Raw genomic sequence first — 56,529 nt, forward strand, 5'->3', positions numbered from 1 at the left:
CGGCAGCTTCCCAGCTCGATCGCCAGATCAGACACTACCTCGTGGCTCTCGATCGCGAACTCGACACCGATCCGACCGACACCGATTCGCCGTTCTGACGAGAAACCAGCACTCGCGCGCGACCACGGCTAGATGATCAGACTTCTACGGTTTCTCGTGATCGCCAACACTGGACCAATCGACCTTGCTGTAATGGGCTTCTCCAGTCCGGGAATCGACGCGCCAACCGCCGGCGATCGAGCGATAGACGCTGGAAGCCTCGTCATCCCACAAGCTATGAGCCAAGCGCGGCGCGGCGAGAACGCCCACCGTGAACATCGCCGCCAAGACCAGAAGGACACCCAGGCGCTTGGCGGGGCGCCGTGCGAGCTCGGCCACCTCGGGTGCCTCTTTTGCTCCGATCCAATGCGGCACGAGGGCGATCAGTAGTGCCAGGACGGCCACATCCACCCAGGCGGAGCCCCAGCCGTAGCTGGCCCAGTAGTCCAGGGGCTTGGGGTTCTTGCCAAGCGATAGCGCCTGGGAGACGCCCGAAGTAGACGGCGACTCACCGGTAAGGAGGCCCCAGACCACGAGGCCCAGGATCAATCCAAGGGCGACTCGTACGTGGCCCTGACGGCCCTGCAACACCCCTGTTCCCCCCGGTTGGTACGGGCGCCGATCATACTCATCCGGGGTGAGGGCTCAAGCGTCCGCCCAGCTCCGCGCGGGATCAGTACTTTCCGATCAAGCTGAAATCCATGGCGAGCTGCCCCGTCAGCATGCCAGCGGCGCCGCCACCATTTCTGCCTCGGGTCAGGTTCAACCCGCGGGTTCGGATGAACCACCGAGATAACGCCAAACGCCCCGACCCATGGGTGGGGTGCCGCCGGGAAGCTCTCCCACCAACTCGAAACGCGTGGGGTCATCCAGCAAGGCGAAGACTTCCGGCCGATGCCTGCGGTTGTGGAAGAGACGGCCCGAATTGATGTACAACGCCTTCCCCGTCGAATCGGCCTCCCCCATCAGGGCCATCAACTCCGCGAGCGTGGCCACTTTGAGCATGCGCGGGTCGTAGAGGATCTTTCGATCCGAAAGCCTCGCCGTGAGGATGCGCTCGTTTTCCGGCGCGACCGGATCTTCCACCGGGCGTGTCAGTTCGACCGCCTCCCGAGAAGGCCGGAAGGATCGCTCCCGATGGGCCTCCCGCGCCGGCTCGGTCAGCCATCCGAAACAGACGAGGAAGCCAGCCAGGATGCCAGCCGCCGCCGCCCGGGGCGGAACGAGCTTTCCCAACTGCTGCGCGGTGCCCTCCAGACCGACGGCCAGGAACAGGGCGAGCCCCGGCAGCGCGTAGACCACATACCAGTGATACATGTTGGCTCCTTCCAGCCGCCCCGCGATCGGCGCGAGGAGCGGTGGAAGCAGGAAGACCACGGGAAGCAGCGGGCGTATTCCATTTCCCCGCAGGAGACGGACGATGCCGCCAACGACACCCAAGAGTGTCACGAGGGCTACGGCAACGACGAGAACCGGCGACGCCTGGAACAGGTCCGAGAGTTCGACATGAATCGGATCCAGGCCCTGGGTACTCGGATACCTCCACGGCATGCCAACGAACAGATGGGTCACCGCCTGCTGGACCCAACGCGCGCCGATCGCATGGGTGCCACGCGTGCGCTCCAGGTATTGCCCGAGCTGGGCCAGATTCGGACCCATGAGTTGGAGGAAGGCCATCGCCCCTAGTGCGTTCACGACGAACCAGCGCTTCAACTGCGGAACCAGGGCCGGCGTGCCCCGGTGGCTCCGCCAGATCAAGAGCGCCGCCACGACGTTCATCACCGCCACCTGGAACACCAGGCTCGGAAGTGTCCACAACAACCAGAGCTGCACCGCGCCGTAAGCCAACCAGCTTCGCCAGGCGCCCCGATGCAGCACCTGCAGCAGGAGCAGCAAGCTCCCCACGAGCAACAGCATCGCGATCGTGTAGCCCCTGGCCTCCGAGGCGTACTGAACCCACCACGGATGAATGGCCAGGATGAACGCGGCGAACACACCGGCTTCGAGGTGGCCCACACGCCACGCCAGGAGGGCGACCACCACGAGGGTGCCGAGCCCCGCCAGATAAGCCGGCATTCGCATCGCGGCTTCACTCGCGAAACGTTTCGGCTCACCGGTGAACAGCTGGGAGATGCGAATGCTCGCATGCGCCAGGAGCGAGTGCGCCACGTGATTGTTCGGGCCCGGGTAGAACCTCATGACCTCTCGCGGACCCACGCGCTTCTCTTCGTAGCCGCCCTTCCCGTCCGGCAGCCATTCGCCGTAGATCGACTGGCGAAGGTTCTGGTCCTCGTCTTCGCCGAGGCTCTGCCCGAGCCGCGGCCCGGCCAGGCCCGCGCCCAGAAGGACCGCCAACGTCACGAGGATGGCGAATGCCCGACCGGGCCTCCTGGGCGGCGCAAACGCTGCGACCGTCGATATCGCCACCCCACTTCCCAACCAGCGGCGGACCGTCGCCAACAACACGACCACGCCACCGAGGTTGATCAACGAGAAGACCCAGCCCCAGGTGCGCCAGTAGTCCTTGGGGCGCAGACGCTTGCCCTCGGCAAGGCGCTCGGCAACTCCTTCACGCGGATCGCCCGTCGCGACCAGCACCAGCAGGACGACGAGTGCCACACCCAGAATCACCCGGACCCAGAACAGCACCGGATCCTCCGAACGGGCCCGCGAAGCCGCCAGCTTCCAGCGCGCGAGCGTGCCCTGACGTTCGGTCATCGATTGGACCCAGGCCGATAGTGCAGAACGATGCGGACGCCCCGCGGTTCGAATCCGGGCAAGGTCGCCACCGGCTCGAACAACGCCCGTCGTCCAACCATCTTGACGAGTTGGCGGTGGCGCCGACGTGCCAATTTCGGGCGGCCGTAGTTCACGAACAGATCCTTTCCCTCGGCATCCGCGCGCCGCATGAGGGCCCGGAGCTCGCGGGGGCGGTCGACGGCCACGACACGAGGATCGTAGTAGTCCGGTAGCCGTTCGAAGGACGCCGTGAGCACCGCGTCATTCGCCGGATCGAAGGGGTCGAGCGTCGGACGGGTCAGCAGGACCGATTCCCGAACGGGCTCGAGCGACGTGGCGCGCAATGCCTGGCGAGCGGGTTGGCTGACGAAGGCCAGCAGCCCCAACCAGGCGAGCATCACCACGGCAGCACCCACCTGCCGAATCCGGCCTTCGGGAAGCAGCGTGGCCACTCGGTCCAGGCCCAGGGCGATCAGCCCGATCAGAAGCGGCAAGGCGAAGAGCAGGTACCACGGGTTCAGGAAGTCGCCTCCCCGCATCGCGAGCAGGATCATCAGCGGCCCGGGTAGAAGCAGCACCAGCGCCGTGGTTGCATTTCGCATCCCGCCCAACAGGAGATGCACGGCTCCGAGCAGCATCATGGCAGCAGAGGCGGCGACGAATGTCCAAAAGACGAGAGGCCACTGCAGGGCCACCTCGATCAGCTCATGGTATTCGGGACGCTCGGGCGCCCAGCTCACCCCCGCGACCAGATGCGCCCCGAGACTGACGAACCAGCGCCCACCCATCTCCATCATCTCGCGTTCCACGAAGTTGGAGAAGAGCACCATGTTGCCGAGCATGAGCTGAAGCCAGACGAGCGCACCGAACCCGCACACGACGAACCAACGCGTCCACTGGGTGGGGGCCTCGGCTCGGTCGGCGGTCGTGCGCCACAACAAAGCCATCGCAGCAACGTTCATCACCAGCACGGGCACGGCGGCCAGAGGCAAAGCCCAGAGCATCATGAATTGGGTGACGCCGTAGGCTGCCCAGCGCCCCCACGTGCCGCGCTCGACCGCCCGGAGGAGCAACCAGAGGCCGAGGGGAACGCCTAGCACCATCAGGGAGTAGCCACGCGCCTCGCTCGCATAACGTAGATGCCACGGATGGATCGCCAGGGCCCAGGCCGCCAGGGCACCCGCCCGGGGAGTGCCGATTTCGCGCACCAGCAGTGCGAGAGCGACAACGGCCGCGAGCCCCGCCAGAAACGCCGGAAGGCGTACCGCAGGTTCGCTCACCATGCGGGTGGAGGGACGGTCGATCAGGCGCCACGCACCGAGAGAGAGCCGAGACAACACACTGAATCCGACGTGGTTGCTGGGCTTGCGGTAGTCGAAGAACGTATCCCGCCACTTGACCCGCTCGAATTCGATCTCGCCCTCAGCCGATTTTACGTAGCGGCCATCGATGGCGCGATACACGGTCCACTCTTCGTCCCCCCACAAGCTGTCGTCGAGCCGCGGTGCCGCAAGAAAGGCCGTTGCAAGAACTGCCCCCGCTACCACGGGCGCAAACCAGCGAGGTGTCGTGCGTCCTCGGCGCGCAGGCGCCAGAGAGACAGTGGCCCCGAGCCAACGGCGGTGAGTCGCGAGTAGACAACCCAAGACCGCCGCGTTCACGGCGGCCATCCACCACCCGTAGGTGATGGAGTAGTCGATCGGACGGATTGGATCCCCGTTGCGCACCCGCTTGGCGATGCCATCGTTCCAGGGGTTGTCACCCGTCACCAGGTGGACGATCACCGCTACGAGCAACAGCAGGAGCACCGCTCGCACGCGGCGCTCCCTGGAATCGACGATGTGGTCGCCGCGAATCCAAGCCAGGGCACGGGTTGCCCGTCGTCCGCTCTCCCCCAAGACCCAGCTGCTCCTCACTGCAGCGGGCGCACCCCTCCACGAGCCGCCCCAGCCGCGGCACAGGGTAACGAAACGACATCCGAGAGAACCCCGGGGCCCCCTGGCACGGTTGAGGAGCCGCCCAGCCTCAGTATCCTGTGCCCGCTTCTGGGCCTTTCGTTGAAGGGGGTGGGCATGCTGCGAGCCCGTTGGAATCGGGTCGGGCGTGAGAATCGGGTCCGGATCGGGCTCGGCCTGGTCTTGGTACTCGTGCTGGCGGTCATCCTCGGCATGGAGAATCCGTTCGAGGCGGGGATCGGCATCCGAGAAGCCGAGGGACGAAAGCCCAAACCCCTGGACTGGTGGGCGAGCTACGGCTGGCCTTTCGCCGTCGCAAGTGCGGTCTTCCTGCTTGCGCTGCTGGCCAGCGTACCCCGCTGGCTGGGGCGAGCTGAAGCGGACGTACGAGAATCCTTCGTGCCGCCCGCATTCTCACGGGTTGGCGTCGCACTCGTATTGCTCGCCATGCTCGTCGCAGGAGGGCTCGCCATTCCGCGGCTCTCCATGAGCTTCTGGGATGACGAAGCCTACACGGTGGGCAACCACATCGTCGGACGCTGGAAGATCGATGAGCGCGACGGAAGCTACGAGTTCAAACGCCTCAAGTGGCCGGACGCGTTCTTCGCCTACTCCACCGCGAACAACCACGTGGGCTTCACCATCCTCTCGCGGCTCACCTCGCGAATCGCCTGGTCGGGGGGCAAGCCCGACGATCGAATGATCGCCGAAGGCGCCGTCCGGGCGCCGGCCTTCGCAGCCGGTGTCCTCTCGATCGGCGCCCTCGCCTGGCTGTTGTGGCGGGCGGGTTTCGGAACGGCCGGCGTACTGGCGGCCTGGCTACTGGCGTTGCATCCCTGGCTTCTCCGCTACCTGGCCGAGGCACGGGGTTATGCCATGGCCATGCTGCTCGGAAGCGTCGTCTTCGCCTGCGGCCTCGGCGTGCTCCGGCGGGGAACATGGCGGCGCTGGATCGCGCTCGGCGCAGCTCAGGCCGCGCTGATCTGGACCTACCCGATCTGCGTCTACCACGTCGCGGTGATGAACCTGGGGATCGGCGCGACCCTCATCGCCCTCCGGCGCGAGGACGGTGCAGCGGAACAGCTCGCCCGCTGGCTCCTCACGAACCTCGCCAGTGGCCTCTTCTGGCTCAGCGTGATGGGCCCGAACCTTCCGCAGCTGGCGAACTACATCGCGGGGTCGACCACCGCCAAGGTGTGGGTCACCCGGGCCTTCCTCGAGGACATCGCGGCACACCTCGCGGCGGGAAGCGACTGGAGACATGGCGGCTGGCCCGTCTACCCGGAGCTCGGCGCCGTGGCGGACCTCCACCCACTTCTCGTCTGGACAGCGGTCGCGGGATTGCTGGCGTTGTTGGCCGCCGGGGCCATCCGCCTGTTTCGCGCCGGAGGCAACGCCCGCTTGCTCGCCTTCGCGCTGCTCCTCCCGGGGCCGTTGGCTCTCCTGCAGCTCTGGGTGACGAACGCGCGGGCGTACACCTGGTACTTCGTGATCTTCCTCCCTGGCTTGATCGCGCTGGTGGCTCTGGGTGCCACATGGACAGCGGATCGACTGGGTCGCGGCCAGCGCGGCCTTGCGATCGGCGCCCTGCTGACGGCCTTCGCACTCGCATGCGTCGCATTGTTAGGCGAACCCGCCCGCGACACCCTTCGCGAGCGTTCCTGGTTCCCGATCCGCGAATCCGTCGAGGCAACCCGCTCCAACCTCGACCCCAATGCCGCGGAAAACCTCGAAATCCTGACCGTCTCCTGGAGCTCTCCGCCCTACCACTACGACCCGCTGCATCGCTGGGTCCGCAATCTCGACGAACTCCAGAAACTGATGGACGAGGCGGACACCACGGGCAAGGCGCTCTTCGTCAACCTCGGCCGCCTGAAACTCGCGGAACGCAAGCTGCCCGGCGGAATCGCATTTCTGCGAGACGAATTGCTCTTCGAACAGGTCGCCGAGTTTCCGGGTTTCACCCCGATTCGCAGCCGGTGGGTCTGGCGCTACCGTGGCGGGGCCGCACAGGAGCGACGGGGCGGCGCCAACGAGTAGCGGACTCGAGTGCAGCACCCAGGAGTCCAGAGCTCTGTCGGATCAGGCCTCGAGATTCGGCAGTTGATTCGATTCGTCGGCGTTCCCGAACTCCGCGACCTTGCGGTCGGTCCTCGCATCGAGGCGGCCCACGGCAGCAAGGATGGCGGTCGCGCCGATCCAGCGGAAAGGCTCGACCGGCCAACTCCATACCTTGCGTTCGAACGGCGCCGTCAGGTCGTCTCGCGCACCCCGTACGCGCGCGGCGAGCATCGCGCCGAGGAACGTCCCCTGTGCGATGCCGTGTCCCGAATAGCCGATGGCATGAAAGACGTTCCCGTGTGGGCCGCTCGTCCCGAGCAGGGGCAGCGTGTCCGTCGTGAAGGCGACCCAGCCGCCCCAGCGTGCGGCGATGCGAGTGGAGGCGAGCATCGGGAAACGTGCACGCAGTGCCCGCTCGAGCACAGCGAACTGCGCCGCGTCGTTGCTCGTAGAGAGCGTGCTGTTCCACGCGTAGCGGACCACCCGCGTTCCAACGGCAATCCCGCCCCGTGGCGTCCAGCGGTAGCTCTCGGGGATCATGTGCGTGGTCGAGATCCCCTCCTGCTCCTTCCAGCCGATGGCGCTTCGCTCGTCCGGAGAAAGGGGCTCCGTCTCCACACAGCAGACGCGCAGCGGAACGAGCTTACGGCCGAGGCGGCCGAGTGATGATGTGAACGCGTTGGTAGCGAGCACGAGCGCGTCAGCCGTGACGCTGCCTCTCTCGGTTTCGATGCGCACAGGTGCTCCATCTTCGATGCGACTCACGCAGGTTCGCTCGAAGACCCGCACCGAGGCCCCCAGGGCAGCATCGTAGAGTCCGCGCAGGTATTTGCCCGGATCGAGCACTCCCCCGGGTTCGTGGAGCAGACCGCAGCGAAAGGCAGCGGGAATCCCGCGCTCACGCAACTCAGCGCTGGAGAGAAATGCCACGCGGGCTCCAAGCGCATGCCGGGCGGCAGCCTCAGCCTCCAGATCCCGATCGTGGCCGGGATGCACGGAGGCCTTCATGTTCCCGTTGGCAACGTAGTCGGCATCGATACCGAGCGTCCGCATTTGCCGCTCCGTGTACGCCACCGCTTCGTCGGAGAAGCGGAAGAGACTGCGGGCGCCAGCCTCCCCAAGCGAGCGCACGAGCACCTTCGCCGGGTTCCCGACGGTCGTCGAAAGGTGGCCAGAGTTGCGTCCGCTTGCGCCCGCACCCGCGTAATCCTGCTCGAGGACCACCACGTCAACTCCGGCCTCGCGCAGGGCCAGTGCGGTCGAGAGCCCGGTATAACCGGCACCAATGATGGCGACGTCTGCATGAAGATCGCCTTCGAGCGAGGGCGCTGTCTCCGCGGGCTCCGAGAGCCAGGGATTGGACGCGAGGGAGTTGACCACGAACGGGAGTATCAGCCGCTTTGCAACCGGGTCAAGGAACTCGCGGTGACGTCTTGGCAAGCGCCGCCGGGAAGAAACCGAGTGGTAGGCCGCCTGGGACTCGAACCCAGAACCAAGGGGTTAAAAGCCCCCTGCTCTGCCAATTGAGCTAACGGCCCGGAATCCGGACAGGTCTGGAATTACCAACAGGCCACTGACCTGTCGATACTTTGGATTTTCGCCTCGGTCTTCATTTTCGTGTTGATTTTCGCTTTTTCTTCGACTAGAGTGTTTTGCATGCCACCCCCAACCCCGTCGCGGTCGAGTCTGACGCTGTGGAGAGTTGGACGAGACCGAGGCGGGGCCGACCGTTCGTTGGATGGTGAGCGTCGTTGCGATCCACCTCCCTTCCGGAAGCGAGATGCGCCGGAAGGATCGGGCAGAAGTCCTTGATCGGACCCTGCTCACACAGGATGGACCGACCCGGTCGTGCAACCGGGGCGCTCGAGCCTGTACCAGGTTTCGAGCCTTGGACGCTCACCACCCGCGTCGGCGGTGGCCGTCGAGCGGTGGCCACAGAAGTAAGGAATCCGCGTTCCGGCGCTCTACGCCGAGAACAGATCCTTGCGGTCGATCGTCTGGTCTCGACCCGGCCCGATCGAGACGACGTCCACCGGGACATCGACCCAGGCCTCGATCTGCTCGAGGTAGCGACGGGCGTTGTCCGGCAGTTCCTCGTACTCGCGCATGGCCGTTAGATCCTCGGTCCAGCCCGGCAGGATCTCGTACACCGGCTCGGCGCGCGCCAGCTCTTCGAGGGTCATCGGGAAGTCTTCCGTGAGCTTGCCGTCGATCTTCCAGGCTCGTGCGACCGGGATCTCATCCAGACCCGACAGGATGTCGAGCTTGTTCACGGCCAACGAGGTGAAGCCGTTGACGATCGCTGCCTCGCGGAGTGCGACCATGTCGAGCCAGCCACAACGCCGACGTCGGCCCGTCGTTGCGCCGAACTCGTGGCCCTTCTCGCCGAGCCATTGGCCTCCCGGCCCCTCGTCTTCCGTGGGGAACGGGCCGCCGCCTACGCGCGTGGTGTAGGCCTTGGTAATGCCGAGCACCCGGTCGATGTTGGTGGGGCCAACACCTGCACCGGCGCAGACCGCTCCCGCAACACAATTCGAGGAGGTGACGAACGGATACGTGCCGTGGTCGATATCGAGGAACGTCCCCTGGGCGCCCTCGAACAACACGTTCTTGCCGTCCCGAAGCGCGCGATCGAGGATCCGGCCCGTGTGGTCCACGTAGGGCTCGAGCTTCTTGCCGAGCGCGACGAGTTCCTCGAACACCGTATCGACATCGACCGGCGGCCAACCGTGCACCTGGGTCAGCTCGAAGTTCTTTTCCTTGGCCGAGCGCTCGAGTGCGGCCCGCAGGGCCTCGGGCATCAGCAGATCCGCCATGCGGATGCCGCGCCGGGCGACCTTGTCCTCGTAGCAAGGGCCGATCCCGCGGCCAGTCGTGCCGATCGCAGCTTCGGCACGCGCCTCGTCTCGCGCCTTGTCGAGAGAGACATGCCAATCGACGATCACGTGCGCACGCCCGGAAACCCGGACCCGCGAGGGATCCTTGAGCGCCCCGGAGGCGCGAACCTCCTCCAACTCGTGGACCAGCACGGCGGGATCAACCACGACGCCGGGGCCGATCAGGTTCCGCGTATTCGGCTGCAGGATTCCCGAAGGAACGAGATGGAGAACCGTCTTCACGCCATCCACGATCAGGGTGTGGCCCGCGTTGTTCCCGCCCTGGAAGCGCACGACGAGTTCGGCGGATAGCGCCAGGCTGTCGACCAGCTTGCCCTTCCCTTCATCGCCCCACTGGGCGCCCACGGCGACCAGCGCGGTCATGCTCCGAGCTCCACGAGTTGCGCGGTGATCATGTGGGGCAGGTTTCGCAGCTGCTCCATGACTTCGTCGCTGGGTGCGGGATCGACGTTCACGAGCATGGCGGCCTCCGCTCGCTCAGGAACCAGAGCAAGCTGCATACGCGAAATATTCAGGCCGGCATCCCCAAGACAGGCGCCGACCGCCCCGACCACACCGGGTTGGTCGTGATTCTGCAGAAGGATGGTCGAGCCCTCGGGGATCGCTTCGAGCATGAAATCATCGATGCGCACGATGCGAGGTTGGCCGCCATGGAAGAGCGCACCGGCGATCAGACGATCGGTGCAGCCCCGCACACGGGTGGTGATCGCGCTGGCGAAATCCATCGGCCGGCTGGACTTGGTTTCCACGACGCGAATGCCGCGCTCCTGGGCGACGACGGGCGCATTCACCATGTTCACCCTCTCGCTCACCGATTCGAGCAGGCCTTTCAGCACGGCAATCGTGATCGGTGCAACGCGCAGATCGGCCACCTCACCGGCAAACTCGATCTCGATTTCTTCGATCGCACCGGGGCAGAGCTGCCCCTGGAAGCGGCCGAGCTTCTCGCCCAGGACGAGGTAGGGCCGCACCTGCTCGAGCAGCTCCGGCGAAATCGACGGCACGTTGACCGCATTGCGCACGCTGCCGCCCTGCAGGATGTCACGCACCTGCTCGGCCACGGCCACCGAGACGTTCAGCTGGGCCTGATCGGTGGAGGCACCGAGGTGAGGCGTGCAGATCACGTTCGGGTGGGCGAGCAGCGGATGGTCGGCCGGCGGCGGCTCTTCCACGAAGACATCGAGGCCAGCGCCTCCGACCCGCCCGTCGTCGAGCGCCGCCAACAAGGCGTCCTCGTCCACGATGCCGCCCCGCGCCGCGTTGATCACCAGCAATCCCGGCTTCGCCTTGGAGAAGGCCCCATCGCCGAGCAGCCCGGTCGTCTCCTTGGTGCGCGGAACGTGGACCGACACGGCATCGGCACGCTCGAGCAGCTCGTCGACGGTGACGAGTTCCACATCCATCTTCGCGGCCACTTCGGCGCTGATGTGAGGGTCGGCCGCGATCACGCGCATGCCGAGCCCGCGGGCCCGATCGGCCACGATGTGTCCGATGTTGCCGAGGCCGATCACGCCGAGCACACGGTGGAAGAGTTCCATGCCCTGGAATTTCTTCTTCTCCCAGAGCCCCTCTTTCATCGAGGCGGTGGCCTGGGGAATGTGCCGGGCCAGCGAAACGAGCAATGCGATGGCGTGCTCCGCCGTGGTGATGTTGTTGCCCTCGGGCGTGTTGACCACGACGATCCCGCGCTGGGTTGCGGCAGCGACATCCACGTTGTCCACGCCGATTCCAGCCCGGCCAATGACCTTCAGCTTGTCGGCAGCCTCGATGACATCGGCGGTCACCTTGGTGCCACTACGGATCACCAGCCCCTCGGCCCCGGCAATGGCTTCGAGCAGATCGCCGGGAGTCATCCCGGGGACGTTGACGACCTCGAGGCCAGAAGCTTGCTCCAGGACCTCCAGGCCTTGGGGCGCAAGCGCATCGGTCACCAGAACGCGGGGCACGGCCTCTCCTCGACTTCTCGAATGGGGGTTCGGGCATGTCAGCCCGCAGGGGTCCCAGGGGGTCGCTCACGAGCCGAACAGCTCTTCCGCACATGGCAGGCAGGGCGGCGCGAGGCCGCCCTGAGCCCCAGCAACCAAGGGTGGCCAACGGGCCGAGGGGTGTCAACGAGCGGGGGCTTGCCTACCGTCCGGCGGCCATGGCCGCGCCCCGGCTCACCGACCCCCTGCCGATTCACCCCCGCGGCCCGCTCCAGGGCCAGCTGCGGCCGCCTGGCTCCAGGAGCATCACCAACCGCGCCCTGGTCGCGGCGGCGCTCTCCGACGGGCCCAGCCGGCTCGAGGGAGCCAGCGAGAGCGATGACACCCTGGCCATGGCCAGAGGCCTGGAGGCGCTGGGGATCGACGTGGTCCGGGGCCCGGAGGCCTGGGCCGTAGCGGGCCAGAGCGGCACCCTCGTGGCGGCTGGCCAGCTCGACGTGGGTGCGTCGGGTACGACCGCCCGCTTCCTGACGGCGATCGCCACCCTGGCGGAGGGTGCGTCGATTCTCGACGGCGTCCCGCGTATGCGAGCGCGTCCCATTCGTGAGCTCGTCCAGGCCCTGGGGGCACTCGGCGCGCGGGTGGAGATCCTCGGGACCGATGGCTGCCCGCCGCTGCGCATCGCCGGGGGAGGGCTGCCCGGCGGCCATGCGATCATCGATGCGCGCCGCTCCAGCCAATTCGTCTCGGGTCTGCTGCTTGCGGCGCCCTGTGCGAAGACGGACGTCGAGCTGACCCTCGCCGAGGGCGAACTCGTCTCGCGCCCGTTCGTAGAGCTGACCCTCGAGGTGATGCGGGCCTTCGGTGCAGAGGTGGAATGGCGCGACGACGCCACGCTCGCAGTCGCCGCGAAGGGCTACCGGGCCCGCAGCTACCGCGTCGAGCCGGATGCCCAATCCGCGGTGTACCCGTTCTGCGCAGCGGCCATCGCCGGCGGCGAAATCAGCGTGGACGGGATTCCCGATCACTCCAGCCAGACCGACCTGCGCCTCCTCGACGTGCTCGAGGCGATGGGTTGTACGGTCGAGCGTCAGCCGAATGCCATCGTCGTCCGGCGCCCACCGGAACGCCCGCTGCGAGGCGTCGAGGTGGACGGCAACGCGTTTCCCGACGCGATTCTCGCTCTGGCCGTGGTGGCCTTGTTCGCGGAAGGTCCCACCACGGTAACCGGCCTCGGGCATCTGCCATTGAAAGAGACGGATCGGCTCGCCGCGCTGCGCACGGAACTCCGCCGGCTCGGCGCCAACGCCGAAACCGGTCCGGATTGGCTACGCGTGGATCCCGCCCCTCTTCACGGAGCCGCCATCGAGACCTATGACGACCACCGCATGGCCATGTCCTTTGCCCTGGCCGGCCTGCGCGTCCCAGGCGTCGAGATCCGCGATCCAGGCTGCGTCTCCAAGACCTGGCCGGATTTCTTCGCTGCCCTGGAGCGATTGTGATTGCACCGGGCCGGCGCCCTGGACGAACCGTCGTTGGATCGGGCCCGTGCCCCGGACGGACCGCCGTTGGATCGGGCCCGGCGCTCCCGGTGTCTTTCCAACGCATGCCGGGCACGAAACGAAAGAGCCACCACCGACGTATCGAGGAACGGACGGGGCCCAGAAGTTGAGCAGCGAAGGACAGGCCGAAGCGAGCGACGCCCGAGAGGCGGGCGTTCGCGTAGAAGCGCGTGGGCTCTCTCGCCACTTCGGCACCCACGTGGCCCTCGAAACGTTGGATCTGCGAATCGAAAGAGGCGAGGCGTTTGGGCTGCTCGGCGCGAACGGTGCCGGCAAGACGACCTTCATCCGCCTCGTCACGGGAGTCTTGTTGCCCTCCTCGGGCCAGCTCCTGGTCGATGGGTTTTCGCCAGCCACCCAGCCCTCCGAGGTTCGACGACGCCTGGGGTATGTCGCGGAGACTTCCCGCATCTATCCGGATCTACGCGTGCGCTCCTTTCTCCGCTTCGCGGGCGGGGCCCGGAATCTCGTGGGTTCCGAGTTGGAGGCGGCCGTCGAACAGGTGATCGACCGCTTTCATCTCGAAGAGGTGGCCGGGCGCTGGATCGGCCAGCTCTCGAAGGGCTTTCAACAACGCGTTTCCCTGGCGCAGGCCTTCCTTCACGACCCGCCGCTCCTGATCGTCGACGAGCCGACCAGCGGGCTGGATCCGCTCCAGCAGGAAGAAGTGCGCGAGGTCCTCCGATCCCTCCACGGAAACCACACGCTCATCCTCTGCACCCATGACCTGACCGAAGCCCGGGAGCTGACCGAGCGCGCGGCCGTCCTGCACAAGGGCCGCCTCGTCACCGAAGGGCCGACCCAGAAAGTGCTCGGCGGAAACGATCCGCTGGCACTTTTCCGAGGCGAAGCCGCATGACGAGGATCAGCGCGCTCATGAAGAAGGAACTGGCGGTGCTCTTCGGCTCGCCGTTGGCCTATCTCGTACTCACGCTCATCGTGCTCGTCGCCGGGTTGATCTTCTTCGACCACCTGCGCGCGTACAACCAGATCCTCTTCCTCTTCCAATCCTCGACCATGGGTGGCTTCGAGACGGATACGATCCCGGATCACGTGAACCTGCGGGATACAGTCTTCTTCCCGGTCATGGAGAACCTGGGGCTCACCCTGATCGCCGTGATTCCGATGATCACGATGCGCGTGTTCGCGGAAGAACGCTCGCGCGGCACCGACGAACTGCTGGTCACGACCCGGCTCTCACCGAACGAGATCGTGCTCGGAAAATTCGCGGTGACCTACTTCTTCGTCATCATCGCGATGCTGGCCAGCTTCGTGTATCCGGCAATGGCCATCCTTCAGGGCGGTGTCGGCTTGCAGCATCTGCTGGCGGTATTCACCGGGTTGACGCTGCTGGCGCTCGCGCTGGCTTCGATCGGTCTGGTCTGTTCCGCATGGACATCGAGCCAGCTGATCGCCGTCGTTGCCTCCTGGGCGATCGGTTACGTGCTCTGGGATTGGAGCTGGCTCACGCCCTTCCTGCGGGAAACCGAGTCGCTCGCTCGTTTCTTCGACGGGATCTCGATGCACCCACGCTATTCGACCTTCGCCGAGGGCATCGTCAATCTCGCGAACCTCGCGTACTTCTTCGGCGCATCCATCGTCGCCTATGCCCTCGCGCGCTCCGCTCTGGACTGGAAGCGAATCGCAGGATGAGTCGCGGCGTCATCCTTTGCGGCCTGGTGATGTTGGCCTTTGGCGCGGCGGCTCTCTCCGGCAGTAGCGAGAGCACCTGGTTCAGCCAGCTGAACCTCTTCGGTGGCGCCCTGCTGCTTGCGGGTGCATTCGTGCACGCCATCTTTCGCGTGCGGACGGCGAGCGCACCGGCCTTCCGGCGGCCCACACTCATCGTCGTCGGCCGTGTGATCCTGGCGTTCGTCGCAGCCTTCGCCATCGAGAGGGCTGCCAATTGGAGTAGCGTCCAACTCGATTGGAGTTTCGAGAACAAATACGAAGTGGCGGAGGCGCTGCAGGTTGCGCTCGACGATCTCTGCGAGGATTTCGAGCTGACAGCCAGGCTCTACTTCGACGCCCAGGATCCGCGCATCCGCTCCACCCGCGTGTTGCTGCGCACCCTCGGCAGCCAGAGTTGCCTCGAGTTCGACGAACGCAACATCGACGACCACCCGGAGGACGAGGACCGCTATGCGATCGGCTCGTCGAACACCGTCGTACTCGTCGTGCGGCAGGACGGGAAGGAACGCTATGAGACGGTCGAGCGGCCGACCCAGGGCGCCCTCTTCGAGGCGCTCTTCCGCTTGCGCCAACTCCAGAGCGGTACCGTCTATGTGGCGCGCGGAGCCGGCGAGGGCGATTTCAGCGACATGGGCGAAACGGGCTATTCGGGACTGACCGCGGCGCTGCGGACCGAGGGCTATGCGATCAAGCAGTTCGTGAGTGCCGCCGCCCGGGAGATCCCCGCCGACGCGGACGTCGTGATATGGGTTCGCCCGGAGCGAGGCCTCCCCGAACAAGCCCTGGCCGCGTTGCGCCGCTACCTCCGGAACGGCGGCCGCCTGGTGGCGATGCTCGAGCCCGGTGTCGAAGGTGGCCTGGAACCGGTGCTGGCGGAGTGGGGGCTCGAATCGATCCCGGGCGTCGTGGTCGACCCGGCTTCTGGCGAACTCGAAGGCGTACCGAAAGGTCTGGCACCCCTCGTCTATCGCTACAGCTCGTCTCACCCGGTCGGTCGCGGCCTCGGCGGCAATCGGATGACCTTCTTCAAGGGCGTGGGCAGCTTCCATCTGCGCAAACCCGAGATCGGGGATCGGATCCGAGGCATCGCCTTCGCGAGCCCGCGCTCCTGGATCACGCCGGACGTGGAGGCGCTGCGCCATGACCAGGCTCCGCCCGAGCCGGATGGCGTCAACCGCGACTACTGGCCCCTGGTCGTCGCCGGGAGCTACGAGAGGGAGGCCGGGCAAACCCGAATCGTCGCCTTCGGCGACGCCGACATCGCCTCCAACCACTACCTGCGCGCCCTCTACAATCTCGATCTCGTCGTGAACGCCGTCCACTGGGCCGCCGAGCAGACACCCCGCCTGACGATCCGCCCGAAGGAAGGCATCTCGGGAAAGATGCAATTTCCCCTCGCGCTGCAGAACACACTCACCATGTACCAGAGCCTCGGCCTGCTTCTCCCGGAGCTGCTGCTCCTCACGGCCGCGCTCCTCTGGGCCCGCACCCGCTAGACGCAGGCGCGGGGGCGCTCAGCCTCCCATGGGATCGAGGGCGATGACGTCGTCCCGGAGGAGATCTTCGGAGAGGACCGATTCGTCTTCGTGGAGGATCTCGGCTTCGATGCGGGAGATCAGGGAGAGGGTCTCGCGGGCAAGGCGCGCGAGTGCGTTGTGGGGATCGCGGAGGTCCTCGACGAAACCGAGCAGGAGGCGACGCTGCTCCCGGTGCTCTTCGAGAACCAGCTCTGCGCGTTCATTTCCCCAGGCATCGATGGTTCGAAGCAGCGGAACGAGCTGCACTTCCTCCATATCGAGGTGGCGAAAGAAACGTTCGGCGAAGAGCTCGGCTTCGCGCAACAGCTCTGCGCCGCGGCTCGGGTCTCCCGTTGCCGCCCACTCCGCCGCGGCCCGGAGGTCCCGAAGCCGGAGACGCAGACGGGCGTGATCCTCGAGAACCAGACGACGCACTTCACTCGGTCGCAGCTCCACGGGCGGGTCTCCTTTCCCGGTCATTTCGAATGGCTCCCACCGGCGACCCGGACGAGTTCCGCGCAGGCATCTTCGGTCGCCAGGACGAGTTCATGGAGATCCGGGAAGCCTTCCCAATCGGCGTTGAATCCCCAGGTCAGGCCGTGCAGGCCGTAGACCAACGAGATACTGAGAGCCAGGCCATGGGTCACGGGCTCGAGGGAGATCGTCTGCTCGAGAAGCGAATCGAGCAGATACCTGGGCTCGGAGCTGGCGTGCTCGGTCGCGATCACCAGGCTGAAAGGATGGCGGCTTCGCAGTATGCGGGTGGCCAGGGAGAAGATCGCTCCCGGAACCTGTGCCCCGAACTCCGCCAGCAGACCGGCGCCTCTCGCCTGCTCGTGGGCTTTCTCGCTGCGCGAGCGCAGACGGATCTCCTCCAGGCGTCGGGCCGGATCCGCTTCTTCCAGAGGCAGCTCCAGGATCCAGGCCAGTTCTCCCTTGCGTGCGGCCACCGAGGACGGATCCAGCGGAACCAGGGCCCGAAGATCCAAGCCGCCTAACGTGATTCCACGCGTGTCCTCCAGGAATCGCGCCAGCGCCCCCGCAGCAACGGTGAGTGCAATCTCCTCGACCGTCGCGCCGAAGCGTCGCACCACGACATCGATGGCCTCCGCGTCCATGCGGGTCCAATCCGTGCGGCGCAGCGAGCCGACGTCGCCGTTGAAGGGACTGTCGGATCCGGCGTGAAGGCCGCTGGCGACCGCCTGCCCCATGGCCCGCACCTTCTCGCCAAGACCCTGCGCGCCCTCCTCGGGCGCGACCCATTGACGAAGCCGATCCCACCAGTCCGCCGGCAGCTGGGCCAGTTCCTGAAGCTCATCGACGGCCAGCTCGATGCGGCTTGGCTGAGGATGCGGACGCCAGTGGGCGGGCGGTCCGGCCTTGTCCGAAGGCTCGTCGGTGAGCAACGCATGGGGCAGACCCCGGCGCTGCTCCGGATCATCGAGACAGGCGTGCACCTTGGTGACGAGGGCAATCCGCTCACCCTCCAATCCCTCGATCACGCATAGCTCCCACAGAGGACGAGCCCGATCGAGAGGGGTGGCCGCCATGCGCCCGATCAGCCGTTTGAGCTGACGCTCGCCACCCGGGCGGGGTAGACGCAGGTGACGCACATGGAAGTCGAGATCGATGTCTTCCGCGTCCACCCAGATCGGCCGGCTCTCGAGGGGCAGCTCTGCCAGAACGCGCCGGTATCGATGCAAATCGCCAATGCGCGCCGCCACCCGCTCGCGAACCCGGTCCACGGCTGCCCGGCCGGAATCATCGGAGAGCCCCGCGGCGGGGAAGAGTTGGACGCGCACTACATGAAGCGGCGAATCCGGACGTTCGAGATTGAGGAACCCCAGCTCCCGGGAGTTCAAATGCTCGTAGTCCGCGTACATGAAAGCCTCCTTCCCTACGCCCTGAGAGACGAGCAAGACGCGTGCCGCGTGGACCGGAACGCAGCCCGGGCTGGAGGGAAGACCTGACCCATATCGCCCCGGGAAGCACTCGCCGGCCCATTTCCGCCCCCGCGGTGCGGGTGCGAGCTCAGGCGACCTGCGGCCCCTCGTAGCGTTCTCGAAGTAGCGCGGAGAGCACACGGCACACATCGGTGAGCGTGAGGATCCCCGCGAGACGGTCTTCCTTGGCCACGAGTGCCGTGCCAATGCGTCGTTCCGCCAGCACCTCCAGGACATCGGCCAACGGTGCATCGATTGCGACGACGTAGGGATCCGGGGTCATCACCTGTTCGGCGCGGATGCGTTCCCAGCCGGCCGTCGGGAGCGCGGGGTTCACCAGGCGATCGACGTCCCGCCGGCTGATCACCCCGACCAGGCTGCCGTCTCGCTTGACTGGAAGATGGCGAACGTCGTGCTCCGCCATCATTTCCCGCACCTGGGCCAGATTCTCGCTGGCATCAGCGAAGTAGGGAAAAGACGTCATCACGGCAGCCACCGTGGGCATCCGGTCGTGATCTCGAAGATGCATGGGCGGAGGTTCCTCCTTTCCCGTCCCCTGAGCAATCAGCGTGCCGCGGGAAGCGACCGCAGACGAGGCGGCGCGGGACCTGAGGGGCGTTCTGGGACTCTCTCGGGGGCACCTCGACGTTCTCCGTCCCCCTGCGCGCGAATCGTGGCGGTAGGCCCCTGGCATGAATCCTGCGAAACGACGGCTCATGCAGCTGGACCAGATTCTTGTGCCTTTCGATTTTTCGGCCGGCGCTGCCGCGGCGTTCGACGAAGCCCTCGACCTCGCCAAGCGCTACGGAGGCAAGCTGACGCTCCTGCACGCCTTCGTCCTGAACGAGCAGGTCTATCCGTACTCCGCCGTCATGACCGAGGGCGAAGTCGACGAGGCACGCGATGCGGCCGTCGAGGCCCTCGAAGCATGGAGGGATCGAGCCGAATCAGCGGGGGTGACCATTGGTGTCCGAGTGGCCCCTGGCATGCCGTCGGAGAATATCGCCGCTGTCGCCAAGGAGATCGGTGCGAATCTGATCGTGATGGGAACCCACGGCCGCACCGGCCTGGCCCATGTGCTGCTCGGCAGCGTCACCGAACGCACGCTGCGCATGGCCCCGTGCCCCGTGATGGCGGTTCGCCCACCGGGACCCTCCGAAGCGTGATCACTGCCGGCTTCCCCGACGATGTGGTCGCGCGGCTACTTCGCCGACACGTCGTGACGACCTCGCCAGGCATCAAGATCCGCTCGGTGGTGGAAGTCATGCGGCTGGGTCGCCTCCGGGCACTGCCGGTGGTGGACGAGGCTGGCTTGCTGCGCGGCTCACTCTCATTCGTCAGTTGTTGCGACCGCATCGCTCGAGCGCTCACAGAAGACGCGCCCGATCGCTCTCTGTTCGACCGCCTGCAGGCCGCACTTTCCGTACCCGTCGAAGCCGTCATGAGCTCCGCCGATCAGATCGAAGAGGTCGAGGCGGAACTCGCCACCGTGGTGCGACGCCTCGGAGATGCACGCTGGGGACACCTATGCGTCGTGCAGGCAACGCCTGCTGGCCCGAAGCTGGTCGGTCTGCTGACGGAGAGCGACCTGCTCCGTCACTTGATGGTCGAAGGGGCTTCCTCGGCATAGGCGCCGCGGAGCAAATCCGTTTCGGTCACCAGGCCGGCCACGCGCCCATTCTCGTCCACGACGGGCAAGCAGCCGATCCGGTGGGTGAGCATCAGCCGAGAAGCGTCGCGCAGGCTGACGTCCGGGCCGACGGTGATCGGCTGGGGCGTCATCACCTCCTCGACCACCACGGAGCGCATGAAGTTCCGTCGCTGGCCAGCCTCGAAATCGAGGGCTCGAGAGAGAGACGCCGCCAGCAGATCGCGCTGGGAAACGACACCGATGAGCCGCTCCCCGTCGAGGACGGGCATATGTCGGATCCGGCCCAGATTCATGACGTCATCGACGAAATCGAGCTGATCCTTGGCCTTGACCGACACGAAATCCTTGGCCATGACCGACGCCACCTGACGTTCCGCGGGTTCCATTTCGTTCCTCCTGTCTGCTTGTCTCATGAGTAGCAACGTATGTGCCAACGCGTAGGCCTGGCTGCGAGCCTGGCGATGGTTCTTCGATCTGGGAGCCGTCCCTTCCAGGTCATTCGAGCCTTCGGACGATCTCGAGGGCGATCAGGCCGAGGCTGCATGAGCCGCCCGCCACGGGCACCCAGCGGGGACAGTGAAAGATCTCGCCGTTCGCCGGTTGGCGGCGATGCAACACGAAGAGGGATGCATGCACGACGCCGAACACGCCGAGAGCCAGCAGCGCGGTGACGCGGGCAAGGCCAGCCAGGGGAAACGCCACCGCGAGCAGCCAGACCGTTGCTGCGACGGCACAGGTTGCGATCCAGGGCGTCCCGGTCCGGGCGGAAATCCGACCGAACACGGAGGGAAGCAACCCGCGATCCGCCAGCCCGTAGAGAACCCTGCTGGCCATGACGATCTGGATCAAAGCGCCGTTGATCATGGCCAACGCACCGATCGTCACGAGTTCGACGGGCTCCCTGCCCACCGCCCGCTCGTACACCAACGCGAGGGGCGCCTTGGAAGCCGCGAGATCGGCGGTAGGAACGGCCGCCACGGCAGCGAAAGCAACCGCCATGTAGAGCGCAGCCGTGAGGACCAGGGTCCACAAGATCGCCCGCGGCAACGTACGCCGGACCTCCTTCACTTCTTCGGCGACGTTCACCATGTCCTCGAAGCCGAGGAACGCATAGAACGCCAGCGTCGCACCGTTGACGATTCCGGCGATCGGAATCGCGGAGGTGCTTGCAGCCGCGACCGAAACCGCTGACGTGCTCGTCGCCGCGATGGGCAACGACGGTTCAGCCAGACCGACGGCGATCACGACGGCCAGCAAGCCCCCCACCTCGAGCACGGTAATGCCGCCGGCCACCCACAGCGATTCGCGCACTCCGGCCGCGGCAACGCCAGCGAGCGCGATACTGAGAAAGGTGATCGCCAGCAACGGAGGCGTCGGGATGAGCGCACCCAGGTAGCCCGCGAATCCGTTCGTCACCGCGGCGGCAGAGACGATGCCCGCCAGGATGACGGCCAGGCCCACGACCCGTGCGAGCGCGGGCCACGCGAAGGCCTGGCGAACATACTCCGCCTCTCCGGCCGCCTTGGGGTGACGTGAGGAGAGCTCAGCGAATGCCAGGGCCGTCGCGCAAGCCACCAGAGACGCGAGCCCGAATGCGGCCGGCGCCCATCGCCCCGCCAACCCGGCCACTTCTCCAATGAGCGCATACACCCCCGCGCCCACGGTGGTGCCCATGCCGTAGAGCACCAGCAGGGGGAAGGAAACGCGCCGGCGGAGACCCGGGCGACGGCTCAGGCGGCCCTCAGTCGAAGCACCCACACCATGCCGCTCAGCTGGCGTCCGGTCGAACCGTCCACACCGAGCAGGCGGCGCTGCGCAGCGTGCGTTCGGCCACGCTGCCGAGCACCATGTGCTTCAACCCTGTCAGGCCCCGAGATCCTGTGACGACCAGATCGGCTTCATGATCCGCGGCCGCGTCGATCAGTGCAAAGGAGGGCGGAGCGCTGCGTACCTCGTGCTTGACCACGTCGACACCGGTGATCTTCTGGGCCATCTCCTCGAGCTTGGACACCGCTTCGCTATGAGCGCGCTCGATCACGTTGTCCGGCACCGACACCTCGTAGGGCGTGACGAACGGAATGCGGAGATCGAGGGCGTGCACGAGATGAAGTACCGCACCGAACTCCTGGGCCAGATCGACGGCCGTCTCGAGAGCCTCCGCTGCACCCTCGGAAAAATCCACCCCGACGACAATGCATTTGGCGGGTTCGGCGAGCGCTCCGTCCTTCACCGTGAGCACCGAGCAAGGCGCGAGCTTGACGGCATGCTCGGCCACGCTCCCGAGCACGACTCGCTTGATGCCTGTATGGCCGTGGGTCCCGACGATGACGAGATCGGCCCCGATCTCCTTGGCCCGATCGGCGATCGCGTAGGCAGCCGGCACCTCGCCCAGATAGGTCGTGCCATCCACACCCGCCTCTTGTGCGCGCGCGGCAGCCTGATCCAGCTTCTCCTTGGCGGAGGTTCGAGCGGCACCAATCGTCGCTTCGGGAACCGCCACCGCATAGGGCTCGAAGATCGGCAGAGGCACTTCGAGGGCGTGCAGCCAATGGAGCTCGGCCCCGAACCGCGAAGCCAACACGATCGCAGCGTCCTCGGCAGACCGGCCGGGGTCGGAGAAATCGGTCGCGACGAGAAGCTTCTGGGGCCGTTTCATTCAGGGTCTCCTTGTCCGGAGGGTGCAGCCGCTACCGCCCGCTGCCGGCGCTCTGCGCGCCTGTAGAGCGTCTTGCGGTCGATGCCGAGGATTCGTGCCGCCCGCACCTTGTTCTCGTTCGTGTGAGCCAGCACCGCATCAATATAGCGGTCCTGGACCTCGGCCAACGGCACCCCCCGTTGCGCAGCGCGCTGCAGGAATCCATCGCCGCCTCCGTCGGGGGTCGTGCCTGCGGTCGAGGGCAGCGCCAGGTCGTCCGCGTCGACCGGATCGGCCTCGGTAAGCGCCAGAGCCCGCTCGATCGTGTTCTCGAGCTCCCGCGCATTCCCGCGCCAGGGTTCGGCCTTCAGCCGCTCCATCGCCGCTTCGGTGAAACTTCGATGCGAACCTTCCGAGTGTCGCTCGGTGAAGCCCTCGACGAGTGACGGAATGTCCTCGGGCCGCTCGCGCAAGGGGGGAATGTTGATCGGAATCACGTTCAGCCGATAGAAGAGATCCTCACGGAAACGGCCTGCCCGCATCTCGGACTCGAGATCCTTGTGGGTCGCAGCGATGATTCGCACGTCGACCTTCACGGACTGATTGCCGCCGACGGGCCTCACTTCGCGATCCTGCAGGACACGCAACAGTTTGCCTTGCAGGCCGGCGCCCATGTCTCCGATCTCGTCGAGCAGCAGCGTTCCGCCCTCGGCCTGCTCGAACAGGCCTCGCTTGCTGGCATGGGCACCCGTAAACGCGCCCCGCACGTGGCCAAAGAGCTCGCTCTCGAGCAGGCCTTCCGGAATGGCCGTGCAGTTGATCGGAATGAAGGGTTTCTCCGCACGCGAGCCGGAGAAGTGAATCGTGCGCGCCACCACTTCCTTCCCGGTGCCGCTCTCGCCGGTGATCATCACGCTGCTGCGGGTGTGTCCGATCTTGCGGATCAACGCGAAGATCTCGCGCATCGCGGGGCTGCCGCCGATCAGATCACCCATCGAGCTCGTGCGATCCACGGCGCGGCGCAGGCGGCGGTTTTCTTCCTCCAGCATGCGGCGCTCGAGCGCGCGCTCCACCGCGAAGGCCACCGCATCGGGCTCGAAAGGCTTGGTGATGTAGTCGAACGCCCCGGCGCGCATGGACTCGATGGCCGAATCGATGGTCCCGAAGGCAGTCATAAGCACCACAGGAGTCTCGGGCCGAAGCTTGCGCAACTCGCCCACGAGCTCGATGCCCGACCGCCCTGGCATGCGAATATCCGAGAGCACGACATCGTAGTCGAACTCTGCAGCCTGCCGGAGGGCATCGTCTGCGGTCTCGGCCTGCTGGACCCAGTAGCCCTGGTCCTTGAAGAGCGAAACCAGCATTTCGCGCATCGCGCGGTCGTCATCAACCACGAGAATCTGAAAAGGTCGTTTTGCCATGAGCTTTGCTGAAGCAGGGTACGTGCCAGCCGAGGGGCCCAGATGCTGAAGGCCAGCCCCTAAATGTCCTATTATGACACACTTCATCGAGGGCAAATGGGGAGATCTGGTGCTCTATTGGATCAACGGAAGCATGATCCGGAAGACCGTCCCATCCCGATCCGAGCTGGCGACCTCGATCATGCCACCGTGCTCCGCGACGATGCCGTGCGCCACCGACAGACCGAGCCCATTGCCCTCACCCGCTTCCTTCGTGGTGACGAACGGGTCGAAGACTTCATCCGGATCCTCGAGAGCGATGCCTGGGCCTGTATCCGAGACCTGGATCTCGGCCTCGCCTTCCGCGCACTGACTCAGCTTGACAACGAGGTCGCCGCCTTCGGGCATCGCATCCGCGGCATTGAGGAATAGATTCAACAGCACCTGCTGCAGCCGCTCGGGGTCGCCGGCGACGGAGCCCAACTCCGCAAGCTCCAGCCGCGGCTCGATCCCCCGGCGACTGAACTTCTCCCTCAGAAACGCCACGGTGTTCTCGATCAGCGGGCGAAGCTCGACCGGCAGCCGGCGTGAGCGCTGGGGGCGAGCCATCCCGAGCAGACTCTCGATGATGCGGGAGATGCGCCCGATCTGCTGTTGGATCGTCTGCAACCGCCACTTGGCGTCGTCTCCCTGGACGGCCGGCTCCAGAAGCTTGGCGTGCCCCCGGATGACGCCCATCGGAGTGCCGATCTCGTGAGCCAGGCCCGCCACCAGCACACCGATGGAGGCAAGCCGCTCGGCTGCCCGAGCCCGCTCCGCGGTCTGACGAAGCTCGATTCCCGTCGATTCCAGATCGCGAGCGAGCTGGCGCCCTGCCGCGGCCAGTTCATCATTCAAATGCTTCAGATCGCGTTCTCGGCGCGCCATGTAGCGCTCCATCGCGATCTGCATGTCGAAATTCATCAACTTCTGGAGGGCCACCAGGAGCCGCTCACTCTTGAGCGGATCTCCGGCGGAATGCTCGCAGATGAGCGGCGTGAGGAGCCCGAAATAGAGGCTGTAGGCGCCGACGTACCAACGCGGCCCGAGGCCGATCCGCTCGTGCATCTCGCCGATCCGGCGGCGATCGAGGACATAGGCGGCGTCCACCTCCGGGCCAGCAAGGCTCAGCAGATAGCGCCGTTGCTCGCGAAGAAGGCGTTTGGTGACCTCGGGATCCCGGAGGAATTGTTGGGTTTCCGGAAACGAGAGCAGGTGGCGATAGAATGCCGCCACCAGGCGTTCCGCGTGCTGTTCGAGCACGGGTTTCAGTCCACCTAGCAACGCGCGGTCTTCGGGTCCGTACTCGAAGAAGGCGAGTTCGCGTTCCAGTTCGATTTCCGGCATCGGGTCAAACGATGGCCCGGAACCGATCTGTGTCAAGGCGAGCCTTGGCCTGACTTCAGATCGGCCCCTCAGCCACCTCCCCCCTCACTGCCCGGCGAAGGGCCTCGAGGATGTCACGCCTCGAGATGATCCCGACGAGCATGTGATCCTCGACCACAGGGAAGCTCTTGCTGCGTTGCTCCAGCATGCGCTCGAGCGCCCGCGTGAGAGGCATCCGCGGAGTCACCGTCGTGACATCGCGAGTCATGACACCCGAAACCGGCCCCTTCATGATCCGTTCGTAGGCCGGGAGCGTCGATTCATCGCCGAACCGGAACGCTCCGAGCAGATCGAGCTGGGTCACGAAACCGACCAGCCGGCGGTCGTCACCTGCCACCGGCAGGGCATTCCAGCCCTTCTCCTCGAGGATCCCCTCGACCTCCGCAAGCGAGGTTTCCGGGGCGACGAAAACAGGATCCTTCGTCATGACATCGAGAACCCGGTAGTCAAGAAACTCGTACATCAGTGCCCTTTCGTTCCTGCCTAGAGGCGGCTGCGCAGGTGCTCGAAGCCAGCCCGGAGTTCTTCAGCGAGGATCTTCACGGCCTCGCCGATCTCCGCGGCATCGTCCTGGGCTCCCTCTCGGACCAGCTTCAGCTTACCCTCAAGCTCGCCCCATCGGTGCTCGAGACCCTTCCATTGGTCGCGGGCCTCCATGCTACCCAACTCACTCTGCACCCGGAGCTCGTCCCGGAGCTGTTGAAGCCCCTTCATCTCTTCCTGGAGGAACTCACTTAGTTTCGACATTGCGATCTCCTTGGTTGCCATCCGCTGAAAGTCTAAGCACAGCGTGTGCCAGGGCAATGACTTCGCGCCTCCAACCCGGCCGATCCGTCCTCACGACGAAACGCTGCGCCCAGGGCCATTCCGACGGTGCTTGGAATCCCCGTATCGAATGGCCCAGCAATTCGGGCCCGGCATCCGACGGGCCCTTCCCGCTTCGCTGTCGCCGGGCCAGACGTTGAAGAGCCACATTGCGCCCCGCGCGGACCTCGATCAGGTAGACCGGGGCTCCCCAGCGGGCCGCGAGCCTGCGCGCCGCGAGGCGCTGACGACGCGTAGCGAACGTGGCATCGAGGAGCGTGGGGCGGCCTGCAGCCAGAGGCGAAGCCGCACGTTCGAAGAGCGCCCGGTAGACCGCCCGCCGACGAGCGGGCGTGTAGAGCCCCTGGTCCGGGCCAGAACGGCCCCTCGGCCACTGGATGGAAGAACGCTGGCTTGCCTTGCGTACCCGATCGGCAGCGATGACCACTCCGCCCAGCGCCTCTGCGAGTTCTCGCGCCACACTGCTCTTGCCACACCCGACCGTGCCACAAAGAACGAGGAGCGGTGCCTTCATAGGCGGCCCGAGCAAGCGCTCGGCAAGTGCGACGTGTCGTTTCGCACTCTCCTTTGCGTTCTGGCGCCTCGTTTCGGGCAGCCCCTCATCTCCTGAGACGATGGCGGCAACCTTGCCCCGCACGGCCGCCCGATACGCCATGTACAAGTCCACCACTTCGTAGAGGCCGAAATCGTCCGCGCGCTCCGCATAACGCGCAAGGAAACCCTCAGCGAGGCCGGGGTGGCCGCGATAGTGGAGGTCCATCGCGAGGAACGCGACCTCCGAGGCGGCATCGATACAACGCAACTCGTCGGAGAACTCGAGTCCATCGATCACCCGCGGATCGGAGGGGCCGCCCTCGAACCACACATGCTCCAGGTGCAGGTCGCCATGGCCGTCGACCGCGCGCCCTTCCCTTCGCCTTTGCTCCAACACGGACGAACGGGAGGCAAGTGCAGCCTCGGTGGATTCCCGAAGGCCCTTCGTCCCCTTCTCGCCCAGGCGATCCTTCAAGATCACGAGGTTGTCTTGCATCGGTGCCGCAACCCGGTCCTGCCACGCCTTTGCGGACCAGGGTGCAGGCGTTCCCAGACCATGGCTCGCATGGAAGCCGGCGACACGCTTGGCGACGGCATCCAGGTGCGCGGCAGTGAGCTCTCCGCGGCCTAACAACGAAAGGGCATCGCGCTCGGCGCGAAGCCGACGCATCACGACGACGTGCTCTCTGCCCGGATCGAGCACCTTCGCATCCAGCGCTCCGAGCTTCACCCCCTCCGGGCCTTCCAGAACGGGCGCTACGCCCAGATAGACATCCGGAGAGAGCCGCCGATTGACCTCCAACTCGCGGAGACAATCTCGATTGCGCGCCACGCGTTCCCCGAAATCCACGAACCCGAGATCGACGGCCTTGCGGAGCTTGGCGACCCGATCCCCCGTGAGGAACACATGGGACAGGTGCGTCTGGAGCCACTCGACCTCGTCTCCCGCACCCGCGAGATCGACGTAGGCCTCCGCCCGAGCCAGCCCTTCGGCCAAGCGATCGAGGTAGAATGCGTCACCCTTCACGAGGACTTCTGCTGCACGTCGAGTGCCAAGGCCGAAGCTGGCACGCCCCGTGCAATCGAACCCGTAGATCGCCCAGGAGGAGAACGACCATGGACCTCGTAGCCAAGAACGTGATGAGCAATCCGGTGGTGGCCGTCAGCCCCGAGACCAACCTGGCCGACGCCCACCGCCTGTTCGTGGAGGAAGGCATTCACGGCGCGCCCGTGCTCGAGGACGATGGCAGCATCGCCGGCGTGATCTCCAGCAGCGACCTGCTCCGTGCGGTCCATGACGAGCGCGACACGGCCACGACCGACGGCGACTACTTGCGGGACCTCCTGGAGTTCTCAGCGCCGGATTGGGCAGGTGACACCGCCGACTTCCAGGACCGACTCGCTCAGCGAACGGTGTCCGATATCATGACCCCGGGGGCGGTGACCGTCGCGCCCGAGGCGCCGATTGCCGAGGTGGCCCGCACCCTCCGTGAATACAAGATCCATCGGGTCTGGGTGGAGGAAGAAGGTAAGCTCCGCGGCGTGATCTCGACCTTCGACCTGATGTCGATTCTGGAGGAATTGAGCGGATGAACGCATCCCTTCGCTGGGGCATTTGGTCCCAGCTCGGGCCCGTGATTGCGAGTTTTCTCCTCGCCTGCCAACAAGCACCGCCAACGATTCCTGAGCCGCCGGAGACCCGGGCGACGATGGCGGAGATCGTGGCAGCGCTTCAGGTGGCCCTTCCGCTCAGCCTCAGCGCCGACGCTTTTTCAGCACCGGAGAACCAGGACGCCCTCGACCGGGCCGTTGCGCAGCTCAGCCAGAGCACCGGCGCCCTGGAGGCCCACGGCATGGAGCGCGACGCCGGCTTCGCCCATATGAGCCACGCGCTCTCACGAGACTCCGCGGAAATCCAGTGGCGTCTCGAGCAAGGACGAACGGAGGAAGCGCGCTTTCTGTTAGGCGAGCTCGTGAATGACTGCGTCGCCTGCCACTCCCGCCTACCAAGCACCGAAACCTCCGATCTGGGGCGCTCGCTCTACGAGGCCGTGGACACGAGCGGCCTCGCGCGCAGCGAACAGGTCAGACTCGAGATCGCCACCCGCCAGTTCGATCGGGCACTCGCCAGCCTGGAATCGCTGATCGCCGATCCGACGCTCAGCCCGTCACAGCTCGATCTCGGCGGTTTCCTCTCGGACTACCTGCGCGTGAGCATCCGGGTACGGGCAGACCTTGCCAGGCCACGGATCACCCTGGATCGATGGCAGCATGAAAACACGCTACCGGCCTACCTCGATCATCTCGCCACGAACTGGATCGACGCCCTCGCGACCCTTCGCGTCGACGCGCCGCCCGGCATGGAGCTGGAGGAGGCCCGCAGCGTCGCCTCCCAGGCCGGGGCCCTGCGACGCTTCCCCGCGGACCGCGCAACGCTCGTCCATGACCTGGTGGTCTCGAGCCTGCTCAATCGGGCACTGGCACGCCAGACGTTGGCCGCGAGTGACAACGCCGAGGCCTACTACCTGCTCGGCCTGGCTGAGTTGCGCGTAGCGCACTCCTACTGGCTGGCGGCACCGGAAGCCTATCTGGAAGCAGCCATTCGCACTGCCCCGGGCTCGGCGTTCGCCCGGCAGGCCTACCTGGTCCTCGAGGAAGAGACGATCGCGGGTTACACCGGCTCCGGCGGCACCCAGTTGCCCGCAGCGGTGGCCACCTGGCTGGACGAACTGCGGGAACTCGCGTTGGCGGACCGCTAGGCGGCCCGCCTCGAGGCGCGAGCGATCGTGATCCGGGGGAGTTCTGCGTCTACTCCGGGGAAACCTGAATCGACTCCAGATACTCGACCAATGCCTCGATCCTTCCGCGAACGATCGCATCGCCAGATTCGTTTTCGGGCAGCCCGACGAGAAAACGGCGCCCCCACACCGGCATCTCGCGGCTGCCGTGGGCCTTCAGCTCGAATCGACCATCGATCACGTAGGCAACGTCGAGCCGTGGAAAGGTCCCGTCCCTGCGAGCAGCGATCCGCGTGAGATCCGCCGGAGGCACGATCATCGCGGCGGCCGCAGGCCCACCACCCCGCCCGTCGAGGCCATGGCAGGCGGCGCAATTCTCCGCGAAGTCGCTAGCGCCTTGCTCGATCAGGAACGGGTGACTCATGACTTGTTCGGATGGTGGGGCGGGAGTTCCAGCACAAGCCAGGGCGCCCAGCAGGGCAAGACAACTCTTCGCGAGGCGAGACACGGATCGGGCGTCGTTGTACATGGAGCAAGGTGATAGCAAGACCCGGGCCCGCATGGCGCCAGTTGGCCCGCACGCTGGGAGACCGAGCGGGGCGGCATGACCCAAACTGGGGCACGAGGAACCGGCGAATGCTGTCGTGAGCCCCTTCCAGCCCACGCATATGGCATGCCAGTTGCTTTGTTCTGGGGCATGGAAGTTCATTGGCGAAACCCGGGTGAGTTGGCGGATGCGAATCGTGAAGCGGCCGAAGAGCGGATCGAACGGCTTGCAGAGGGCCATCATGATCTGATCGACATCTGGGTCGATGTCGAAGCTGCGAACGCGCACCATCGCCACGGCCCGCGCAAGGTCACGATCCGCTGCCAGGCCCGCCGCGCGGAACTGGTCGCCCACGGCGTCGCCTCCGAGCCGGAGCCTGCACTCCACGACGCACTCGAGGTCTTTTCCCGCGAGGTCCACAAGCTTCGCGACAAGCGCCGAGAACGGCGCTAGCGCCCGGCTCACGTCACACATCACAAGGAGACCCCACGTGACGGACTTCCTGAAAGGCTATGACATCCAGCATTGGCTCGAGTCCGCCGCCCAGGGTTACCTGGAGAACACCGAGTACGGTCACCTGGCGGGCGAACGCGAGCCCGACCTGCTGATGGAAGAGGACGCCCTCCGCGAGCAGTCCATCGACACGACGGTCCAGCTCGTGATGGGCGAGCGCTGCGCGCTGGCCGCCTCCTCGGGCCTGATCAACGCAGCACCGGACGAGGCGAGCAAGCGCTTCCTCGCGACCCAGACCCTCGACGAAGCCCGCCACGTGGAGATCTTCACCCAGCGTCTGTACGACCTCGGTGTCAAGCCCAAGGAACTGGAAGACGTGCTGAAGGATCGGGCGAACCCGCACCTGGTGAGATTCGCCGAGGCGCTGCTCGAGAAGGTGGACAAGAAGGATTTCGTGGCCGGCGTCGTCGGACAGAACATCGTGCTCGAAGGCATGGCGTTCCGCGTGTTCGAGATGCTCCACCAGGCGAACGGAGAAGCCAATCCGAAGTTTGCCCACATCCTTTCGGGCACCATCGCCGACGAGCGACGCCACGTCGGCTTCGGGGAGAACCGCATCGGTTCCCTGATCCGCGAGCATCCCGAGCGCAAAGCCGATGTGGAGAAGCTCCAGAAGGAGATGTCCTACCACATGCTCGCCACCTTCGGATCCCAGTTCACCAAGGGTCCGAGCCCGAAACAGATGGAAGAAATCATGGCCGATCACGGGGCCAAGCGAACCGACGCGGAGTGGCAGGGCGTGAAGCTCGCCGAAGCTTCGCCGGAAGAACTCGAAGCGGTGCTGAGTGACACGATCCTCAAGGAGTTCAAGCTCCGACTCGAGCGCATCGGCATCGAGTACCAGACACCGGCTCGGCCCTGAGCATGGATCCCAAGAACCCGGGGGCCGGTGGTGAGCTGCACGACCTGCCCCCGGACGCCTTTCACGAACGTGTCCATTCCTTCGAGCATTGGCTCGAGTCGGTGCGTGGATATCTCGACGATCGCCCCTGGGGCCACCGGGCGGATCTCGACACCGGCGAACTCTCGCCTGAGGTTCGCGACCGCCTGATCGCCACGCTCTGCAACTATTGTGTCGGAGAGACTGCGGCCCTCGAGGGCGCCGGCGGGCTGATTCGGGTGGCTCCGAACCGGGCGTCGAAGATCTTCGTCGCCACCCAGGCCGTCGACGAGGCTCGCCATCTCGAAGTCCTGGTGCATCGCCTGCGTGAACTGGGAGTGGAGGATCCGGAGACGGAGATCGCCAACCGGGCGCATCCGAGCTTGCTCTCGTTCAAGGAGAAGTTGCTCACGCTCGTCGAGAACGGCGAGTGGTTGAGCGCGCTCTTCGCCCAGAACGTGATCCTCGAAGCGATGGAGTTCACCGTCTTCCGTCATCACGCGGCACAGACGGATCCAGTCACACAGGATCTGCTGCTCGGCATCATCAAGGACGAGAGACGCCACATCGGATTCGGTGAGAACGAGCTGGGCCGATGCCTGAAGGCCAATCCCGAGGCTTCGGCGAGACTCGTGACCGTTCGGGAGCAGCTCGACCCGCTCGTGCTGGAGACCTTCGATCTCGCTCTTCGAGATCTGGGCGCGCCGGCCGAAGAGCGGACGGAACTTGGCCGGGATTACCTGGGCGCCGTTGGAAGGCTCGGCATCGCATGAGCTCGAAGGAGACGCGACGCCGCTACGAGCTGGACGACCGGGGTTTCAACGAAGTACCGAAAAAGTACCGGAAGTACTACCGAAAGTGGGGAGGGCCCGGCGACGAGCTCGAACCGAACGAGGTGCTCTGCCCGGTCTGCAAGGTCGTGGTCCGCTCGAATCGGGAGTTGCGAGCGGGTGATCGGGTATATTGTATGGCCTGCCTCACGAGGCTACGCATCTCCGAGGGTGCGGGCGGGGAGTTGGAGGCCGAGGTCGAGTACTGATGCGCAAATCGCAGGGCTTCCGGATCTGATGCGCGAGCCCGGCACCCTCAGGCGAATGAGCCGGGAGGCGAGGCGAATCTCCTCCCAGCATCGCAAGCTCGACGCCCTCTGGGGTCTGGTGGTCGATGCCCTCGGGCATGGGCGGGTGCCCGACGGGCGCGCTGCGTTTCAACACTTCCACGATGCCCTCGAAGCCCATTTCTCCCTCGAGGACGAGCTCTATTTTCCCGCCCTTCACGGCCTCCGCTCGGACCTCGGTGACGAGCTGGCCCGCCTGAGCCGCGAGCACGAAGCCCTCCGTCGCGCGCTGGCCGAGGTCCAGGATGCCTTCACCGGTGCACACTTCGCGGACTGCGAGAAACTCCTGGATCGCGTGGCCACGGCGATCGCCGACCACGAGGAACAGGAAGAGCAGCTGCTCGCGCACTTCCGGCCGAGCTGAGCGAAGGGCCCGACTCCTCCAGATCTTCCCGCGGCCCGCTCTCCCGCTCGGGGCAACTGTTGCGCTCGAAGATGTCGTAGAAGTGGACCTTCGTGACGTGAATGCCGCGCCGCTCGAAGAGGGCGAAATTCCGGCGGTCGGTGAGCATCCGCGCAGGGATGCGGGCGACGCCCCAGGCCAGGAGCCTCCGAAAACGATCTCGGAGGGTCACGATGAGAGCACCGAAACGGCTGCTCAGTTGACCCCGGCCGGCGTCCCCAACTCTCCGGGTCCGTCCGAGCCCTCGAAGATCATCGAGATGGAGTGATCCCCGTCCTGCAGGAAGCCCTGGACATCGTCCAGGGCGAGGGCCGCTTTGAGCACTTCGTCCATATGCTCCACCGGAATGATCTCCATGTTCCGCTTCACGGCCGCCGGAATCTCCCGAAGATCCTTCTCGTTCTCTTTCGGGATCACGACGGTCGAGATGCCGCCGCGGTGGGCCGCAATCATCTTCTCCTTGAGCCCGCCGATCGGCAGCACGCGCCCGCGAAGGGTGATCTCGCCCGTCATGGCAACGGTGGAGCGAACCGGAACCCGCGTCAGCGCCGAGGCGATCGCCGTAGCGATCGTGATGCCAGCAGACGGTCCGTCCTTCGGCGTCGCGCCCTCGGGCACATGAATGTGGATATCGACCTTCGAGTAGAAATCCGGCACCAGGCCCAGCTGTTTGGCCCGTTGGCGAACGTAGGACATGGCCGCATTCGCGGATTCCTGCATCACCTCACCGAGCCGGCCCGTCACGGCCAACTTGCCCTTGCCCGGGGTCACCGCGACCTCGGTCTGCAACAGCTCGCCTCCCACTTCCGTGTAGGCGAGGCCCGTGCATAGCCCGACCCGATCATCCTCCTCGACCTGGCCATGCCGAAGCTTGCGCGGCCCGAGATGGCGTTTCACGGCGGCGGGAGTGATACGCGCCTTCTTGGCGTCCTTGCCTTCCTTCACCACCTGCTTGGCAACCTTCCGGCAAATCGATGCGATCTCTCTTTGGAGGTTTCGCACCCCGGATTCGCGGGTGTAGTAGCGCGCAATCTCGAGTATGCCGGCGTCCGTGAACTCGATCTGCCCTTCTTTCAGGCCGTTCGCCTCGCGCTCCTTCCGCACCAGGAAGTTCTTGGCGATCTGAAGCTTCTCGTTCTCGATGTAGCCGGGGAGCTGGATGATCTCCATGCGATCCTGGAGCGGTCGCGGGATCTGATGCAACGCATTGGCCGTGCAAACGAACATCACGTGGCTGAGGTCGTAGTCGATATCCAGGTAGTGATCGTTGAAGGTGTGGTTCTGCTCGGGATCCAGCACCTCGAGGAGTGCCGCCGAGGGATCGCCCCGGAAGTCCATCGACATCTTGTCGACCTCGTCGAGCAGGAAGATCGGATTGCCCGAGCCCGCCTTCTTGAGGCCCTGGATGATCTTGCCGGGGAGCGCGCCGATGTAGGTGCGCCGATGGCCTCGGATCTCCGCTTCGTCCCGCACGCCACCGAGGCTGATGCGCACGAAGTCGCGCCCGGTCGCACGTGCGATCGATTTGCCGAGCGACGTCTTGCCGACGCCCGGAGGCCCGACCAGGCAGAGGATGGGGCCCTTCATCGTCTCGACCAGGGTCTGGACAGCCAGGTATTCGAGGATGCGTTCCTTCGGTTTCTCCAGACCGAAATGATCCTCGTTCAGCACCCGTTCGGCTTCCTCGATGTCCTCGTGCTCGTCGGCGTACTCGCCCCACGGAAGCGCGAGCATCCAGTCGATGTAGTTGCGCACGACGGTGGCTTCGGCCGCCATCGGGGACATCATCTTGAGCTTGCGGATCTCCTTCTCGGTCCGCTCGCGCGCCTCGTCAGGCATCGCCTTGCCAGCAAGCGTCTCTTCGAGCTCGGCGATCTCGTTCTTGAACTCGTCACGTTCGCCGAGTTCTTTCTGGATCGCCCGCATCTGCTCGTTGAGGTAGTACTCCTTCTGGCTCTTCTCCATCTGCTTCTTGACACGCCCGCGAATGCGCTTCTCGACCTCGAGCACCTCGATCTCGGCCTGCATCAAGCCGTAGACCTCTTCCAGGCGCTTGCCCGGATCCACCAACTCGAGCAACCGTTGGCGATCCTGGATCTTGAGGTTCAGATGGGTAGCGACCGTATCGGCGAGCCTTCCGGCAGCCGAAAGCTGGGTGATGTTGCCGAGGACCTCCGAGGGGACCTTCTTGTTGAGCTTGACGTAGTTCTCGAAGGTGGCGTGAACGCTGCGCACCAACGCCTCTACCGTGGAGCCTTCGGGCTCACTCTCTTCGACCAGCTCCACTTCACAGGCGAAGAACGGCTCGTCCTGGGTAAAGGAGCGGATGCGTGCCCGGGCCTTGCCCTCGACCAACACCTTCACGGTCTGGTCGGGCAGGCGAAGCAGCTGGATGATCGTACCGAGCGTTCCCAGCCGGAAGAGATCGTCTTCCGCGGGCTCATCCTTCGATGCCACGCGCTGAGCTGAGAGCACCAGCTCTCGGCCTCCGGCCACGGCGTCCTCGAGGGCCTTGATGCTCTTGGGCCGCCCCACGAAGAGCGGCACCACCATGCTCGGGAAGACCACGATGTCCCGGAGCGGAAGGAGGGGGACCACCTTCGAGCTGCCGTCGGAAGACTCGGGGCCTTCCGGGCCCGGGGGGGTTCCGCTGGAATCATCGCTCCGGAAAAAAGACATGGGGTCTCCTGGCGGTGGCGCTAGGCCGACTCCGCCTCCTGCTTGAGGACCAGCAACGGCTCTGCACCCTGTTCGATCACTTCTTCGTTCACTACGCACTCGGCAACATCGTCGCGCGACGGGATGTCGTACATGAGATCCAGCATGGCCGCTTCCAGGATGGAGCGAAGGCCGCGGGCACCGGATTTGCGCTCCAACGCCTGGCGGGCCACCGCGCGCAGCGCACCTTCGCTGAAGCGCAGGTGCACCTCCTCGAACTCGAAGAGCTTCTGGTACTGCTTGACCAGCGCATTCTTGGGGCTCGTGAGGATATCCACGAGGGCCTCTTCGCCGAGTTCATCCAGGGTCGCCAGCACCGGCACCCGGCCGACGAACTCCGGAATCAAGCCGAACTTCAACAGGTCCTCGCTCTGCACGGCGCGCAGGGTCTCCCCAAGATTTCGATCACTCTTGGTCTGTACATCGGCGCCGAAGCCGATTCCCTTCACCCCAATCCGTTTCTGGATCACCTGATCGAGACCCACGAATGCACCACCGCAGATGAACAGGATGTTCGAGGTATCGATCTGCAGGAATTCCTGCTGGGGATGCTTGCGGCCCCCCTTGGGCGGCACGCTGGCAAGGGTGCCCTCGATGATCTTGAGGAGCGCCTGCTGCACTCCTTCTCCGGAGACATCCCGCGTGATCGACGGGTTCTCGCTCTTGCGGGCGATCTTGTCGATCTCGTCGATGTAGATGATGCCGCGCTGGGCCCGCTCGACGTCGTAGTTCGCCGCCTGGAGCAGGTTGAGAATGATGTTCTCGACGTCTTCGCCGACATAACCGGCCTCGGTCAGCGTCGTGGCATCGGCGATCGTGAAGGGAACGTCGATGATCTTCGAGAGCGTCTGGGCCAGGAGTGTCTTGCCCGAACCGGTCGGGCCGAGCAGCAGGATGTTCGCCTTCTGCAGCTCGACATCGCCAACCGTGCCCTGGTTCTCGATGCGCCGGTAGTGATTGTGCACGGCGACCGAAAGAACCTTCTTGGCCGCGTCCTGCCCGACCACGTACTCGTCGAGGGTCGACTTGATCTCCTGGGGCTTCGGAACCCGGGATGTCGGGGCGCTCGCTTCATCCTGGCCATACTCTTCTGCGATGATGTCGTTGCAGAGCTCGATGCACTCGTCGCAGATGTAGACGGTGGGGCCCGCGATCAGCTTGCGGACCTCCTTCTGGCCCTTCCCACAGAAAGAGCACGAGAGGTTCGCGTTGTCGTCCCGTTTCTTCACGACGTCTTCTCTCCCCCGTTCGGCGCGCTCCCACCGGCCCCGTTGACGTTCGGTTGCGGCCGTTCCGCCGCCACCACATCCACCAGCCCGTATTCGCGCGCCTCCTCTCCAGAAAGATAGTAATCGCGCTCGGTATCCCGTGCGATCTCTTCCAGGCTTCGTCCCGTATGATCGGCAAGAATGCCGTTCAACTGATCCCGCATCCGCAGGATCTCCTTGGCCTGGATATCGATATCCGAGGCCTGGCCCTGAGCGCCTCCCCAGGGTTGATGGATCATCACCCGGGCGTTGGGAAGGGCGTAGCGCTTGCCCTTCGTGCCGGCGGCCAACAGAACGGCACCCATCGAAGCGGCGAGACCGACGCAGAACGTCGAAACCGCCGGGCGGATGTAGTTCATGGTGTCGTAGATCGCGAGGCCGGCAGAAACCGAGCCCCCCGGCGAATTGATGTAGAGGCTGACGTCTGCCTCGGGATCATCCGACTCCAGATACAGGAGCTGGGCCACGACGACGTTCGCGATGTCGTCGTGGATCTGTCCACCGAGGAAGATCACGCGGTCGCGCAGCAACCTGGAATAGATGTCGTAGGCCCGCTCTCCGCGGTGGTCCTGCTCGACTACGATGGGAATCAGCGACATGGCTCTCCACCCCTTCCTGGCCCCGAGAGTCAGTGCCCGGAGAGGTCCTTCGGGTTCCAGTCTAACGGGGGGTGGCGGGCGCGGGGGGCCCCATGGAACCAGCGACCGCATCGAGCGCGCTCAGACGATGCAACTACGGGGCTAACTCCCCGCAACCTCTTCGACTTTAGCCCCAGCCAGGAGGAATTCAAGCGCCTTGTCGGAGCGGATCTGGGCCTTCAGCGCGTCGCCCATGCCCTGCTGCTCGTAAACGCCTCGCAGCCGGTCCGGGTCGATCCCCTGATCCCGGGCCATGCCGTCGATCTTCTCGGTGACCTCGTCGTCGCTGCTTTCGATCTCCTGGTGGTCGGCAACCGCGTCGAGCAGCAGATGCTCGCGGACATCCCGCTCGGCTTCGGGGCGCCAGCTCTCGGACCATTCGCTCAGGCGCTGGTGCAGCTCCTCTTCGGGCATCGACTGGCCGAGCTGCTGGTGCGCCCGCTGCAATTGCTGGTTCAGGCGCCGCTCGATCATGCCGGGCGGCACATCGAACTCGGTCCGTTCGATCAGGGAATCGATGACGCTGCGTTGCAACGCGTCCTTGGCCTGCCCTTCCCGGCTCTCCGTCAGGTCGCCGCGCAGCTTCTCGCGCAGGGCGTCCACTCCGTCGAGCTCTTCGTCGACCTCCTTGGCGAAGGCATCGTCGAGATCCGGCACGACCTTGCGCTGCAACTTCGTCAGCTTGATGTCGAAGGTCGCCGCCTTGCCAGCCACATCCTCCGAGGGATAGTCGTCCGGGAAGGTCACCGAGATCGTTCGTTCCTGCTCGGTTGCCATTCCTTCCAGCTGATCTTCGAAGCCCGGAATCATCCGGCCGGAGCCGAGCTCGATGGTCGCACCTTCCGCGGTGCCGCCCTCGAAGGCTTCGCCGTCGATCTTGCCGAGATAGTCAATGGTGAGAAACGAACCATCGGCCGCTTCCGCGCCTTCCGGCTCATCCTCGAAACTCGACCGGCGCTGACGGAGCTGCTCGATCTCGTTCTCGACCTCTTCGTCGGTCACCTCGATCGGGGGCCGCGTGCCCGGCAATCCGACCAGCTCCGGCAACTCGATCGAAGGCCGCACCTCGATGGTGGCGGTGTAGGCGAAGGCTTCGCCCTCGACCGGCGCATCCGCCTCGACCTGGGGCTCCGCCACGGGATCGAGGCCCGCCTGCTCGATGGCTTGGGGAAGCGTCTCGCGCACGAGCTGCTGCTCGAGCTCCTGACCCACCGACGCGCCATACATCTTCTGGAGGACCGGCCGCGGAACCTTGCCCGGCCGGAAGCCGCGCACCCGAACCGTCTTGCCCAGATCCTTGTACGCCCGGTCGATCGCCTTGCGCACGCGCTTGCTATCCAGCTCGACGCGGAGGGTTCGCAGGATGGGGCTGGTCTCGGTGGTCTCGACCGCCAGGGACGGTGTCTCGTTCTCGCTCATGGAGTGTCCTCGAGGAAAGGGACGAAAGGGTGGTGCCGGGGACAGGACTCGAACCTGCACGTCCAAAGAACGGTGGCTCCTAAGGCCACTGCGTCTACCAATTCCGCCACCCCGGCACGGCCCGCCAACCGGTGCGCCGGGGGGCCCGGTCATCGGGCGCAGCGCAGCACCATAGCGGAACCCCCGAGGGAAGTTAACTCCGGCCCATCCTCGAGGCCGCGACAGGTTTGCGTGCGTGGGCCAGGGTACGTACGATCCGCGTCGCGTGGGCGCGTAGCTCAGTTGGCAGAGCAGCGGACTCTTAATCCGCCGGTCGTAGGTTCGAGCCCTACCGCGCTCACCACAAACCCACCGTCGATGCTCGGGTTCTCGCCAACCCACCCGAGACCGCACCCGCGGTGAGCCAGAGCTACGGGCGCTCGCCGATCCGAGCGAGGAGATCCGCCGGGATCTCCCCCGGTTCGAGCGATTGGTTCGCTCGACGTTGAATGCGGGCGGACCTGGACTCAGCCAAGGAACCTGGCCGCGAACGCTACGCGCGTTCTTGTTGCTTCTTCCGGCCGAACAGTCCGAGGCCAAGGCTGCCGGATCCCAACAGCAGCAGGGTTCCGGGCTCCGGCACCGGTATCCATGGCTCTTCGTAGGTATTCACAACCAGCGTCATTGACACGAACAATGGGAAGTCCCCTTCAAGTGTACTCATGAGTCCGGCCGGAGCGACGAGCTGCACGGTGCCAGCTCCGCCCGCGGTCCGGATGTCATAGCCGGCCATGGTGAGCACGGCGCCTGGCAGGGTCGCGTTGCCGGTTGTCAACGGGGCACCGTTGATCGTGATCGTGGCGACGCCGGTCGTCCAGACCTGCGGATCGATGTAGCGGCCGTAGGGACCAAACCGGAACCGGGTCGAACCGCCGAGGGGCGAGGCCGGAACGACCATGATCGGTGCACCGCGAGACAGCGCGTTGATGGTTCCGCCGAGCCCGCACGCGCCGCCGAAGCCGCCGCCGCCACCACCGCCCGCACTGAACACGCAGTTCGTGGGAGCCACGATCAACGCGGTAAGCGCGGAGAGCGGAGGCAACAAGGTCGCGGCCTCGGGGATCCTGGCAGCGGCGGTCCCGAAGGGCGTGGCGCCTAGCGTGATGGTCCCGCCAGCGCCGCTGCCGGGACCTTTGCCACTCACCGACACAGGCGGGAGGGTTGACAGGGCGAAGCTGAAGCTACCGCCGGTGGTGCCGGCAGCGTTGGCATTGGTGGCCATAGCCACAACCAGGGCCATGAGCGAAATCAACTTGACCCAGATGCGCATCGAACGGCTCTCCCGGTTTCTCCGTGGCATACCCCTGGTGGATGTGGCCCGTTTGCAGCGCGCGTGGCGGAGTTTCAGTCAGCCATGCGGAGTGGGAGGCGCAGCGAGAGTCTTATCCGCGGTGATGGCATCCTGGGATGCGGCGGTGCATTCGGGGCGACCGCGACATCCGGCGTTACGTCGGAATGACACGATTCGCCTCCAGCTCCCACATCCCCTCTGGGAAGGGTCCAGAAGGAGCCATCCGTGCCGCTGCGATTCGTCCTGATCCTCGCCCTTGCCCTGATTCCCATTCCTGCTGCTGCGATCACCCTCGTGCCCGTGAGCTGGACCTCGGCTGGCTTCGAGCAGGGGCCACTCTCTGGGCCGCCGGAAATCGGCGTCTTCTGCAACCCAGGCTGCGGCACAACCGCGGGAGGTTACTTCCCTATCGCCGCCCCGGACCTTTCCTTCGACCTCGGTGGATTGCAGATGTCGGCGGAGCTGGTGTCGGAGGTCATCGACAACCGCTGGACCTACGGCATCCGAAACATCTCCGTCGCCACGAACGGAACGCCGACCTCCTGGGACTTCGAGCTCTACATCGACTTCTCAGCAAGCTTCGACGTTCCGGCCAGCCTTTTGGGCTTCTCGACGATCGCGTTCGTGGCGGGGCCCGCACCCACTGAGCTGACGACGACGGGCTCAGTCCTGGGCCCCGCGCTCCTCTCGACCGGGGCCCCGCACGCGCTCGTCTCGGGAGAGAGCCTCGACGTGTTCGGGAAGTTCGAGTTCTGGGTCGCTGAGGGTAGGTTTCCGGGGACCGGCGGGAGCTGCGGACGCAGCCAAACCGTCGACCTCTCGGATTGCCTCATCACGATCGACCTCTTCGAGGTTGTCGCGACTCCCGAGCCGTCTCCCGCCTGGCTCCTCGGGCTGCTTGGAGCGGGCGTGGCCTACCGGAAGCGAGGCCGTCTCAGCTCCGCCCGATAGCGCCTGACAGGGAGATGCGCTGCTCAGGGCTCTGCCCTGCACTCTCCTCACCTCGCCGCGTTCGCCTTGGGCGGCACGCCCTCGTAACTCCGGAAACACGTGAGCATGCCGGGTTCAAGACTGCGATCCGGGACTTTCCACGGGGAGGGCTGTCAGCAACCGCCTCGGAACGGAAACCCAGGCGCAGATTCCACACGTCCAACCAACCCGGAAGAGGTCCCAAGATGCATTCTTTCCGGTCCGCCACAGCCGCGCTCGTTCTTCTGGTCGCGCTTCCTGCTGCCGCACAGAGCGCCCTTTGACCTCGACCCATGCCTATCGACCTGCGTTCTTGCCCACCTTCCTCGACGCAGCGACGACGGGACCCAGCGAGGGAGATTGCCCATGGCACCCAACTGTCTTTGAAGACAGTTGCATCCGAACCATGGAAGCTCATGCTTGTTTTCGAATCGTCTCAAAAAAGGCCTTGACGGCTTTCCAGAACGTTCTTCTCGTGCATCGGGCTCGTTGTAAATCCATACGCCTCGCCCGCCGAGACGCACGCCTGCAAGCACTTCTCCTCGAGCGAGAATTATCGAGCATCATGCCTGCGATCTGCATCGACGCACGCTCACAGAAGTCGCCCGAATACCATGTTATGTTGGCTCCACCTCGCCCCGTCGGTCCCTTGGAGTCGAGTCATGGGCTGTCCTCTCGAAGATCTCGCCAATCAGGAGTTGCTAGTAGCTACGCATGCATTGATTCGGCAGGGCCGCTCGCTCGAAGTCGAGTTGCTCGTTCACCTCGGTGAGATTGATTCGCGGCGGCTCTACCTCGAAGAAGCGTGCCCTTCGATGTTCGCCTACTGCGTCCAGCACCTGCACTTCTCGGAGGCCGCTGCCTACAAGCGCATTCGAGCGGCCCGAGCCACTCGAAGCCACCCGGAGCTGCTCGACGCGCTTCGCTGCGGAGAGCTTCATGTGACGGCCGTGAGCCTGCTGGCAGCGCAACTGACCAAAGAAAGCTGCGGGCCGTTGATACGGGCGGCGAAACACAAGACAGCTGACGAGATCAAGCGATTGTTGGCCGATCGGCAGCCGAAGCCAGATGTCGCGGATCGTGTACGCCGGGTTCCTTCGCCCCGGCCGACAGGGAACGCTGTTGTGGCCACGGTGGATCGGGCCGGGGAATCGCGACCGAAGCAGGAGATTGGCATCGGTCCAGGTGTGCGTGCGCCCAGGGGCGGAGCGCCTGAGAGGAAGGCGCGTAGCACGAGCACGCCACTCGGCGGAGAGCGTTACCACGTGTCATTCACTGCAAGCGACGAGCTTCACGCACAGCTGCAGGAACTTCGCGCGTTGATGCGCCATCAAATCCCGGATGGTGATCTCGCGAGCATCCTGGGACAGGCGGTTGCTCTCTTGCTCGATCAAGTTCGCAAGCAGAAGTTCGCTGCAGTCTCGAAGCCGAAACCCGCTTCCCGCTCCAATCGAGCGCCGTCCCGGCAGATCCCGGCTGCGATCCGGCGGGCGGTCGCGCACCGGGATCGAGAGCGCTGCAGCTACATCTCTTCGAATGGCCTGCGGTGCGGCACGCAGGAGTTTCTGGAGTTCCACCACCTCGAGCCCTGGGCCCGAACCGGGACACATTCGATCGATGGCATCGCCCTCCGCTGCCGCGCCCACAACCAGTACGCCGCTGTCCGTGACTTCGGGGAGGAGCACATGGCGCGCTTTCGGGGGCAGACGAGATGAGCTGGCCTGCCACCCGAGAGCAGCGACTTCCTAGATCTTGCCTACGGCCTTGCAGCTGTGAGGGTGACCCGGCGCCGAGTAGGCCTCGAAGCTCGGCCCCACGACGCTCTGGCCCGGTGCCAGGCTGGAGGTCAGCGCGAACTCGCCGATCTTGCCGCCGTTCAGCCAGATGATCGAACTGCCCGCCGGGAAGGCGACCGTGTCGGTGTTGCGGAACACCATGGCCGGGAACTCGGTCGCGCCCTGGGTGGTGCAGCTCGCGTGCTTCCACTGGGGCGATGCCGGTCGGAACTGCTTCGCGGGGGCGGCCTGCACGGCCACGTGCCGCGACGCGCGATGGATCTTGGCGGTTCCGGCCTGGACGGCGGGCGCCAGCGCCAGGCCGGTGAGGGATGCTGCACAGATGAGGGAAAGAAAACGTCGCATGATCAAGACTCCTTGTGATTTTCGGCGACCCTCCTGGGCCGCTCTCAAATCGGGAGTCGGGCGTCGTTCCAGCGCGGTTCAATCTGTTTGAAGCGACCGGTTGCTACGTTCCGCCTTTTCGTGAGGCAACCCCTGTGAAGACCGCGCTGCCCCTGCTTCTCTCCCTGTTGGCCGCAATCGCCTGCAACACGACCCTCGGCAAGGGAAGTCCGCCGACGAGCCTTTCCCAGGCGGTCGAGATCTACGCCTCCCAGGGCGGTACCAAGGCCATGGCCCTGGCGGTCGATCCGGAAACTGGGCGTCGCACCTGGGGCGCCTCCACGGCGCTCCTTCAATCCAGCGCGAACAAGCGCGCGCTCGAGGCCTGCACGAAGAACGTGGCCCGCCTGCGCCTCAACGCGGTTTGCTCTCTTCTCGCCGTGGGCGACGAGCCGGCCCAGGAGACCGAAGCCGCTTGTTTCTCCGGCACCCTCTCCAAGGCCCGCTGTGAGGCCCAACGCACGTTTGCACCGGGCCGGAAGAACACGCCTTAGACCCACCGATCCTCAGTCCTGTCCGAACCCCCCGCCTCCGGGTGTCTCGACGATCAGCCGGTCGCCTGACTGCAGATCGACCTGTACGCGGCCACCGAGTGCTTCGAGGCTCCCGTCCGAACGCTGCACCGCGTTTCGTCCGGGCTTTCCCGACTTCCCGCCCTCGAGCCCGTAGGGCGCACGCACACGCCGCTCCGTGAGCAGGGAGACCGTCACCGGCTCCGTGAATTCGAGCTCCCGCACGAGTCCGTCACCGCCCGGCCAACGCCCCGCGCCTCCCGATCCCTTTCGCAACGCGAAACGCCGCAGACGCACCGGGTAGCGCGTCTCCAGAATCTCCGGATCGGTGATGCGGGTATTCGTCATGTGGACGTGCACCCCGGATGCGCCGCGGAAGCCGCGCCCGGCGCCCGCCCCTCCGCCCAGGGTTTCGTAGTAGCCGAAGCGCTCGCCCCCGAACGCCAGGTTGTTCATCGTTCCCTGGCTGGCGGCCACCTGGCCGATGGCGCCGAGCAGCACGTCCACCACCCGTTGGGAGGTCTCCACGTTGCCGCCGACGACCGCCCTGCCGGGCGGAGGATCGAGCAGGGAACCGGGCGGGATGTGCAGCCGAACCGGCGCCAGGCAGCCGCCGTTCAACGGGATCCGCTCGGCGACCAGGCAACGCAGCACGTAGAGGACAGCGGATTCGACCACCGCCCGCGGCGCGTTCAGGTTCCCATCGACCGCCGCGCCGGTGCCTGCGAAATCGATCGTGAGGGTTTCCCCGTCCACGCCAAGGGTGGCACAGAGGGGCGTCCCATCATCGAGCGCGTCCTCGAAATGATGTTCACCGTCCGCCAGCTTGCCGATCTCGTGGGCGACCTTGCCCCCTGCGGCCGCCTGCAGCTGGTCCATCGTCACCAGGACGGGTTCGAGGCCGACTTCCGCGACCATGCGCAGGAGCAGCGCATCGCCAGCACGATTGGCGGCGACCATGGCCTCGAGATCCGCCAGGTTGTCATCCGGATTCCGGGCGGGGTAGCGCGCCTCGGCCAGCCTGCGACGAACGCCCTGCTCGTCGAAATGTCCACCTCGAACCAGATGGAACGGCTCGAGCACCACACCTTCCTCTTCGAGGTTGCGCGAATCAGCGGGCATCGAGCCCGGCGTCTTGCCCCCGAGATCGGCGTGGTGCCCGCGGCTGGCGACGAAAAACCTCAGCACGTCATCGACGAACACGGGGGAGACGACGGTGACGTCCGGCAGGTGCGAACCCCCTGCCGAGGGATCGTTCGTCACCAGCGCATCGCCCGGCAGGAGCTCCGGAAGTGCGGCCTTCACGGCCCGCACGGTCGCGCCCATCGCGCCCAGGTGGACGGGGATATGCGGCGCGTTGGCGACGAGCCCACCTTGGGTATCGAAGACGGCGCAGGAGTAGTCGAGACGCTCCTTGATGTTGGTCGAGACCGAGGTGTTGCGAAGCACGGCACCCATCTGTTCCGCGATCGACATGAAACGGTGGCCGAAGACTTCGAGGCGAACCGGGTCGGCGATGGAGAGATCTTCGCGGCGGGGGCCTGCTGCCTGGTGGCCCCGATCGCTCAAGACGAGGAGGCCGCCCTCCCCCACCTCGGCCCGGAAGCCCGGCTCCAGCACGATCGTTCCCGTCCCTTCGAGAAGGACCGCTGGGCCTTCCAGGCAGGCGCCGCAAGGCAATGCGTCGCGATCATAGACGGGCGTCCGCGCCCAGCCCGTACCCGCGAACCACACCTCGTCCTCACGTAGCGGCGCGACGTCCTCCGCCCAGGGAGGTGCTGCGAGCAGGGTCTCCGGAATCGGCTCCGCAACGGATGCGCGTACCCGGGCCGTGACGACCTCGATCCCTCGCCCGGGCCGCGCGTAGCCGAAACGAAGTTCGTGGAGTTCGGTGAACGCGTCCGCCCAGCTCTTCCCTTCGCTCGGGGTCGGGACCGGCAAGGGCGTCTCGGTCCCGACATAGCGAAGTTCGAGCAGGCGTTCGAAGCGGATTTCTCCCGGCGCCGCGCCTTCCTCCGCCAGGCTGCCGTGCGCGTCCTCCTGCAAGGCGTCGAGCAGCGCAGCACATTCGAGAGGTGCCGCCCCACTCGCCGCATCGAGCGGCAGCCTTCCCGCGTCGCGCTGACGATCACAGACCAACTCGGCCACGCCGATCCCATACGCCGAGAGCACGCCTGCCAGGGGATGCAGGAGAACCCGCTCGATCCCGAGCCGCCGCGCCACAGCGCAGACGTGTTGCCCCGCGGCGCCACCGAAACCCACCAGGGCGAAATCCCGCGGGTCGACACCCCGAACCACCGACACCTCCGCGATGGCCTGGGCCATGCTGGCATTGGCGATCTCCAGGAACCCTGCAGCGATCTCGACCGGTGTGCGCGCATGCCCCGCAGCTTCGAGCTCGACTCGAAGGGCCTCGAAGGCCGCCTCGACCGGCGCGCGGTGGAGCCTGAACGGGAAACGATCGGATCGGAGCCGCCCGAGGAAGTAGTTCACATCGGTGATCGCCAGCTCCCGGGCGCCCGGATCCCCATAACAAAGGGGGCCGGGCCTGGCGCCAGCGCTCTCGGGCCCGACGGTCTGGCGAAAGCCGTCGAAGCGGCAGAGCGAACCGCCGCCTGCCGCGACCGTATGCACGCGGAGCATCGGCGCGCGCACGCGAAGGCCCGCAACCTGGGTCTCGAACGCACGGTCCAGCTCGGGGCCGTCGATCAGCGAGACATCGGTGGAGGTCCCCCCCATGTCGAAGCCGATGGCGCGGGGAGAGCCGGCGGCCCGCGCCACTTCGCGCGCCCCCACCACGCCGCCCGCCGGTCCGCTCAAGAGCGCACCGGGCCCGCGGAAATGCTCGGGATCGGTGAGCCCACCCGAGGACTGCATGAAACGCAAGCGCGAGCCGGGCAGTGCCTCGGCCAGCGTATCGACGTGGGCCCGAAGGAGCGGAGTGAGATAGGCATCGGCGCAAGCCGTCTCTCCGCGCGCGAGCATGCCTTGCTCGGGCGCGATCTCCGCCGATGCAACCGCATAGGGAAAGCCCGCCTCCCGGGCCCAGCCGACGACCCGCTCCTCCAACGCAGGATCCCGGTAGGCGTGTAGTCCCAGCACAGCGACCGAAGCCAGGCCGCGCGACCGCGCCGCCGCGAGCGCCTCGCGAACCGTGCGCTCGTCTGGCTCACCGGCGATCGTTCCATCCGGCTCCAGCCGAAGATCGATCTCCAGAACTTCCTGGGCCAGGGGCGGTGTCTTCCGAATCTCCAGTTCGAAGAGTTCCGGACGCTCCTGGGTTCCGATCGTCAGCAGATCGCCGAGCCCCCGGGTCGTGACCAGCAGCGTGGGTACGCCCCGGCGCTCGAGCAGCGCATTGGTGGCGACCGTCGTTCCCAGCTTGACCGTGCAGGCAGGCAGCGCTTCCCCGGGCGCCCACGCGCCGGCGCCCTCGAGCAGGGATTGAATCCCCTCCACGGGAGCCGCATCCGATGAGAGGAGCTTGTGAACCCGAAGCCGTCCATCGGGAGCAAGCCCGATGCAATCGGTGAAGGTGCCTCCCCGATCGATCCAGAAGCTCCAGCGGTTCGCTTCAGGCAAGGCGGGTGGTTCAGCCGGCCCCGTAGAGCGCGGCGCGAAGATCGATCGCGAGGATGTGCCCATCGAGGCGCAGGTGACGCCGGTTGAAGCCGTCCCGGGTGATCGAAAGCGTCAATCGGTCGGAGGGGATGTCGCTGGGAACACCAAAACCGTACACGCCTCCCGGGCCGGTCGTTCCGGCCACCAGTTCGCGGGGCTCGTGGCCTTCTTCGTGAACCGCGATCACCACCCGCGCGCCCTCGACCGGCGGCTGCTCGCCGGAAGGCAAGGCGTCGTTCTCGAAGACGAAGACGCGCCCGGTGCGGCCGTCCGGTGCGCGTTCGACCCGGACGGCCAGGTCGTGCAGCCAGATCATCGGCTCGGCAACCATGGCGGCCATGCCGATCTTCTCGACGTGTCGCGCAGGGTTGGCATTCAGGCTCACGTCCTGGGGCGCCATGCCGTGATCTGCGGTGACGACGAACAAGAACTCGTCCGTCAGCCCGGCTTCGTCGATCGCATCGAGCACGCGGCCGATCCGCAGATCCGATTCATCGAGCGCGTCGTGAAGGCCCTGGGAGTGAGGACCGTAGTCGTGGCCAACGCCGTCGGTCAGGACCAGTTCGTGGAAGACGAAGGAAGGTGCCGGTTGATCGTCTCGGCTGAACAATTCGAGTACCTGGGCCACACCGCGCGAATCGAGCACGGACTCATCATCGATGCCGGGAAAGCCGTCCTCTGCCCAGCGCGGGTTGCGATCGGCCAGGCACGCCTCCGTCAGGGGACGTAGCCGTTTGCGATCCCCCAGGTTGCGACCCTCCAGGGCCGCATGCTTCGCCGAGCGTCCGAAGGGCGCATAGATCGCCGCCGTCATGCAGGCGGGGCCGCGCACACGGTGGAAAGCTTCGGCGAGGCTCTCGACGTCCGGAGACGCGAAGCCCTCGGTCTTCACCTGCTGGCCCTGGGGCGAGACGCTTTCCCGTTTGTCACGCAGGTAGTAGGTGGGGTTCACGACGTCGTGATGGCCACACCAGGCACCGGTGCCGAGGGTCGTATGGCTCGGCCAGGTGATCGATGGGAAGTTCACGATCTGGCCCGAGGCCAGGACGGCCGCGCGTTCGCGCAGGCGTCGCAGATTCGGAAGCGCCGCCGGCGCGCCGGCAAGGCGCGCCTCCAGCTCCGTTTGATGGATCCCATCGAGAAGGAAAACATAGAGCCGTTTCGGTGGGTTGGACGCTTCTTCGAGAAGTTCCTCGAGAACCCGTCCATCCTGCCGGCGGAGCAGGAGATCGTCTCGGAGCTGGCCCGTGGCATCACGGCCGGTGGTAGGCGGGAAGCCGAGCGCTGCCAGGCAGGTCGGCGCGAGATCGACCGAGCGAGCCGCCAGATCGTGGACTCCTGCTCGCACGCCTGCACCCGTGAGCCAGAGGGGCGCTCGGGATTGGCGTACGTGAAGCGCACCGTGGGTGGCGGGCTGGCTTCCCTGGCACCAGTCCCGAGGCGAGATCGCCAGATCCGGGGCGTTCGGTGAGTCGAAGAGCTGCGCGACCCGCTCGTAGGCGAACGGGTAACTCTGCTGCTCGGGCGCGATGAAGCGCCGATCCGGATCCTCGGCATCGAACCCCGAAGCCTGTGCTGCGGTCTTCTCTTCGCCGAGCGTGCGGAGCGCCGCCGGATCTTGTGCATCGAGCGGGTTCACGCCGATCACTTCGAGCACCTCGAACGCGAGGCGCCCGTCTTCCTCCCGGTGACGCTGGAAGCGCAGCATGCCCCGCGCGGACCACACCTCGTAGGCGCCCTCTGCCTCACCCTGTCCCGCGCGCCATGTGAGCACGAGATCCATCTGCTCGGCAACCTCGGCATCGGCGAGCAACGCGAGAATCGCTCGGTTGCCGCTCTCCTCCTGCTCCGCGTCGAGCCCCTGGCCACCTCGACGCTCGGGTCCGTGGATCGTCATCCGACGATCCTATCACCCCTTCCCGAGGGAGGTCGCGAGGCTGTCGACCTCGTGACCTCAAAGAGCCGCCGGCATGAAGCGCTTCGCTCAGGCCGTGGCGTCGACCCGATTGCCGAGGGGCTCGAGATTGCCCGCCGAATAGCGGGCAAAAATGGAAGCGGAGATCTCGATGCGGAGTTCGAGGGCCGTCGCTGGATCGTCGCTGGGCTCCTCGTGTTCGTCGCGTGCGTGGCTCAGGAACTGAAGGAGCATGCTCTCGAATTGGTCCGCCTGCTGCTGGAACTGGGCGATGAGGCCCTCGAAGGGGCTGGCCGCTGTGGTCTCCTGGACGTCGGGTACCCCGGGGTCCACGACCTGTACGGTCGGCTCCGTCTGGGCGGCAGTCTCGGCGGCGGCCGACTGGCTGGACGTTTCGGTGGACACAGCGGGCGTGGTCGTTACGCCATCGGCCTCGTCGGTTGCTTCCGTGCCGGCTTCCGAGCCCGTCTCCCCAGGTGCTTCCAGGCTCGCCTGGATCTCGCGGAGCCCGGACAAGAACTCATCGAAGACGCCGCGCACCACTTCGGCGAACTCGCTGCGGCTCTCGAAGCCGCCGTGGCGCAGCTCGTGCGAGATCTCGCGGACATCTTCATGCAGATGCCGCGCTGCTCCGCGCAGAGCCTGACGCGTCTCGTCGTCGAGTTCGGGGTTCTCCTTCAGGAACGAACGCACCTCGTGCCGGACCTCGTGGGCAACGTGGTGCAGCTTGCGTGCGGCACGCCTGGCTGGCCTTCCCAGGTTGCCCTCGTCTTCGAACCGCGCCCGCTCATGATGCCGCCCGCGCTCCAGACGTCCGCGTTCAGCGTGCTCGCTCCGCCCGTGACCCCGCTCTGAACCCCGGGCATGTTCGGTGTGCCGGCGATGCCCGCGTTCGGTGCCCCGAGTGTGCTCGGTCCGGCCGCGATGGGCCCGCTCGGTGTCCTCACCCTTCTCGGTTCGGCCACGCTGAGCGCGTTCGACGCCTTGTTGCTCGCGGGCGTTGTCGAGGTGACGAGCGTGATCGTGGGCGGGGGGTTGGATGTGCATGGGGGGTCTCCGGGGCCTGTTCGGGGGGCCGTCCCCATCCCTCGGCCTTGCCCCTTTGGAGCATTACAGCGGCACGCGAAAGGTGTCGGGCGTCACGCGAATCACGAACCGGCAACGAGCCCACACTCCGCGATGCGAGCCCGCCGCCTCCGCACCCTCTTGCCCATCCGTGAGCCACCCGGGTGGAAACCGCCGCGGCGATGTTAGGGCCGCCGTGCGGCGCCCCGTCGGAAGTCGCCAGAGGGACTTCGCGAGATCGAAGCCCCTCCCGGCCTGTCACGCAGAGGGCTGACGCCTGACACGATTCCAGAGGCGTGCCAGCTCCTCCCGCAGCACGGCGCCGCCGAGCCACCAGGCGAGGGGCACGCAGAGCGCAGCAAAGACGAGGCCGCGGCCGGTGAGCGTCCGGAGCGCACCCAGGGCGCCTTCGCCCTGGGCGGGGATCAGTAGTGCCAGCGCGGCGGCGGCACCGCCGCATGCGGCCGCGCGAAGGACGCTACCGGCGAGAACGCCGAGGGATGGAGCCCCGTGAAGGATGCGCGCGGCCGCGAGGGTTGCCAGTGCGTTTGCCGTCACGGCGATCGCTCCCGCCAGGGCGAGCCCGTTCACTCCGACGCGAGGACCGAGCTCGAGATAGAGAGGGACGGCCAGGAGGGCGACGACCGTGCCGAGCAGCATCGGACGCCACATGTCGCCGCGCGCGTAGAACGGACGCACGGCCAGCATCTGCAGGACCCAGCCGGGAACGCCGAGGCAGAAGATTCGCAACGCCTCGGCCACGTGCACGCCGTCCTCCGGCGAGAAGGCGCCTCGCACATACACCAGGGCCACGAAGGGATCTGCCACCGCCACCAGGCCCGCAGCAGCCAGGCAGGCCAGACCCCCGCTGGCCTGGAGCATGCGCAGGACCAGCGCATCCAGCTCGTCCGTACGCCCTTCCGCATGCATTCGGGAGAGGGTCGGAAGCGCCGCTGTGGCGACGGCTTGACCAATCACGGCGACGGGCACCTGCATCAATCGCCGGGCATAGAAGAGGGTCGCGATCGTGCCGGTGGCAAGGGCACCCCCGAACCAACGGTCGTACCACTCATCGACCGTGAGCAGGGAGACGCCCAACATCAGCGGGGCGGCGAGCGTCACGTAGGTGAGAAAATCCGGATCGAGGGGCGCGACGCGAAGCCTCACCCTCAGGTGGCCGAGCGCATCCCACAACGCGATCCCGAAGGGCCCCAGCGCCGCTCCGATCAGCGCGCCCCACGCGAAGCCCTCGACACCCATCTCGGGCGGGGCAAGGAGCCCGCCTGAAATGATCGACAGGTTGTAGATCAATGGCGCGGCGGCCTGGGCGGCGAATCGACCCTCGGCCATCAGTGCGGCCCGCAGCACACCGCCCACCACAAAGAAGATCTGGGCAGGTAGCACGATCCGGGTGAGCCGAACGGTCAGGGCTTGTTGCGCGGGATCGAACTTGCCGAATTGGAATGCCACCAGGGCGTCGGCGTAGAACCAGAGCAATGCGGTCGCCGTGATCGTGACCAATGCGACGGTGCCAAGGACCGTCGCCAACAACTGTTCGGCCGCCGGGTCCCCGGCCCGCTCCTTCGCGCGATGGTAGAGCGGAATGAAGGCGATCGAGAGCGCCGCACCGGCCAGGAAGTAGTTCATCATGTCGGGGATCTGGAACGCCGCCTGGTAGGCGTCCGTCGCGCCACCGATCCCGACCTGGCGGGCGAGCACGGCCTCGCGAACGAAGCCGAGTAGACGGGAGAGCAGAATGCTCCCGCCCAGCAGCGCGGCGACGCCTGCCACCCGCGCCGATCTCACCCCCTCGGCCGACATGGGAGGAGCATCTAGATCGGATTGAGTTCGCGCCAGACCCCACCGTTCCAGGCTTCGACTTCCACGTAGTCGCCGTCCCTTCGCCGGATCGCCGAGCGTTGCAGCGGAACCTTCCCGTGCGGCGTATCGAGCACGTAGAGCGGAATGGCGTATCCGCTGGTGCGCCCGCGCAGGGCCTCGAAAAGATCGAGGCCGCGCTCGATCGGCACCCGGAAATGTCCGGTCCCCTCCAGCAGCTGGGCCTGGTAGCAGTAGTAGGGGCGCACGCGCAGCCGCACGAGGCCCTCACAGAGCGCCTTCATCGTAGGGACGTCGTCGTTGATGCCCGCCAGCAGGACACTCTGGTTGCCGACCGGGATGCCCGCCCGGGTGAGCCGGTCACAGGCCTCCGCAGCCTCCGGCGTGAGCTCCCGGGGATGGTTGAAGTGGGTGTTCAGCCAGATCGGGTGGTAGCGCTCGAGCATCCGCACCAGGGCATCGGTGACGCGGAACGGCAGGGTCACGGGCAGACGCGTGCCGAGGCGGATGATCTCTACATGGGGAATGCCGCGCAGCTCCCGAAGCAACCACTCGAGGCGGTCGTCGGCAAAGACCAGGGGGTCGCCACCGGTAAGCAGCACGTCTCGAATCTCCGGCGTGCGCCGGATCCAATCAATCGCCTCTCCCAGCTCGCGACGCTTCATGGTCCAGTCTTCGTCGCCCACCATGCGTTTGCGCAGGCAGTAGCGACAGTAGAGCGCGCACTCGTTGTTCACGCAGAAGGCCACCCGATCCGGGTACACACGCACCAGGTTCTTCACCGGCGAGTGGGCGACTTCGTCGAGCGGATCGGTCAGGCCGACCGGATCGTCCAGCTCGGCCAGGCGCGGCACCACCTGGCGACGCACGGGGCAATCCGGCTCGCTCGGATCCATCAGCGAGGCGTAGTAGGGGGTGATGACGAAACGGAAGCGATCTCCCAGGGCTGCGATGGCGGAGGCCTCGTCTTCACTCGGCGGCACGATCTTCGCGAGTGCTTCCGCGCTGCGGATGCGCTCGCGCATCTGCCAGCCCCAGTCACACCACTGCTCCCTCGTGGCGTCGAAGCGTTCCCAGGCTACCTCGCTCACAGTAGGCCCAGGCGCACGAGACCATCGCGGAAGACCTCACCCAGCAGCTCTGGCACCGGCCGGCCCTCCAGTTCTGCCAGAACGCCGAAGGAACCCTCCGGCGCAAACGTCGGGAGCGGGTTGATCTCGAGGAAGCGGGGCTCACCGGCCGCGTCGAGCCGAAAATCCACGCGGGCGAAATCCCGACAACGCAGGGCATCGAAGGCCGAGAGCGCATCGCGGGCAAGCTCTTGCTCGAGGGCCGGGGCTAGTTCGCCCGGCGTGTGGTGGCGCCAGCCTTCCGCCGGGGCCGTCACGGAGGCCCGGTCGAGAGCGTGCAAGCCGATCCCGGTCTCGGCTTCGAGAGCGCGCTGCAACACCGGAAGCGCGCGGGGCGGAGCGTGGCCCACGATCGTCACCGTGTACTCGGCACCCGGGAGGAAGGGCTCGACCAGCGCAGGCTGGTCATAGAGACGAACCACCCGTTCCACCGCCATCTCGAGTTCCGCCAGGTTCCCGACCTTCGAATCCGCGGTGATCCCCTTGGCCGTGCCTTCCCATCGTGGTTTCACGAACATGGGGTAAGACCATGAAAAATCAGCCTTTCTGGCATCTTCAGCCGAGGCCACCGAGAGCTGCCGAACGACCGGCACACCGGCCATCCCGACGATGTCCTTCGTCCAGGCCTTGTCCAGCGAAAGCGAGAGGCTGAGCGCATCGGACCCGAGGCACGGCACGCCCGCCATCTCCAGGAGCACCGGCGCCCAGGCTTCCCGGTTCCGGCCACGCTCTCCTTCGGCGATGTTCAGGGCCGCATCCACCGCCGGGAGATGCGCCAGCAGGTCCCGCGGGCCGCCGAGCCGCACCGGACATGCGCCGGCCAGGGAGAGCGCCTCCTCCAACAGGGCGATCGTCTCCTCCGGCTCGTACTCGGCATCCGCATCAGGAGAAGCGCCCAGCCCCGGCACCTCACCGAGCTTCTCGAACACGATGCCCACACGAAGTGCCGTCACGATTCCGGCAGGGTGACGAAGGCGCAAAGCCCTTGCCATCTCCGGGTGCCAAGCGACTACCCGCCTTGCCATCTCCGGGTGCCAAGCGACTACCCGCCTGGCCATCTCCGGGTGCCAAGCGACTACCCGCCTGGCCACCACCGGCCGCCAAACGACTACCCTACGGCCCACCATGAGTCTTCTCGATCGCATCGAACGCGTGGGCAACGCCCTGCCCGACCCGGCCACCCTTTTCGTGATCGGCGCCTTTCTCGTGATGGGTGCCTCTCAGTTGGCCGTCACGATGGAGTGGCAGGTCGAGAAGACGATCACCCGGGATGTGAGCGTGCCGATGCTCGACGCGACCGGGGCAAGCGTGGTGGACCCGGTCAGCGGCAACCCCCTGATGGTGCCCGCGCTCGATCCAGCCACCGGTGAGACACGCCGGGAAAAGGTGAGTGTGCCGGTTCGCCCGCGCAGCCTGCTGGATGCAGATGGTCTCTACTGGGCCGTCTCCCACCTGGTCGACAACTTCAAGAACTTCCCACCGCTGGCGATCGTGCTCGTCGGCATGCTCGGCATCGGGCTGGCGGACAAGAGCGGCTTCATCGGAGCGCTCCTCAAGGCGGTGCTGGTGGCGGTGCCTCCGCGTCTGCTCACGCCCACCGTCTTCCTGGTGGGAGTGCTCTCCTCGATCGGATTGGATGCCGGATACGTCGTGCTGCCCCCCGTCGCTGCGGCCCTGTTTGCTGCGGTGGGCCGATCGCCCCTGGTTGGATTGGCTGCGGTCTTCGCCGGTGTCTCCGCGGGCTTCAGCGCCAACCTGGTCGTGACCAGCCTCGACGTGATCCTGGCGGGCTTTTCCACCTCTGGTGCCCAATTCCTCGACGCCACCTATCAAGTCCCTGCGACGGCCAACCTGGCCTTCCTGCGCGCCTCCACTGTGCTGCTCGTGGGCGTCGGCTGGGCCACCACCGCATGGTGGGTCGAGCCCCGTTTCGCCCGCAAGCAGGCCGAGGACGGCGGCGCCAGCGAAGCCGACCCGGAAGCCCTGCGCCTGGTGGATACGGAACGCCGGGGCCTTCGGGCAGGAGGGCTCACCCTGGCCGTGGTCCTCAGCATCTTGATGCTCTGCACCTGGATCCCCGGTGGCCCACTCCACGGCGACGACGGTCGCTTCCCGCGCTGGGTGGCCGCAATCGTGCCGTTGATCTTCCTCGCCTTCCTTCTCCCTGGCCTGGCCTACGGCTTCCGCACAGGCTCCCTCAAGAGCGACCGGGACGTCGCCAAGATGCTCGGTGAGGTCATGGCGGGCATGGGCCCGTACATCGTGCTGGCGTTCTTCGCGGCCCAGTTCGTCGAGTTCTTCCGCTATTCCGGCCTGGGCGAGATGTCCGCCATCGCCGGCGGCGGCCTGCTGGCCCGGGCGGATCTGCCCGCACCGCTGCTGATGGTCTCCTTCGTCGCGGTCGTCGCGCTCTCGAATCTCTTCATCGGCTCCATGTCGGCGAAGTACGCCTTCTTCGCGCCGGTGTTCGTGCCCATGTTAATGCAGGTGGGCATCAGCCCGGAACTGACCCAGGCCGCGTACAGAGTCGGGGATTCGATCACCAACGTGATCACTCCCCTGAATCCGTACCTGGTCATCATCCTCGTCTTCATGCAGCGCTACGTGCCACGGGCGGGCATCGGCACGTTGGTCGCCCTGATGATCCCCTACGCCGTCACCTTTTTCGTCGCATGGTCGTTCCTCCTGGTCGCCTGGATGCTGCTCGGCATCCCCCTGGGCCCCGGCGGCCCCCTCGAGTACTAGAGCCGGCCAGAGCGTCCCCGGTGTCGTGTTCACTATGCTGCCCGCCTAGGAGTCTGCGCGGCAGAGGGCCATTGAGGGGTGAGTCTCGCTAGAGTGAGCCATGCCGCGAGACTTTCGACGCTACGAGCCGGACCAGTCGCTTCTCCTGCCGCCCTCGCTTCGGGATTGGCTTCCCGAGGATC

At 66.1% G+C, this 56,529-nt stretch carries 48 protein-coding genes and 3 tRNA genes; 19 read left to right on the top strand and 32 right to left on the bottom strand.

All coding sequences use genetic code 11. From position 1 onward, the window contains the following. Nucleotides 1-144: 144 nt before the first annotated feature. The 3 genes from GY937_28930 to GY937_28940 form a co-directional block, all read right to left on the bottom strand. Nucleotides 145-630: a hypothetical protein gene (locus GY937_28930; protein ID MCP5060740.1), complete on the bottom strand. Its 486-nt coding sequence runs from the start codon at nt 628-630 to the stop codon at nt 145-147. Nucleotides 631-801: 171 nt separating this feature from the next. Next, a complete protein-coding gene (locus GY937_28935; GenBank protein MCP5060741.1) occupies nt 802-2,757 on the bottom strand; it encodes a hypothetical protein in 1,956 nt (651 codons plus the stop codon). Then, nucleotides 2,754-4,676: a hypothetical protein gene (locus GY937_28940; GenBank protein ID MCP5060742.1), complete on the bottom strand. Its 1,923-nt coding sequence runs from the start codon at nt 4,674-4,676 to the stop codon at nt 2,754-2,756. Before GY937_28940 ends, GY937_28935 begins: the two co-directional genes overlap by 4 nt. Before the next feature lie 174 nt (nt 4,677-4,850). On the opposite strand from GY937_28940, the gene GY937_28945 reads away from it, so the two are divergent. Continuing rightward, nucleotides 4,851-6,773, top strand: coding sequence for a hypothetical protein (locus tag GY937_28945; GenBank protein MCP5060743.1), 1,923 nt, complete (start codon nt 4,851-4,853; stop codon nt 6,771-6,773). Between the two features lie 42 nt (nt 6,774-6,815). Here GY937_28945 and GY937_28950 read toward each other — a convergent pair whose 3' ends face one another. From GY937_28950 to GY937_28965, 4 genes are all read right to left on the bottom strand, one after another. Next, the gene (locus GY937_28950; protein ID MCP5060744.1) at nt 6,816-8,174 is read right to left on the bottom strand and encodes an FAD-dependent oxidoreductase; all 1,359 of its coding nucleotides are present in this window, start codon (nt 8,172-8,174) and stop codon (nt 6,816-6,818) included. 82 nt (nt 8,175-8,256) lie between these two features. Beyond that, nucleotides 8,257-8,332, bottom strand: a tRNA-Lys gene (locus GY937_28955). Nucleotides 8,333-8,758: 426 nt separating this feature from the next. Beyond that, nucleotides 8,759-10,054 (bottom strand): adenylosuccinate synthase, encoded by a 1,296-nt coding sequence (locus GY937_28960; GenBank protein MCP5060745.1) that lies wholly within the window; start codon nt 10,052-10,054, stop codon nt 8,759-8,761. Then, nucleotides 10,051-11,637, bottom strand: coding sequence for a phosphoglycerate dehydrogenase (locus tag GY937_28965; GenBank protein MCP5060746.1), 1,587 nt, complete (start codon nt 11,635-11,637; stop codon nt 10,051-10,053). The genes GY937_28960 and GY937_28965 overlap by 4 nt, the downstream gene beginning before the upstream one ends. A gap of 197 nt (nt 11,638-11,834) precedes the next feature. Between GY937_28965 and aroA the strand changes: the two genes are divergently transcribed. The 4 genes from aroA to GY937_28985 all read left to right on the top strand — a co-directional run bounded on the left by aroA (nt 11,835) and on the right by GY937_28985 (nt 16,366). Further along, nucleotides 11,835-13,118: a 3-phosphoshikimate 1-carboxyvinyltransferase gene (aroA, locus tag GY937_28970; GenBank protein MCP5060747.1), complete on the top strand. Its 1,284-nt coding sequence runs from the start codon at nt 11,835-11,837 to the stop codon at nt 13,116-13,118. 166 nt (nt 13,119-13,284) lie between these two features. Then, a complete protein-coding gene (locus GY937_28975; GenBank protein MCP5060748.1) occupies nt 13,285-14,037 on the top strand; it encodes an ABC transporter ATP-binding protein in 753 nt (250 codons plus the stop codon). Continuing rightward, nucleotides 14,034-14,831: an ABC transporter permease gene (locus tag GY937_28980; GenBank protein MCP5060749.1), complete on the top strand. Its 798-nt coding sequence runs from the start codon at nt 14,034-14,036 to the stop codon at nt 14,829-14,831. Before GY937_28975 ends, GY937_28980 begins: the two co-directional genes overlap by 4 nt. Then, nucleotides 14,828-16,366, top strand: coding sequence for a hypothetical protein (locus GY937_28985; GenBank protein MCP5060750.1), 1,539 nt, complete (start codon nt 14,828-14,830; stop codon nt 16,364-16,366). The genes GY937_28980 and GY937_28985 overlap by 4 nt, the downstream gene beginning before the upstream one ends. An 18-nt stretch (nt 16,367-16,384) precedes the next feature. On the opposite strand, the gene GY937_28990 is transcribed toward GY937_28985, so the two are convergent. The 3 genes from GY937_28990 to GY937_29000 form a co-directional block, all read right to left on the bottom strand. After that, nucleotides 16,385-16,843: a hypothetical protein gene (locus GY937_28990; protein MCP5060751.1), complete on the bottom strand. Its 459-nt coding sequence runs from the start codon at nt 16,841-16,843 to the stop codon at nt 16,385-16,387. 20 nt (nt 16,844-16,863) lie between these two features. Then, a complete protein-coding gene (locus GY937_28995) occupies nt 16,864-18,270 on the bottom strand; it encodes a DUF1298 domain-containing protein (GenBank protein MCP5060752.1) in 1,407 nt (468 codons plus the stop codon). A 148-nt stretch (nt 18,271-18,418) separates the two neighbouring features. Beyond that, nucleotides 18,419-18,859 (bottom strand): CBS domain-containing protein, encoded by a 441-nt coding sequence (locus tag GY937_29000; protein MCP5060753.1) that lies wholly within the window; start codon nt 18,857-18,859, stop codon nt 18,419-18,421. A 163-nt stretch (nt 18,860-19,022) separates the two neighbouring features. Between GY937_29000 and GY937_29005 the strand changes: the two genes are divergently transcribed. Next, a complete protein-coding gene (locus tag GY937_29005) occupies nt 19,023-19,496 on the top strand; it encodes a universal stress protein (protein MCP5060754.1) in 474 nt (157 codons plus the stop codon). Next, nucleotides 19,493-19,960 carry a CBS domain-containing protein gene (locus GY937_29010; GenBank protein MCP5060755.1) on the top strand — a complete coding sequence of 156 codons (468 nt, stop codon included), beginning with the start codon at nt 19,493-19,495 and terminating at the stop codon, nt 19,958-19,960. The genes GY937_29005 and GY937_29010 overlap by 4 nt, the downstream gene beginning before the upstream one ends. Here GY937_29010 and GY937_29015 read toward each other — a convergent pair. The 8 genes from GY937_29015 to GY937_29050 form a co-directional block, all read right to left on the bottom strand. Then, entirely contained in the window at nt 19,927-20,367 is a 441-nt protein-coding gene (locus GY937_29015) for a CBS domain-containing protein (GenBank protein MCP5060756.1), read from the bottom strand. The genes GY937_29010 and GY937_29015 overlap by 34 nt on opposite strands. A 109-nt stretch (nt 20,368-20,476) precedes the next feature. Beyond that, entirely contained in the window at nt 20,477-21,739 is a 1,263-nt protein-coding gene (locus GY937_29020) for an amino acid permease (protein MCP5060757.1), read from the bottom strand. A 10-nt stretch (nt 21,740-21,749) separates the two neighbouring features. Then, nucleotides 21,750-22,637, bottom strand: a complete 888-nt coding sequence (locus GY937_29025; GenBank protein ID MCP5060758.1) for a universal stress protein — start codon at nt 22,635-22,637, stop codon at nt 21,750-21,752. Further along, nucleotides 22,634-24,037 (bottom strand): sigma-54-dependent Fis family transcriptional regulator, encoded by a 1,404-nt coding sequence (locus GY937_29030; GenBank protein MCP5060759.1) that lies wholly within the window; start codon nt 24,035-24,037, stop codon nt 22,634-22,636. Before GY937_29030 ends, GY937_29025 begins: the two co-directional genes overlap by 4 nt. Before the next feature lie 114 nt (nt 24,038-24,151). Next, nucleotides 24,152-25,402: a hypothetical protein gene (locus tag GY937_29035; GenBank protein MCP5060760.1), complete on the bottom strand. Its 1,251-nt coding sequence runs from the start codon at nt 25,400-25,402 to the stop codon at nt 24,152-24,154. A gap of 55 nt (nt 25,403-25,457) precedes the next feature. Next, nucleotides 25,458-25,904: a CBS domain-containing protein gene (locus tag GY937_29040; protein MCP5060761.1), complete on the bottom strand. Its 447-nt coding sequence runs from the start codon at nt 25,902-25,904 to the stop codon at nt 25,458-25,460. Nucleotides 25,905-25,924: 20 nt separating this feature from the next. Beyond that, a complete protein-coding gene (locus GY937_29045) occupies nt 25,925-26,188 on the bottom strand; it encodes a hypothetical protein (protein MCP5060762.1) in 264 nt (87 codons plus the stop codon). Then, entirely contained in the window at nt 26,172-27,827 is a 1,656-nt protein-coding gene (locus tag GY937_29050; protein MCP5060763.1) for an AAA family ATPase, read from the bottom strand. The genes GY937_29045 and GY937_29050 overlap by 17 nt, the downstream gene beginning before the upstream one ends. An 89-nt stretch (nt 27,828-27,916) precedes the next feature. Between GY937_29050 and GY937_29055 the strand changes: the two genes are divergently transcribed. Both GY937_29055 and GY937_29060 read left to right on the top strand, forming a co-directional pair. Next, nucleotides 27,917-28,393 carry a CBS domain-containing protein gene (locus tag GY937_29055; GenBank protein ID MCP5060764.1) on the top strand — a complete coding sequence of 159 codons (477 nt, stop codon included), beginning with the start codon at nt 27,917-27,919 and terminating at the stop codon, nt 28,391-28,393. After that, nucleotides 28,390-29,559 (top strand): hypothetical protein, encoded by a 1,170-nt coding sequence (locus GY937_29060; GenBank protein ID MCP5060765.1) that lies wholly within the window; start codon nt 28,390-28,392, stop codon nt 29,557-29,559. The genes GY937_29055 and GY937_29060 overlap by 4 nt, the downstream gene beginning before the upstream one ends. Nucleotides 29,560-29,608: 49 nt before the next feature. Here GY937_29060 and GY937_29065 read toward each other — a convergent pair whose 3' ends face one another. Next, a complete protein-coding gene (locus tag GY937_29065; GenBank protein MCP5060766.1) occupies nt 29,609-29,962 on the bottom strand; it encodes a c-type cytochrome in 354 nt (117 codons plus the stop codon). A 273-nt stretch (nt 29,963-30,235) separates the two neighbouring features. On the opposite strand from GY937_29065, the gene GY937_29070 reads away from it, so the two are divergent. From GY937_29070 to GY937_29090, 5 genes are read left to right on the top strand one after another with little or no spacing between them, the layout of a single operon-like run. Then, complete coding sequence (locus tag GY937_29070) at nt 30,236-30,538, top strand: hypothetical protein (GenBank protein MCP5060767.1); 303 nt, start codon at nt 30,236-30,238, stop codon at nt 30,536-30,538. Between the two features lie 37 nt (nt 30,539-30,575). Beyond that, the gene (locus GY937_29075; protein MCP5060768.1) at nt 30,576-31,460 is read left to right on the top strand and encodes a ferritin-like domain-containing protein; all 885 of its coding nucleotides are present in this window, start codon (nt 30,576-30,578) and stop codon (nt 31,458-31,460) included. A 2-nt stretch (nt 31,461-31,462) separates the two neighbouring features. Beyond that, a complete protein-coding gene (locus tag GY937_29080; GenBank protein MCP5060769.1) occupies nt 31,463-32,251 on the top strand; it encodes a ferritin-like domain-containing protein in 789 nt (262 codons plus the stop codon). Then, nucleotides 32,248-32,517 carry a hypothetical protein gene (locus GY937_29085; protein MCP5060770.1) on the top strand — a complete coding sequence of 90 codons (270 nt, stop codon included), beginning with the start codon at nt 32,248-32,250 and terminating at the stop codon, nt 32,515-32,517. Before GY937_29080 ends, GY937_29085 begins: the two co-directional genes overlap by 4 nt. Before the next feature lie 55 nt (nt 32,518-32,572). Then, nucleotides 32,573-32,959 (top strand): hemerythrin domain-containing protein, encoded by a 387-nt coding sequence (locus tag GY937_29090; protein ID MCP5060771.1) that lies wholly within the window; start codon nt 32,573-32,575, stop codon nt 32,957-32,959. 234 nt (nt 32,960-33,193) lie between these two features. Here GY937_29090 and lon read toward each other — a convergent pair whose 3' ends face one another. The 5 genes from lon to GY937_29115 all read right to left on the bottom strand — a co-directional run bounded on the left by lon (nt 33,194) and on the right by GY937_29115 (nt 39,157). After that, a complete protein-coding gene (gene lon, locus GY937_29095) occupies nt 33,194-35,677 on the bottom strand; it encodes an endopeptidase La (protein MCP5060772.1) in 2,484 nt (827 codons plus the stop codon). A gap of 20 nt (nt 35,678-35,697) precedes the next feature. Beyond that, on the bottom strand, nt 35,698-36,945 hold the full coding sequence (gene clpX / locus GY937_29100) for an ATP-dependent Clp protease ATP-binding subunit ClpX (GenBank protein MCP5060773.1): 1,248 nt from the start codon (nt 36,943-36,945) through the stop codon (nt 35,698-35,700). Continuing rightward, nucleotides 36,942-37,583, bottom strand: a complete 642-nt coding sequence (gene clpP / locus GY937_29105; protein MCP5060774.1) for an ATP-dependent Clp endopeptidase proteolytic subunit ClpP — start codon at nt 37,581-37,583, stop codon at nt 36,942-36,944. Before clpP ends, clpX begins: the two co-directional genes overlap by 4 nt. A gap of 141 nt (nt 37,584-37,724) precedes the next feature. Then, nucleotides 37,725-39,041, bottom strand: a complete 1,317-nt coding sequence (gene tig / locus GY937_29110; GenBank protein MCP5060775.1) for a trigger factor — start codon at nt 39,039-39,041, stop codon at nt 37,725-37,727. Nucleotides 39,042-39,071: 30 nt separating this feature from the next. Beyond that, nucleotides 39,072-39,157: transfer RNA gene (locus GY937_29115), tRNA-Leu, on the bottom strand. Between the two features lie 151 nt (nt 39,158-39,308). On the opposite strand from GY937_29115, the gene GY937_29120 reads away from it, so the two are divergent. Beyond that, nucleotides 39,309-39,384, top strand: a tRNA-Lys gene (locus GY937_29120). A gap of 189 nt (nt 39,385-39,573) precedes the next feature. On the opposite strand, the gene GY937_29125 is transcribed toward GY937_29120, so the two are convergent. Then, nucleotides 39,574-39,978, bottom strand: a complete 405-nt coding sequence (locus GY937_29125) for a PEP-CTERM sorting domain-containing protein (protein MCP5060776.1) — start codon at nt 39,976-39,978, stop codon at nt 39,574-39,576. Nucleotides 39,979-40,596: 618 nt separating this feature from the next. Here GY937_29125 and GY937_29130 point away from each other — a divergent pair. Both GY937_29130 and GY937_29135 read left to right on the top strand, forming a co-directional pair. Next, nucleotides 40,597-41,322 (top strand): hypothetical protein, encoded by a 726-nt coding sequence (locus tag GY937_29130; protein MCP5060777.1) that lies wholly within the window; start codon nt 40,597-40,599, stop codon nt 41,320-41,322. A gap of 680 nt (nt 41,323-42,002) precedes the next feature. After that, nucleotides 42,003-43,055 carry a hypothetical protein gene (locus tag GY937_29135; protein ID MCP5060778.1) on the top strand — a complete coding sequence of 351 codons (1,053 nt, stop codon included), beginning with the start codon at nt 42,003-42,005 and terminating at the stop codon, nt 43,053-43,055. Nucleotides 43,056-43,085: 30 nt separating this feature from the next. Here GY937_29135 and GY937_29140 read toward each other — a convergent pair whose 3' ends face one another. Then, a complete protein-coding gene (locus GY937_29140) occupies nt 43,086-43,481 on the bottom strand; it encodes a hypothetical protein (GenBank protein MCP5060779.1) in 396 nt (131 codons plus the stop codon). A 134-nt stretch (nt 43,482-43,615) separates the two neighbouring features. Here GY937_29140 and GY937_29145 point away from each other — a divergent pair, with 134 nt between their 5' ends. After that, nucleotides 43,616-44,014: a hypothetical protein gene (locus tag GY937_29145; GenBank protein MCP5060780.1), complete on the top strand. Its 399-nt coding sequence runs from the start codon at nt 43,616-43,618 to the stop codon at nt 44,012-44,014. A gap of 12 nt (nt 44,015-44,026) precedes the next feature. Here GY937_29145 and GY937_29150 read toward each other — a convergent pair whose 3' ends face one another. The 6 genes from GY937_29150 to GY937_29175 form a co-directional block, all read right to left on the bottom strand. Further along, the gene (locus tag GY937_29150; GenBank protein ID MCP5060781.1) at nt 44,027-47,677 is read right to left on the bottom strand and encodes a 5-oxoprolinase; all 3,651 of its coding nucleotides are present in this window, start codon (nt 47,675-47,677) and stop codon (nt 44,027-44,029) included. Further along, nucleotides 47,625-49,550: a hypothetical protein gene (locus GY937_29155; GenBank protein ID MCP5060782.1), complete on the bottom strand. Its 1,926-nt coding sequence runs from the start codon at nt 49,548-49,550 to the stop codon at nt 47,625-47,627. The genes GY937_29150 and GY937_29155 overlap by 53 nt, the downstream gene beginning before the upstream one ends. Nucleotides 49,551-49,637: 87 nt before the next feature. Beyond that, complete coding sequence (locus GY937_29160; protein ID MCP5060783.1) at nt 49,638-50,615, bottom strand: hypothetical protein; 978 nt, start codon at nt 50,613-50,615, stop codon at nt 49,638-49,640. A gap of 276 nt (nt 50,616-50,891) precedes the next feature. Beyond that, nucleotides 50,892-52,454 (bottom strand): murein biosynthesis integral membrane protein MurJ, encoded by a 1,563-nt coding sequence (gene murJ, locus GY937_29165; protein ID MCP5060784.1) that lies wholly within the window; start codon nt 52,452-52,454, stop codon nt 50,892-50,894. An 11-nt stretch (nt 52,455-52,465) separates the two neighbouring features. Beyond that, nucleotides 52,466-53,497, bottom strand: a complete 1,032-nt coding sequence (locus GY937_29170) for a KamA family radical SAM protein (protein ID MCP5060785.1) — start codon at nt 53,495-53,497, stop codon at nt 52,466-52,468. A 62-nt stretch (nt 53,498-53,559) separates the two neighbouring features. Then, a complete protein-coding gene (locus GY937_29175; GenBank protein ID MCP5060786.1) occupies nt 53,560-54,594 on the bottom strand; it encodes a D-alanine--D-alanine ligase in 1,035 nt (344 codons plus the stop codon). Nucleotides 54,595-54,727: 133 nt separating this feature from the next. Between GY937_29175 and GY937_29180 the strand changes: the two genes are divergently transcribed. Beyond that, the gene (locus tag GY937_29180) at nt 54,728-56,347 is read left to right on the top strand and encodes an AbgT family transporter (protein ID MCP5060787.1); all 1,620 of its coding nucleotides are present in this window, start codon (nt 54,728-54,730) and stop codon (nt 56,345-56,347) included. Nucleotides 56,348-56,529 lie beyond the last annotated feature (182 nt).

It is taken from the genome of bacterium (assembly GCA_024228115.1).
GTDB lineage: Bacteria > Myxococcota_A > UBA9160 > UBA9160 > UBA6930.

Excerpts from the sequence above, each read along its gene's own strand:
- GY937_28935 (MCP5060741.1), bottom strand. The coding sequence starts at position 2,757 with ATGACCGAACGTCAGGGCACGCTCGCGCGCTGGAAGCTGGCGGCTTCG.
- GY937_28945 (MCP5060743.1), top strand. The coding sequence starts at position 4,851 with ATGCTGCGAGCCCGTTGGAATCGGGTCGGGCGTGAGAATCGGGTCCGG.
- GY937_28960 (MCP5060745.1), bottom strand. The coding sequence starts at position 10,054 with ATGACCGCGCTGGTCGCCGTGGGCGCCCAGTGGGGCGATGAAGGGAAG.
- aroA (MCP5060747.1), top strand. The coding sequence starts at position 11,835 with ATGGCCGCGCCCCGGCTCACCGACCCCCTGCCGATTCACCCCCGCGGC.
- GY937_28980 (MCP5060749.1), top strand. The coding sequence starts at position 14,034 with ATGACGAGGATCAGCGCGCTCATGAAGAAGGAACTGGCGGTGCTCTTC.
- GY937_28985 (MCP5060750.1), top strand. The coding sequence starts at position 14,828 with ATGAGTCGCGGCGTCATCCTTTGCGGCCTGGTGATGTTGGCCTTTGGC.
- GY937_28995 (MCP5060752.1), bottom strand. The coding sequence starts at position 18,270 with ATGTACGCGGACTACGAGCATTTGAACTCCCGGGAGCTGGGGTTCCTC.
- GY937_29000 (MCP5060753.1), bottom strand. The coding sequence starts at position 18,859 with ATGCATCTTCGAGATCACGACCGGATGCCCACGGTGGCTGCCGTGATG.
- GY937_29005 (MCP5060754.1), top strand. The coding sequence starts at position 19,023 with ATGAATCCTGCGAAACGACGGCTCATGCAGCTGGACCAGATTCTTGTG.
- GY937_29015 (MCP5060756.1), bottom strand. The coding sequence starts at position 20,367 with ATGGAACCCGCGGAACGTCAGGTGGCGTCGGTCATGGCCAAGGATTTC.
- GY937_29025 (MCP5060758.1), bottom strand. The coding sequence starts at position 22,637 with ATGAAACGGCCCCAGAAGCTTCTCGTCGCGACCGATTTCTCCGACCCC.
- GY937_29030 (MCP5060759.1), bottom strand. The coding sequence starts at position 24,037 with ATGGCAAAACGACCTTTTCAGATTCTCGTGGTTGATGACGACCGCGCG.
- GY937_29035 (MCP5060760.1), bottom strand. The coding sequence starts at position 25,402 with ATGCCGGAAATCGAACTGGAACGCGAACTCGCCTTCTTCGAGTACGGA.
- GY937_29040 (MCP5060761.1), bottom strand. The coding sequence starts at position 25,904 with ATGTACGAGTTTCTTGACTACCGGGTTCTCGATGTCATGACGAAGGAT.
- GY937_29045 (MCP5060762.1), bottom strand. The coding sequence starts at position 26,188 with ATGTCGAAACTAAGTGAGTTCCTCCAGGAAGAGATGAAGGGGCTTCAA.
- GY937_29055 (MCP5060764.1), top strand. The coding sequence starts at position 27,917 with ATGGACCTCGTAGCCAAGAACGTGATGAGCAATCCGGTGGTGGCCGTC.
- GY937_29060 (MCP5060765.1), top strand. The coding sequence starts at position 28,390 with ATGAACGCATCCCTTCGCTGGGGCATTTGGTCCCAGCTCGGGCCCGTG.
- GY937_29065 (MCP5060766.1), bottom strand. The coding sequence starts at position 29,962 with ATGAGTCACCCGTTCCTGATCGAGCAAGGCGCTAGCGACTTCGCGGAG.
- GY937_29070 (MCP5060767.1), top strand. The coding sequence starts at position 30,236 with ATGGAAGTTCATTGGCGAAACCCGGGTGAGTTGGCGGATGCGAATCGT.
- GY937_29080 (MCP5060769.1), top strand. The coding sequence starts at position 31,463 with ATGGATCCCAAGAACCCGGGGGCCGGTGGTGAGCTGCACGACCTGCCC.
- GY937_29085 (MCP5060770.1), top strand. The coding sequence starts at position 32,248 with ATGAGCTCGAAGGAGACGCGACGCCGCTACGAGCTGGACGACCGGGGT.
- GY937_29090 (MCP5060771.1), top strand. The coding sequence starts at position 32,573 with ATGAGCCGGGAGGCGAGGCGAATCTCCTCCCAGCATCGCAAGCTCGAC.
- lon (MCP5060772.1), bottom strand. The coding sequence starts at position 35,677 with ATGTCTTTTTTCCGGAGCGATGATTCCAGCGGAACCCCCCCGGGCCCG.
- clpP (MCP5060774.1), bottom strand. The coding sequence starts at position 37,583 with ATGTCGCTGATTCCCATCGTAGTCGAGCAGGACCACCGCGGAGAGCGG.
- tig (MCP5060775.1), bottom strand. The coding sequence starts at position 39,041 with ATGAGCGAGAACGAGACACCGTCCCTGGCGGTCGAGACCACCGAGACC.
- GY937_29125 (MCP5060776.1), bottom strand. The coding sequence starts at position 39,978 with ATGGTCGTTCCGGCCTCGCCCCTCGGCGGTTCGACCCGGTTCCGGTTT.
- GY937_29135 (MCP5060778.1), top strand. The coding sequence starts at position 42,003 with ATGGGCTGTCCTCTCGAAGATCTCGCCAATCAGGAGTTGCTAGTAGCT.
- GY937_29140 (MCP5060779.1), bottom strand. The coding sequence starts at position 43,481 with ATGCGACGTTTTCTTTCCCTCATCTGTGCAGCATCCCTCACCGGCCTG.
- GY937_29150 (MCP5060781.1), bottom strand. The coding sequence starts at position 47,677 with ATGGGCACATCCTCGCGATCGATCTTCGCGCCGCGCTCTACGGGGCCG.
- GY937_29155 (MCP5060782.1), bottom strand. The coding sequence starts at position 49,550 with ATGACGATCCACGGACCCGAGCGTCGAGGTGGCCAGGGGCTCGACGCG.
- GY937_29160 (MCP5060783.1), bottom strand. The coding sequence starts at position 50,615 with ATGCACATCCAACCCCCCGCCCACGATCACGCTCGTCACCTCGACAAC.
- murJ (MCP5060784.1), bottom strand. The coding sequence starts at position 52,454 with ATGTCGGCCGAGGGGGTGAGATCGGCGCGGGTGGCAGGCGTCGCCGCG.
- GY937_29170 (MCP5060785.1), bottom strand. The coding sequence starts at position 53,497 with ATGCGCGAGCGCATCCGCAGCGCGGAAGCACTCGCGAAGATCGTGCCG.
- GY937_29175 (MCP5060786.1), bottom strand. The coding sequence starts at position 54,594 with ATGGCAAGGGCTTTGCGCCTTCGTCACCCTGCCGGAATCGTGACGGCA.
- GY937_29180 (MCP5060787.1), top strand. The coding sequence starts at position 54,728 with ATGAGTCTTCTCGATCGCATCGAACGCGTGGGCAACGCCCTGCCCGAC.